This is a genomic window from Mammaliicoccus lentus, from assembly GCF_002902755.1.
Classification (GTDB): Bacteria; Bacillota; Bacilli; order Staphylococcales; family Staphylococcaceae; genus Mammaliicoccus; species Mammaliicoccus lentus.
This window is the reverse complement of record NZ_PPRS01000018.1, coordinates 1-57,671: the sequence shown is the minus strand read 5'-3', so window position 1 is coordinate 57,671 and position 57,671 is coordinate 1. Positions and strand designations below refer to the sequence as shown.

Here is a 57,671-nt window from a genome sequence, read left to right as displayed (position 1 = left end):
TTAGTAGCAATTAAAGTTTGGAAATTCACTATATTTAATAAGGCTGTTTCGATTAATTGCGCTTGTATTAAAGGCGCCTCCACTCTAATTAATGGTTCATTATTAAAACAAAGCTCTCCTTCTCTCATTGCACGAATGTTACCAGTAAAACGTAATTCTTTTAAATAAGCTAAATAATCATCTTTATAGCCTACTTCTCTTAAGTATTCAATATCAGTTTCTGTAAATTTAAGATTCTCAATAAATTGAACTATTCTTTCTAAACCACTAAAAATAGCATAACCACTATTAAAAGGCATACTTCTAAAGTATAAATCAAATACTGCTGTACGTTCGTGAATGCCATCGCCCCAATAAGTCTCTCCCATATTTATTTGATATAAATCCGTGTGTAACATTAAACTATCGTCTTCATATATATACATTGTTAGATACTCCTCAGATTATGTAATTTTATATTATTTTATCATACTTTTGATAATTAATTTTAGAATTTGAAATTATTTTAATTTCTTCATATAAAGTGATTTATCTCTGTGATAAAATACTAAAGATGTCAAATAAATACGTGGGGGGCTACGAAATGAAAAATTCATCATTTAAAAAATTATTTATTATACTCTCAATCATTGTTGCTGTTTCTGGTTTCTCACAAGGGATGCTTTTACCATTAATATCAGTCATATTTGAAAGAAGCGGTGTCTCTAGTTCTTTAAATGGATTACATGCAACATCTTTATATATTGGTGTATTTCTATCTTCATTCTTTATTGAAGGTCTTGTACGTCGCAGTGGATTTAAATATATAATTTTAATAGGTGGCGCTATAGTCGCATTATCCTTACTCTTATTCCCTGTTTTAAAAACCTTATCCATTTGGTTTATTTTAAGACTTTTAATAGGTATTGGCGATAATATGTTACATTTCAGTACACAAACATGGTTAACTCATATCACACCTAAAGAAAAATTAGGTAGAACCATTTCTGTATATGGTTTTAGTTTTTCTGCTGGGTTTATGCTCGGACCTCTACTGGCTAAGCTCGTAGATGTTTCAGAAACATTACCATTTATCTTATCTGCAATTCTATCCATTATTACAATTTCTTTAGTTTTATTAATACACAATGAATTTCCGTCATCAAATGTTCGCCCTATTAGCATGATTAATACATTGAAAAACTTCGGTGATGTAATCAAAACTTCTTGGATTGCATTTATGTTTCCATTATTATACGGGTTATTTGAAGCTGGTTTACACAGTAACTTCCCAGTATACGGTTTAAGAAATGGTTTAGATGTAACAAGTATCACATTAATATTACCTGCATTTAGCCTTGGAGCAATATTATTCCAAGTACCAATTGGTATGTTCAGTGATTTGCATGGACGTAAAAAAGTATTAACAGGGTTAACCTTAATAGGCAGTGTTATATTCCTATTGGGCGACTTCTTACCAACGACACCATTTATTATGATTGCTCTATTCCTTACAGCCGGATTATTCACTGGATCATTTTATGGTTTAGGTGTCAGCTTTATGACAGACTTAACACCACGACACAACTTACCTGCCGGGAATTTAATGATTGCTATGTCGTTTAGTGTTGGTAGTATTATCGGACCGATGCTAGGTGGCGCAATTATTGAAATATCAAATGGTACTGTCTTCTTTACAATGGTTGCTTCATTTATATTTATCGTGTTCATTTTATTACTATTTCATAAAACACCAACTGAAACAGCACAATCATAAAATTTCTATATTAGAGTCCGGGACATAAAAATTGACCCGGACTATTTTTTTAATTGTTTAAACTATACAAATTTTCAGAACTTTCAATTGATAAGTTAAATTAACCGTGTTATAGTATTCTCTATAAATTAAAAAACACTTTAGTTTGGTAGAGAGTAAAAGCGAGGTTAATAATATGGATTATGTACGTTATAAAGAAGATGTTATTTCAAACAAAGAGAAAGAATTAGCTTTTTTAAACTATTTTAATGAAAGAAATTTCGAAGTAATCGATATGAGTTTTATTGAAAAACTCCAATGGAAACAACTAACACAAGATGATTTAGATAGTTTAGATACACGCAGTATTTGGAAAAATGGTGATTCATTCTATAGTTTAAGAAATGATTGGACAGATCAAATACAACATTATAGCCGTGAATATCAACTGAAAGCATCTCGTGTTACTTATGCAGGACCTATCGCAGTGAATGAACATATTCACACAAACCTAGGTATCGAAATTTTTAACCCGACTAGACAAGACATGCTTCAATGTTATCAATATATCTACGATTTTATTCATACTAAACTAGATTTAAATATTGATTTTGCTGTAATCGGTCATTATCAATTATTCGATTTATTGCTTTCTTCAGAAGAACATACAGATGAATTGTATCAGGCAATAAGCGAACGTAACATTTCGAAAATATCAAAATTATTAACACAAGAACATCCTGTCGTAAAACTTTTAAAGACACCAACACATAAACAATTAGAATTTCTAACAACTTTTGCTGATGTTAACCACCCTACTTATCAGTCTCTACAATTTTGGAAAAAGGCACTTAAAGAATCTGGTGTTCAACACGTACATTTAGATATTACAACAATGCCTCCAAAATCTTATTACGTGGGAAGTTTTATTCAACTTTATCAAAACGAAAATGGAAATCCAATCGCTTCAGGCGGTCATTATAATGGCACTTTAGAAGGATTTGGCTTTGGTATCCAATTAAATTAGGAGGTTCTTATGTTAACAGTTGCATTAAGTAAAGGTCGTTTATTAAAAGACTTCATAAAGTTTATTGATTCAAACGGAAACAGTAAATGGGTAGAAGCATTAAATAATAGAGAGAGAAAATTACAAATTCAAAGTGAGGACGTTAGATTTATCTTAGTAAAAGGTCAAGATGTTTCAACGTACGTAGAACAAGGTATTGCAGATATTGGTATTACAGGTAGTGATATTTTAGATGAAAAAGAGAACTTAAATGTAAATAACTTGGTCGATTTACCGTTTGGATATTGTCATTTTGCTGTTGCAAGCAAACCAGAAGTAACGGAATATAAAAAAATTGCTACAACATACGTTAAAACAACAAAAGCATATTTTAAAGAAAAAGGACAAGATGTATCCATCATACCATTGTCCGGGTCTGTAGAATTAGCTGCAGTCGTTAATATGGTAGACGCTATAGTAGATATAGTCCAAACAGGTACCACCCTTAAATCTAACGGATTAGAAGAAAAGGAGTCTATAGGAGATATTAATGCAAAATTAATAACCAATAAACATGCGTTCTTTAGTAAGTCCAAAAGCATAGAATCCTTTATTAAAGAGATTGGAGTGTCTATTAATGCTATCTAAAACTGAATTCAAACAAAAATTTGAACAAGATTGTATCACTGAAGCTAGTCATACTGAAAATGTAAAAAATATAATTAACGATGTTAAAGAAAATAAAGATAATGCATTATTTAAATATAATGAGAAATTCGACAATGTTAAACTAGAAAATTTAGAAGTTTCTAAACAAGAAATAGAAAATAGCATTAATTTAATTTCTGAAGAATTAAAACAAGCATTAATGAATAGTCACGAGAACATTAAAACATTTCAACAGAAAATCAAACATGAAAATGTCACAACTGGTCAAACATACCAACTTTATCATCCTATTGAAAAAGTCGGCATTTATGTACCCGGTGGAAAAGCAAGTTACCCTTCTACTGTATTGATGACTGCAACATTAGCAAAAGTTGCAGATGTTAAAGAAATTACAGTCGTAACACCACCTCAAAAAGATGGTATTAATTCAGCTATTCTTGCTGCATGTTATATTGCTGGCGTAAATCGCGTCTTCCAAGTTGGTGGTGCACAAAGTATAGCTGCTTTAGCTTACGGAACTGAAACAATTCCAAAAGTCGACAAAATAGTAGGTCCTGGTAATCAATTTGTATCTTTAAGCAAACAATTATTATATGGCGTCGTTGGTATTGATCAAATCGCAGGTCCTAGTGAAATAGCCATTATTGCGGACGATTATTCTAATGTAGATTACATCATTCAAGACATCTTAGCTCAAGCAGAACATGACGAGAAAGCAAGAACTTTTCTTATATCAACAGACAAATCATTTTTAACTAAAGTAAGCCAAAATTTACAAAAAGCGATTGATGCTTCTCCAAGAAAAGAGATTATAGAAAAAAGTATTTCTGACTATCACTACCCTATTCATACAGTTGACACAAACGAAACTATTGATATCGTTAACTATATAGCTCCAGAACATTTATCCATTCAAACAACTGATCCTAGTTTATATATAGGCAAAGTTAAATATGTTGGTGCAATGTTCTTAGGTCAATATTCACCGGAAGCTATCGGAGATTATTCTGCTGGGCCAAGTCACGTATTGCCTACGGACCAAACAGCAAGATTCTCAAATGGTTTAACAGTAAATGACTTTTTAACTAGCCATTCTGTTATACATTTAGATGAACATGCTTTTCAAAAAATAGCACCTAGTGCGATTAAAATTGCTGATGAGGAAGGCTTATATCAACATAAAAAATCTCTAGAAATCAGATTAAATAACAACAAGGAGTACTGATATATGATAAGGATTAATAAAAATGAAAGCCCCATACCTGCTATGGAGTCAGAAAAATTAAAAGAAATTATTGCTTCATCAGAATTTAATTTCTATCCAGATGAAGAGTATGATGCATTTCTTGAATCTTATGCTAACTTTTATGGATTATCTCCTAATCAGATTTCTGCAGCTAATGGTTCCGATGAGTGGATTCAAAAATGTATGATTGCTCTACCTGAAGGCCCTGTTCTAACTTTAAATCCAGATTTCTTTATGTATACTGCGTACGCTCAACAAATTAAACGACCTATTTATTATGTTGATGCAGAACCTGATTTCACGTTTTCTTTATATAAAATCTTAAATGAAATTAGACGCATTAAACCAGCATTTTTCATAATGAGTGTCCCTCACAATCCTTCAGGCATACAGTATCCTGAACAATTTTTAAACGAGATTTCTCAACTTATGAAAGAAATCGGAGGATATTTTGTAATTGACGAAGCATATTTGGATTTTGGTGATGCATATGTAATTGACTTAGAGGACCATGTCATTCAAATGAGAACTTTGAGTAAAGCTTTTGCTTTAGCAGGCTTAAGAGTAGGAATTGTCATTTCTACTGAAAAGACTATCCAAAAATTAAATAGTATTGCTCATCCATATCCTTTAAATACACTTACTTTACAGATCGCTAAGTCTTTATTTGATGATACAGATCGGGTTCAATCGTTAATAAACAGACAGAGAAATTTAAGCATACAATTGCGCGATATATTTGAAGAACATGTGAGTGATATCATCCATGTTATACCTTCTAAGACAAACTTTGTATTAACGTATGGTGACTTAGCAAATGATTTAGGAGAATACATTTACAGTAACGGATTCTTCCCTAGATTTTATGATGACAATAGAATGTCACATACTGTACGTTATTCTATCGCTACTGAACACCAATTGAATGAATTAGAACAAATTGTAATTGACTGGAGGAAATCATATGACTTATCGCAAGAAAAGAACAACTAAAGAAACTAATATTGATATCGAATTATCTTTTGAAAATACCGAAACAAATATTAATACCGGTGTAGGTTTTTTAGACCATATGTTAACTTTGTTTAGCTTCCACAGTGGTATCTCATTAAACATAGAAGTAGATGGAGATACTTACGTAGATGACCACCATACTGTTGAAGACATCGGTATAGTTATCGGACAATTATTACTTGAAGCTATTAAAGATAAGCAGTCATTTGCAAGATATGGTTCATTCTATATCCCGATGGATGAAACATTAGCGCGTGCTGTAACTGATATTAGTGGTCGTCCTTATTTATCTTTCAATGCTGAATTCTCAAGAGAAAAAGTTGGTACATTTGATACTGAACTTGTTGAAGAATTTTTTAGAGGACTTGTCATTAATGCTCGTCTTACGACCCACATTGATTTATTAAGAGGAGGAAATACACACCACGAAATAGAAGGTATCTTTAAAGCTTTTGCTAGAAGTCTTAAGATTTCTTTAAGTGCAAATGATTATGAAGGTATCCCTTCTTCTAAAGGTGTGATCGAATGATTGCGATAATCGATTATGGTTTAGGTAATATTAAAAATATAGAACGCGCATTGCTAAATTTAGGTTACGATGCTGTACTAACATCAGATGAAAAAATGATTAAATCAAGTACTCACGTTATATTACCAGGCGTTGGGCATTTTAAAGACGCGATGTTGCAACTTCAAAAAAGTGGACTTGATCGTGTAATTCACGACATTAAAGATAGTCATCGTATTATAGGTATTTGCTTAGGTATGCAAGTGTTATTTGAATTTAGTGAAGAAGGTTCAACTAAAGGACTAGGATTACTAGAAGGCAAAGTTGTTCCTATTAGCAGTCCCTACCCTGTTCCACATTTAGGTTGGAACACTTTACAGAGTACTCATCCATTACTAAATAAAGATGTTTACTTTATTCATTCTTACCATGTAACAACTGATTTACCTATTGTAGCGACAGCCGATTATGGTCAATCTATAACAGCGATTGTTCAAAAAGAAAATATTATCGGTATACAATTTCACCCAGAAAAAAGCGGTGATTTTGGACTAAAAATACTAGACAAAGCTTTGAAGGAAGGTTTTTTACATGATTGAAATTTGGCCAGCAATTGACTTAATTGATTCAACAAATGTAAGACTTACAGAAGGAAAATATGACTCTAAAGAATCTATGAATAGAACAGCTGAAGAAGCAATTAAATTTTACTCACAATTCAAAAGCGTGTCTAGAATTCACGTAATAGATTTAATTGGTGCAAAAAATCAACAACCTACTGAATCAGACTACATAGAACAACTCGTACATTTAACAGATTTACCTATAGAAGTTGGCGGTGGCATTCGAACACTTGAAACGATAGACGCCTATTTCGATAAAGGGATTGAATACATTATTGTAGGTACTAAAGGTATAAGCGATATAAATTGGCTATCTGAAATTGCGCATAGATATCCTGGCAAAATTTACTTATCTGTTGATGCTTATGTTGAAGAAATTAAATTAAATGGATGGATTGACGATGCCGGTATCAATTTATTTGAATTTATTACGCAAATTGATGGCTTACCACTAGGTGGCATTATTTATACAGACATTTCCAAAGACGGTAAATTATCAGGCCCTAACTTTGAACTCACTGGGCGTCTCGTAACCTCGACTAATATACCAATTATTGCTTCTGGTGGTATTCGTAGCAAACAAGACATTGAACAACTAGAAAGATTAAATGTTCACGCAGCGATTGTCGGAAAAGCAGCAAATACAGATTCATTTTGGGAGGGCATTTCATGATAAAGAAAAGAATAATCCCATGCTTAGACGTAAAAGATGGGCGTGTCGTTAAAGGCGTTCAATTTAAAGGTTTAAGAGATATCGGCAACCCTGTTGAGTTAGCTGAATACTATAATAACGAAGCTGCAGATGAACTTGTCTTTTTAGATATTTCTAAAACTGAAAATGGACATCAAATGATGTTAGATATTATTTCTGAAACTGCATCTAAGTTATTCATTCCTTTAACAATCGGTGGCGGTATAAGTACTATAGATGATATATCATCGCTACTTAACCATGGCGCTGATAAAATTTCACTAAATTCTAGCGCTCTTAACAATCCATCTTTTATTAAAGAAGCAAGTGAAAAATTTGGAAAGCAATGCATTTGTATAGCTATTGATGCTAAATGGGAAGATGATAAACAAGATTGGTATTGTTATACACATGGTGGAAAGAAAAGAACTAATAAACGTGTGTTAGATTGGGTTGAAGAAGTTGAATCTTTAGGTGCAGGTGAACTATTAGTCACAAGTATGGATTATGATGGTGTTAAACAAGGTTTTGACCATACTTTGCTTAGCGAGATTAAGAAACATGTTTCTATACCTATCATCGCTTCAGGTGGTGGCGGAAACAGTCAACACTTTGTAGATTTATTCAAACAAACTGATGTATCAGCTGGTTTAGCAGCAAGTATTTTTCATGATAAAGAAACGACAGTTCAAGCTGTTAAATCTCATTTAGCAAAAGAAGGAGTTGACGTGAGATGAATAACCTTTCCCCAGATTTTTCTAAAGGATTACTACCAGCTATATTGCAACATTATAAAACAGGACAAGTGTTGATGCTTGGCTATATGAATGAGGAAGCTTTTAATTTAACAGTTCAAGATAAAGTTTGTTGGTTTTATTCAAGAAGTAAAGAACGCCTTTGGAAAAAAGGTGAATCATCAAATCATATTCAACATGTGATAGACATAAATTTAGACTGTGATGATGATACACTTTTAATTCAAGTTAACCCAGATGGTCCGACGTGCCACACAGGTTCGCAAAGTTGCTTTAATACCGATGAGCCTTTTTCTATAGAATCTTTAGAAGAAACTATTCAAGAAAGTGTTCAATCAAACCGTTCTCAATCTTATACACAATATTTATTAAATGAAGGTATTGAAAAAATCACTAAAAAGTTTGGCGAAGAATCATTTGAAGTTGTCATTGCTTCAATGAAACAAGATAATGAAGAACTTAAAAATGAGGTGGCCGATGTATTGTATCACCTATTTGTCATACTTCATGATAGAGGCGTATCAATAGAAGAAGTAAAAGAAGTACTATCTGAACGTCATAAAAAATCAGGAAATTTTAAAGGTGAACGAAACGATATAAAAAATTGGTAAATTGTCATAAATCAAATATTGTTAAAAATATGCAGTCGCTTATACTAGAACATAGAGGTGTTAATATGTTACAGGAAAAAGCGACTGCTTTTATTAAATCTATGCATCAAGAATTAAATATCGATAACGAAGAAACAAAGAAAAGAATCCAACAAATAATCAATGAAATAAATGAAACAAACACTTATAAACATACAACAGATGAGTTAATATACGGTGCTAAAGTTGCGTGGAGAAACTCTAATAGATGTATTGGAAGACTGTTTTGGGATAAATTAAATGTTAGAGACATGCGCTTTATTGATAATGAAATAGATTTTGTCCACTCTATAGAAAATCATATTGAAATAGCTACCAACAACGGAAAAATCAGACCATTAATTAGTATTTATTCAAATGACTTTGAAATTAAAAATGAACAACTCATTAGATATGCAGGTTACGAAAATAAGGGTGATCCAAAATCAAAAAATATTACTCAATTAGCTGAACATTTAAATTGGAAAAGTGATCACACTGATTTTGATTTATTACCTTTAATATATCGTTATAAACAACAACCATTAAATTATCATATTTATAAAGACAATCTCATAAAAGAAATACTTATTAAACATGATGAGTATCCCCTTTTAGAGCAACTCGGCTTAAAATGGTACGCTGTTCCAATCATTTCAAATATGGATTTAGAAATCGGTGGCCTTTATTATCACACCGCTCCTTTTAACGGTTGGTATATGGAGACGGAAATTGGCGTACGTAATTTTACTGATGAATATCGTTACGACAAACTAAAAGATATTGCTAATGCATTAAACCTTGATACTACTAAGACCACTAGTTATTGGAGAGATAGAGCATTAGTTGAATTTAATTATGCTGTTTACCATTCATTTAAAGAAGCTGGTGTATCCATAGTTGACCATTACACAGCATCAAAACAGTTCAAGAAATTTGAAGAAAATGAAGAAAATAAAAATCGTAAAGTTACTGGGAAATGGAGCTGGCTTGCCCCACCATTGTCACCATCTCTTGTACATAATTATCATAAAGGATATGATAATGAAACAAGAAGTCCAAATTTTTTATATAAAAAGAAAGGCAATAAATGTCCATTTCATTAGAAAGGAAGAATTTTATGAAATTATACTATCTAGGTCCTACTGGGACATTCTCACATATGGCAGCATTAAATTATAAAAATGAAAATATTACTGATTACATACCACAATCTAACTTATATGAAGTTGTAAAAGCAATTGAATCAGATAAAGATAGTATAGCTATTGCCCCTATTGAAAATTCAATAGAAGGTACAATTAATATTATTGCTGATACACTAACAGAACAAAAAGTTCATGTTATCGATGAACTACATTTAGACATAGCTTTTTCACTATACGTTAAAGAAGGTACAAATATAGAAGATATTAAAGAAGTTGTATCAATTGCCCCTGCTATTAATCAAACATCAAAATTTATAACAAAACATCAATTTAAATATCGTTACTCAAACAGTACTGTGCAAAGTTTAGATGAAATAGATGAGCACACTGGAGCAATTGCACCAATGGGATTAGAAAAAGATCGCAATGATGTTATCGCATTAGCAACACATATTGAAGACTATCCACATAACACAACTAGATTTTTAGTGCTTTCCTCTGAACAAAAACGAGTTGAAAAAGCGACAGATAGCATCTTACTTATAACACCTGATGAAGACAAACCAGGCTTATTAGCAAGCATTTTAAATACATTCGCTTTATTTAACATTAACTTATCATGGATTGAATCACGTCCTTTAAAAACAAAATTAGGCATGTATCACTTCTTCGTGCAAGCTGATTGTAGCGCTGATGACGTAGAAATGAGGAAAGTAATTACAATATTAAAAACATTAGATTTCAAAGTTAACGTGTTAGGTAATTTTAATAAAGATATATAGATTTTACATATAGAATTAAATAATATAAAAAATGCTCACAACCTTGGGATTGTGAGCATTTTTTATATCTTAATATTATTTATTTTCAGTTCCTTTTATAATTTCATTAAGTCGCTCTACATTTTTTTGTTTAATTTGCGATAAATTAAAATTATTATACAAATAGATATCTGAGGCGTAAATAAATTGAATTTTATCAGATATTTTATCAATGAATTTATTATCATAAATATAAATATCTTTATTGATTGCTTTTTCATAACTTTTTATAAGAATACTTTGTTTTGATTTAATATTTTCAAACTTATTGTTACCTATTAACAATGTGGAACCAGACTGTGCACCTTTATCTACTTTATTGATATCCATAGAATACTTACCTTTTGGCACTGCTAAATAACGAATGCCACCCTCACAATTAACAAAGTAGTTATTTGTAATCGTAGTTTCTTTTGATTTAAGCATTGTTACTGCATAATCTCCCAACCCATCAAATCTATTATTTTGTATATGTATGTTTTCATAAAAGCAATCATACATACTTGCATGTGACCCAATAGCTCTATTCCATGCAGACATATTCATATCTCCGGAATTTCCAAAATAACAATTTTCTATTATTACATTCTTTGTAACCGTACCATCTGTTGCACCAAATTTAGGGAATGCTCCTTCTGTTTGTATATCAATTTGGATAGCTTCACTGAAAGATCTTGTGCCACTATCATCTCTAAAACCTAGAAAATGACTATTCGTCACATAAAATCCATCCAAACCACAGGCATCAATAGCGTGTCCCCCTACAACATTTTTAAACGTGACATCATGAATCTGAATATTCTTAGCATGACCAATCGACATAATCGTGTTATTAGTATTATTAGTATGACCATATGCATCAAAAGTGCCACCAATTATATTAATATTGCCATGTCCTTCATAACCATAATATTTCTTAAAACTGTGTCCATTTTTCAACATAGCGCTAGGAGATTTTCTTATTAATGTAGCATCATCGTGTAATATAAGATTTGTATTACGATAAATCACAAGTTCATATAAAATGTGGTACTCACCTTTAGGTATATAAACAGTTACTGGTCCTTTTCTCGCTTCAAATAAAGCGAGTTGAATCCCTAAAGTATCTAGAACACCAGATTTACCTTTGGCACCATAATTCGCAACATTAATTGTTCTAGTCATAACTTCAAAACCACCTTGATTTAGCGTATACTTTTCTTATAAACATATTACACCGATTATTAAATATAAACAATTAGGGGGATATTATTTTGAAGAAAGCATTAATAGTAGTGGATTATTCAAATGATTTCGTAGCAGAAAATGGTAACTTAACTTGTGGTGAGCCGGGACAAGTAATCGAAGACAATATATTTAGTAAAATTGACTCATATAATAAAAATGACGAAAATATATTCTATTTAATGGATTATCATCATAAAGACGACCCTTATCATCCTGAAACTAAATTATTTCCGCCACACAATATCGTAGGTACTGAAGGTCGTGATTTATATCAATCATTAAAACCTCAATATGAACAAATTAAAAATCAAAAAAATGTATTTTGGATTGATAAAACTAGATATAGCGCATTTTATGGAACTAATTTAGATAGCCTTTTAAGAGAGCGCAATATTGATACAATAGAAATTGTTGGCGTATGTACTGATATTTGTGTTTTACATACTGCTGTCGATGCTTACAACCTTAATTATCAAATTTATATTCCAAAAAATTGCGTGGCATCTTTCAATCAAGCTGGGCATGATTGGGCGCTTACACATTTTGAAAATAGTCTAGGCGCTGTTGTAGAATAGACGTTTCGTTCGTGTTAAAATAAATATTAGAATAATGATAGTAAAAGGAGAATTCACATTGGTAAATACATTAATTTTTGGACATAAAAATCCTGACACAGATACTATTGCTTCAGCTTTAGTAATGCAAGACTTACAAAAAGAATTAGGTAATGATGTAGAAGCATTAAGATTAGGAGAAGTATCTGACGAAACACAATTCGCTTTAGATTACTTCAAAGTAGAAGCACCATCACTATTAGAAACTTCTGTAAAAGATAGAGAAGTTATCCTAGTTGATCACAATGAATTCCAACAAAGTGCTGATGATATTGCAGACGCTACAGTTACTATGGTGGTTGATCATCACAGAATTAGCAATTTTGAAACAGCTGCACCTTTATACTACAGAGCAGAGCCTGTTGGGTGTACAACGACAATCCTTAAAAAAATGTATGAAGAACATAACATCGAAATCAAACCAGAAATTGCTGGTTTAATGATTTCAGCAATTATTTCAGACACTTTATTATTTAAATCTCCTACATGTACTGAAGAAGATATTAAAGCAAGTGAAGCATTAGCGAAAATTGCCAATGTTGATTTAAATGAATATGGTCTAGAGATGCTTAAAGCTGGTGCATCTGTTAAAGGTAAATCACCAGAATTCCTATTAAATATGGATGCTAAATCTTTCAATATGGATGATAAAGTTGTTAGAGTTGCTCAAGTTAACACAGTTGATGTTAATGAAGTATTAGAAATCAAAGAAGATGTTGAAAATGAAATCAATAAAATCATTGCTAATGAGCAGTATGATTTATTTGTATTCATCATCACTGATATACTAAATAGTGATTCAACAGTTATTGCTCTAGGTAAAGAACAACAAGCTGTTGAAAAAGCATTCAGTACTAAATTAGAAAACAACCAAGCATTATTAGCTGGCGTGGTATCACGTAAGAAGCAAGTAGTACCACCAATTGATGATGTTTTAGGTAAATAACTTTTATAAGGAGTGTGTTTGCAATGGAAATTAAACAAGGTACGAACAAGTTCTATGTTGGAGAATCAGAAGATCAATTTGATGCTGAAATCACGTATCATGATTCAGATGGTAATGTTCTCGTAGTTGATCACACGTTTGTAGACCCGTCACTACGTGGACAAGGAACAGCTAGAAAGTTAGTAGACACTGTTATTGACAAGGCCCGAAACGAAGGCAAAGTTATAGACCCTGTATGTCCATATGTGAAAGACGTTATGGACAAAGACCAAAGCACACACGACGTATTAAAGAAATAATAATTTAAGTAAAAAGCCTCCTAATCCATTAATTAAAAATCTAACGGATTAGGAGGCTTTTTCAATCTAGAAACTAATGTCTCACCACTTATATATCAGTACTTTCTATTAATCTTTTCAAAAGTGTTTTATGTTTTGGTTTAGCTTCTTGTTCTGTACATTTATTCATTGGTGGGTAACCAAGGTCTTTTGCATCTTTGAATGTAACTTCATCAATATAATTTGATGCTGTTTCATAATCATAACAGTTTGGAAAAGCATATTTATGATTAAAGTGATCCACAACAACTCTTGTAGTAGATGATGGTTCTTGTTTAAACGGCACAGTTGTAGCAATAACAGTTAATATAATGATAATAATACTAACGGTTATTATGACTTTTTTAGTCATTAAATTGAACCCCTACTTGATTTCTAATTTCATCTAATACTTTCAAAGTGTCTATCGTTCTTTGGTGTGTATTAATAGAAGACTCTGTTTTATTATTTTCAATACATTTTATAAACTCTTCTATTTCTTCTTTCATTGTATAATCATCACTATCGCTATAAGTATCTTTTATTGAACCATCTTTATTAAATACATTTATAACAGTAGGAGCACTTATCTTATTGATAGTTACATAACCATCTTCTCCAATGATTTCAGAAGGGCTTGGTCGATCACATATTTTAGAATAACTTATTGTGACTTGGAATGAATCATAATTTAAAATCGCATTACCTTGGCCATCAGCCCCTGTATTTAATTTGAACCCAGTTGCTTTTATTTCTTTAGGGAATCCGAATAAATGGATAGCCGGTGCAACTGCATATACACCTAAATCCATTAATGCGCCGTTTCCTAACTCTGGTTTAAAAGCATTTTCAACTATACCTTCTTTATATTTATCATATCGAGAAGAGTATTGATGATAGTGAAAATCTGCATAACGTATTTCTCCGATATCTGCATTTGCTTTAGCAAACTGTAAAAATGGTTTTAATACAGTTGATTTCATCGCTTCCATAACAGTTACATTATATTCATGTGCGAGTTTAGATAATGCTTCAAATTGTTCCACATTGATAGTAGCTGGTTTTTCTATTAAAACATGCTTGTTATTTTCAATTGCCAACTTTGCTTGTTCAAAGTGAAATGCATTAGGTGAAGCAATATATACAGCGTCAAAATTGGATGATTCACAAAATTGATTTAAATCTGTAAAAATTTCTTTTAAATCATGTTTGTCTTTAAAATAATTAGCTCTTTCTTCTGTTCTAGAATATACAGCATAAGGTTCGAAAGTAGCTGTTTGTCTACCACACTCTATTAATTTATCAGTTATCCAATTTGTACCTATAAAACCAAATTTCATGATGTTCACCTTTTCTTAATAAATTTTTGTTAATTTTTACTTTTTAGAAATAAAGACTTCGCTTTTAATTATAACTATTGTTAAAATATATACAATAGAAGTTATAAAGGAGATATTAACTTTGACTATAGCAAACCAATTCGAGACAATTCAATCATTTTTTGATAGCGATATAACAAAGGATATTAAATTCAGAAAAAAAACAACTTAGATTATTAAAAAAATCTATTAAATCGCATGAAACAGAATTATTAGCAGCATTAAAGCAAGATTTAGGTAAAAATTCAGTTGAATCATATGCAACAGAAATTGGTTACATTTACAAAAGTATCTCGTTGATGCTTAAGGATGTCAAGAACTTGGCTGGCAAGAAAAACGTAAATACGCCAGTATTCTTATTTCCTGCAAAAAGTTATACTGTAAACGAACCTTATGGAACGGTTTTAATTATCGGTCCTTTTAACTATCCATTCCAATTAGTAATGGAACCATTAATTGGCGCAATTTCAGCAGGAAACTGTGCTGTCGTTAAACCTTCTGAACTTACGCCTAATGTGAGTCAGATTATTCAACAAATAATTGAAGATGTATTCCCCGCTTCATACATATCTTGTATAACTGGTGAACAAAATGTAACAGAAGAATTATTACAACAACCGTTTGATTTTATATTCTTTACAGGTTCTACAAAAGTTGGGCAAATTGTATATGAACAAGCGAGTAAGCAACTTATACCAGTTGCGCTAGAATTAGGTGGCAAAAGTCCAGCTATTGTAGATAAAACAGCTAATATTAAAGTTGCAGCAGAACGAATCGCTTTTGGTAAATTTATCAACGCAGGTCAAACTTGTGTAGCACCTGATTATGTTATTATTGACGCATCAATCAAACAACAATTTATTAAAGCAATTCAATCAACTATTCAAGAGTTTTATACTAAAAATGCTAAAAACAGTGAAGATTTTGGCAGAATTGTTAATGAGAAACATGCAAATAGACTGAATTCGCTCATTAATAATACAAATGGTGAAATTGTTTATGGTGGAGAAACTAACGTAACAGATCGTTATATAGAACCTACAATTGTTGATAATGTGAAGTTTGATGACGTTTTAATGGAAGATGAAATATTTGGACCAATTCTACCTATTATGTCGTACGATGCATTCGGAGATGCGATACAATTCATAAAGAATAAACCTAAACCACTCTCTTTATATTTATTTAGTGAAGATGAGAATCATACAGATGAAGTTGTTAATCGTATATCATTTGGTGGTGGTTGCATCAATGATACGTTAATGCATGTTGGCAATCATAACTTGCCTTTCGGTGGTGTAGGACACTCTGGTATCGGTCGTTATCATGGAAAAGCATCATTTGAATTATTCAGTAACCAAAAAGGAATTATGTTCAAAACGACGAAATTAGAAACAGGCGTGCTCTTCCCCCCTTATAAGGGTAAAGGGAAATACGTCAGAGCAATGTTTAAAAAGTAAATAAGAGTGGGACAAAAATCTTATTTTAATAAAAAGATTTCGTAGTCCTACCCAGGCAAAGAAAGAGGCTGAGACATAAATAATGTCCCAGCCTCTTTCTTTGTATTGATAGTAATGTACTTGACTCCTATATTATATGTGGACTTTTCTCAGTAATCTTGGCAATAAGGAGACTGTTATGTTGCACGTAGATCTTGTCTTACATCATTTGTTACCTTATTTACTCAAAACGGCTTTCTATTAATTGTTTTTTACTATTAAATAATGTTGGATATGATAGAAATCCTAATATTACACTCGTTGTAACTGCTGATGTTATTAATATAAATACAATTAAGATTTGAAAGAATACTGCATCAATTGGGTCAGCACCTGCAATAATTTGACCGCTCATCATTCCAGGTAATTGTACGAGTCCTATAGTCTTCTGTTGTTCTATTGTAGGAATAGCACTTGTTTGTATAGAAGTCATCAATTGCTTATGAATAGCTTGTTTTGGTGTGCCTCCTAAAGATAGTATCAGCTTTACTAAATTTTCATTTTGTTGAATCTCTGAAATAAATCGATTTAAGAATAAAATACTTAACACCATCGCATTACCAATAACCATACCAGTTATAGGAATTACATATTGCGGAGTTGGTGGTATAATTTTCAAACCAATAAGAATGCCTTGTGTTATTAACTCAATCGATACATACGCTAACAACAATTTCCAAGTGATACCTGGAATAGATAAGCCTTTCTTTCTAGCATTTTGAGTTGCTACACCTATAATTAATACGACCATCAATATCATAAATATTGGATTATCTTTATCAAAAATAAATTGTAATATATATCCTACAATTAATAATTGAATAAAAGACCTTATACCAGCGATAACCGTGTCTTTTTCTAAACCTAATTTCAGTGATTTAGAAATAACTATAGGAATAATTATAAAAATTACCATTAATATCAAAGAAGTTATACTCATTATATTTTAGCTCCTATGAATTTTTTTACTTTCTTATTTGTAGTATGTCTGATTTCTTCACTTGTACCAGTTTCAACGACTTCTCCGTTCATCATGACCCAAATATAGTCACTCATACGAATTGCTTGGTTAACATCATGTGTAATCCAAATCATCGTAACATCATGCTTTTTATTAATGAGTGTTAATAATGATTCAATAGCTTCGACTGAGCTTCTGTCTAGAGCTGAAGTTACTTCATCTAGCAACATAACACTTGGCTTGGTAACTAAAGAGCGAGCTAATGATAATTTTTGTTTTTCGCCACCAGATAATTCTTTACTATTTTTATTTAAAAATGATATTGGTAAGTCAACATCTTTTAAAAATCCTTCAGCTTCTTTATCTGTCATAGTTCTATTTTGTAATGTTAAAGGAAGTTCTAAATTATCTTTAACGGTACCATTAATCATTGTTACTTCTTGTGAGACAAGTTGCACTTTTCTTCTTAGTTTAATAGCTTCATATTCATTAATTAAATGCCCATCAATAAAAATATCTCCCTCTGTTGGAGAGTTTAAAGCATTAATAAATGATAATAAAGTAGACTTTCCAGCGCCTGATGGCCCTATAATTGTAGTAATCTTACCTTGATATATTTTACCGTTCACTTTATTTAAAATTTTACTACCTTCTATTTCATAGCCTATATTTTTAAATTCTACATCTACTTGTTCAGACAATCTAATACCCCCTTATATAAAGCTGCATATATGACAATTTTGATTTTAAACTTTTATTTAAATATATCAATAAAAATTTTTACTTTTAACAATATTACACTTAAAAATTAAAAAACTCTTCATTAGATTTTTTATCACTAATGAAGAGATTTCTTATATCGTACTCAAAATTATTTAGTTAATTTTAATATAAATCTGTTCGTAAACTATTAAAAATAGGAATAGATTCTCTAATTTGGCTTTGGGCATTTAAATCTAAATTAACAACTAATGTGCCTTCACCTTCATACAAACAGTCGATAAGTGCACCGTCTGGGCTATATGCTAAACTATGCCCTCCAAATTCGTTATCATCACATTTACCTACAGTATTACATGCTACTACGTAAATCTGGTTTTCAATTGCTCTTGCTTGTAATAATGCTTTCCAATGATCAATACGTGATTTTGGCCATTCAGCAGGTACAAAAATGACTTTAGCATCTTCTAATGTTAATGAACGTGATAATTCAGGAAATCTTAAGTCATAACAGATAATAGAACCCATCTCAATTTCATCTATATGAAATACAGTTGGCTTTTTTTCTCCAGAAGTTAAAAAATGATGCTCGTTTAACATTGGAACGAGATGTGCTTTATCGTAAGTATTAATGAGTTTCCCTTCTTTATTTACAATAAGCGCTCTATTATAAATGTCTTCACCTTTTTTATAAGCAATAGAACCTGCAATAATATGTTTCTTAACCTCTTTTGCTTTGTTTTTTAAAAAAGGTATTATCACTTCCCCATCAACATCAGCAATGTTCTCTAATTCATTTAATCGATATGATGTGTTCCACATTTCAGGTAACACAGCTATATCTATATCTGTAGCTAAACTATCTAACCATTGACTAACTTTTTCTATATTTTCATCAGGTTTACCTGGTATTACATGCATTTGATATAAAGCTATTTTCATTCTATTCACCTTCAATCAGATAAATTGAACACATACACCTTCAGCGGCTTTTTGTTCATTTTCTATTTCTGTTAATTTACCAGTTTCTTTATTTCTACTGAATAACACTAAATTATAAGAATGTTCATGTGCTACAACTAAGAATGAATCACTTGGAGTAATATTAAAGTCTCTTGGCCAAGTACCTCCACTTGAAACAATTTCAACTAATTCAAGATTCGCACCATCACCTAGTATTTTAAATACAGCAATACTATTATGACCACGATTTGACGCATATACGAATCTACCATCATGACTTAATCTAACTGCAGCTATTTGTGAATTTAATTCAAAATCATCAGGAATAGTCATTTGTGGTTCAGTAACCGGGCTAAACACACCATTTTCATATGATAATACAATTATAGTATTGCTTAATTCTGTAACTAAATAAGCATATTTGTCACTAGGATGGAATGCTAAATGTCTCGGTCCACTTCCAGCTTGGAATTTCGTCGTTTCATATAGTTCTAATCCGTCTAAAGAGTATTTAAACGTTCTTATTACATCTGCCCCTAAATCAACTGTAACAATATAGTCTAAATCTGGTGTTTGCATTGCATAATGAATATGGCTACCATCTTGTCTTTCTTTATTAGGTCCATTACCATCACCATGATATGAATCGATTAATCTAAGGACTTCCCCATTTTCAGGATTAAGTTCATATAATCTTACTATGCCTGCACCGTATACTGCTTCAAATAAAAATTTACCATCTTCAGATATTGAAATATGACAACCTGTACCTTCTGTTGAAGCTAAGCAATCATTTATAAATGTTAAACTTTTATCTTCATTAATTAGAAAACTTGCGACACCACAATCATCGCCTTGTTTTTTAACTGCGTATAAATATTTACCATGTTGCATAATATACGTAGAAGCTTCTACTTCATAGCCTACTTCTACTTTTTCTATAGTTTGATCATTTTCATCAACATCAAATCTATAAATACCCTTTCCATCCTTTTTTGTATAACTACCAATATAACCTTGTGTTTTCATAAAATATAATTCCTCCCTAAATTATCTCTTTGTCTTCATTCTACATGAAATTACTGAATAACTATAATAAAAAACGTATACCAAAAGGCATACGCTCTAATAACTTATATAATCATAACATTTTAACAAATGAAAATTAACCAAATAAATCACTAAAAAACGCCACAAACCACTTAAAAATACTACTGATAGCGTTCACTATGTCACCTGCCATAAAGGAACCCCCTTTATTCACCTTATTACTTAGTCATTATCATTTTATAATATTATATTTAATATAATTAAAGTTTTCCCTAAGTCGTAATATTTCGTGCTTAACTGCAATAAAAATATGTTAATATATAAATATAAATAAAAACTCAAACAGTTGGGCATTGAAATAATACAGTTAGGCAAAAGAAGTAAAATGTAAACCATTATGATTTATAATTAAGTGTGAGGAGGGGCGCTATGTATCAACCAGTACAAACCCAAATTGATAAAATTGCTACAAGTCTTCAAAATTCAAATAATTTAGACCATGTAAGCTATTTAAAGGTAAAGTATGGACTAGAAGTATTTGTAGGGAATATTATGAAGACTGTTGTTATATATGGTGCTGCCCTTCTAAGCCATATATTCTTCTATACACTTATTGTTCACCTTAGTTATTTTGCTATAAGATATTTTGCATTTGGTGCGCATGCAAAATCTACTTTTTTATGTACCATTCAAAGCCTAATAATGTTTGTGATTACACCGCTAATTGTCATCAATATAAACGTACCGTATTGGATATTTTTGACATTAGCGCTCATAGGGTACATAATCATTATGAAATATGCACCTATGGAAACTAAAAAACATCCACTATTAGGTAAGTGGAAAAAGGGTTTAAAACTTAGGTCAATCATTGCAGCTACAATTTTGATAATCATTTCTTTATTCGTTAAAGAACCCTATCAACAATTAATCTGTTTGGGATTGATCTTCGAATCGGTATCACTATTACCTATATTTTATAAAAAGGAGGAAACAATATCATGAATTTATTAGCAGGATTATTTTCAAAAACAATTTCTAACGTTTTATCAGCAATCGGTGAGAAGGCAGTAATCAGAGGGTGTACAGCATTTTTAGATGAAACTCAAGTACCAGCTGAATTATTAAAAGAAAAACAATAAGTTGTCAATAAGGAAGTGTAATATATGGACTCGCTTTCTAATATAGAATCTTTACCTTTTGGTTTATTACAGGTCGTACTATTTACAATTTTATTAGCTATCACACAGAATTATCGATATAACAAAAGGGATTATGTAATCTTATTTATAGGGTTCATAATCCCTTCACTTTCTTTTTATTATCTGTTTGGCATGGGGGCTATAATATACGTATGCCTTTTTAATTTTGTATTTTTTTATAATAAATTTAAATTATTCGGCATTATAAATACTTTAATCGTTATTATTATTTCAGTAGTTTCTGACTATTTATCAATTTTAACTACTAGATATATTATAGATATTGTTGATAGTATGACTTATTATTTCATTTGTTATACTATTATCCATTCATTTATAACTATCTCTATTGCAGCTTTAATTAGGATGTTAATGGACAAACTTAAATTAAGTTATTTATATAATAACCGTATTTATTTACTGTTGTTAGCTGCGTTCCTTGCTCTATCATTTTTTGTGTTCTATATTTATATGCCTGAGAACTATGATACTGAAAAAGAGTTTGAGTTCCAAACTTTATTTTATGTTATTTATGTATGTGTGGCGGCAATTTTCGTCATTTTAATCTCTTTCACTGTCATCAGAGAAATGGCTTTACAGCGTACTAAAAAGGAGATTAATCATTATTATAAATATACCTTACAAATTGAACAGATTAATAATGAAATGAGAAAGTTTCGTCATGATTATATCAATATTCTTGCTACTTTGTCTGAGTATATTAGACAAGTAGATATGGATGGTTTAAGCAAATATTTTGATGAAAATATTGCGCATTTACATGATGATATGAAGTTAAATACGATTAAAATAAATGGTTTACAGAACTTGCATGTAAGAGAGATTAAAGGTTTGCTAACAACTAAAATTATTCAATCCCAAGAGCAAAATATTAATATTAGTGTTGAAGTTACTGAACAAATTGATCATATCAATATGAATATTGTTGAGTTGAGTAGATGTATAGGTATCATAATGGATAATGCTATTGAAGCATCTGAGTTTGTTGATGCACCTACTATTCAAATTGCTTTTATTAAAAATGAAGAATCTGTGCTACTTGTATTTATGAATAAATGTTCTAAAGATACACCAAAAGTACATAAGTTATTTGAAGACCAATTTTCTACAAAAGGTCGTAAACGAGGTATTGGTTTAACAACATTAAAAGAAGTAACTGAAAAGACTGAGAATGTTTTTTTAGATACGTATATTAATGATCAATTCTTTATTCAAAAGCTCGAGATTTTAAATGATCATAATGAGGAAGTGATACGATGAAAATTATCATTTGCGAAGATGACCCAAAACAATTAGAACGAATGCAAACAATCATTAATAATTATATTATGATTGAAGAAAAAGAAATGTCTATTGAGCTTGCGACTAATGATCCTTATGAGTTACTAGAACATGTAAAGACTTCTAATGATATCGGTTGTTATTTCTTAGATATCCAACTAGATGCTGATATAAATGGAATTACTTTAGCGAGCGAGATTAGAAAACATGACCCTATTGGTAATATAATCTTTGTTACAAGTCATAGTGAATTAACTTATTTAACGTTTGTTTATAAAGTTGCTGCTATGGATTTTATATTTAAAGATGACCCTGATCAGCTCAAGACACGAGTTATTGATTGTTTAGACACTGCTTATATCCGTTTAGGCATGTTATCTAAAAATACTAATGTTGAAAAATTAGAATTAACGCGTGGTAGTAATTCAGTATATGTCCAATATGATGATGTCATGTTTTTTGAATCATCAACTAAATCTCATCGATTAATAGCTCATCTTGATAATAGACAAATCGAATTTTACGGCAGTCTAAAAGAACTAACAAATCTAGACGACAGATTTTTTAGATGTCATAACAGCTTTGTTATAAACCGTCGAAATGTTGATAGAATTGATACAAAAGATCGCACGGTTTACTTTAATAATGGTGAACATTGTTATGCGTCTGTAAGAAATATAAAAAAGATTTAACTTTCATTTTATACATAAAGGGGTAAGCCATTATATTTATGGTTTACCCCTTTAATTATTACTATTCATTTTTTAATGATTCTTTAAATGATTCGATGTCTTCTATGTAGTATTTTACTTCACCGCACGATAAACAAACAGCAGCTTTAGGTACAGCAATCGCTTTTTTCAAGACGTCATCAGTTTCTTCTTCTTTAACTAACCTTACATCAACTAGAGTACCTGGTACGTTAATACGAAGTTCGTCAACCATTTCTTGATTACAGCTTTTACATATCATACAAGAACATCTCCCCTTTATTTATCTAAATCTTTTTGTTTATTTTACTCCTATATGCTCTTTGATGCAAAACTGAAGCATATTACTTTTAGTGAATATTATAATTTATTATAACTCAATATTTCTAGATTTTATATAAGTTAAAAATTCTATGTAAATTTTATAAAATAATACTAGCATATCCAGATTGTTTATGGCATAATAAAAATATCACCGGTGATATTAATTATAAAGGAGGTTGTGTATGAAGATATTTCTTCTCTTCATAAGTTTTACAACTACTTTCTTAATTTGTATAACATTAAATTCATCCAATATAACCTATGCAGAAACAAGTGAAACACCCATTGTTTTTCAATTTCTCACTTCCACTAATCAACCCATTCCTAATGAAACATTTCAACTTCAATTAGATAATGAAACGAAGTCTTTAACAACTAAATCTGATGGACTCGCTATTATACAAATCCCAAATGCATCTTTAAAGAAAAGCTACGTACTTACTACTTCTAATCAACAAACATTTACGGTTGAACCTAATAAACTCTATAGATTAACATCATCTCATAATACTATTTCTACTCCTTCTAATATAAATAGCCAAAACATTAGCATTAATGTTATATCAAATACTTACCAACAATTAAATAATATAGAAGTTAAATTGATAAGTAACAATCAAGAATTTACAGGTAAAACTAATCAAAATGGTCAAGTAGTAATTGAAATACCTGCAAACATCCCAAGAGACACTCTATTTAATGTACAAATTCAAGGTGTAGACACTAAGTCCACAATCAAAATTGGTGAAGATAAATATTACACATACAGTAGTAATAACAAGCAAGCTTCACTCCATATTACAAATAATACTAGCCCTCAAGCCATAGTTACTAATAACAATCCAAATGATACTAATCATTTCCCTAACCAAACTGATTCATTAAACAATTCGCAATCAAACACTCAGAACACAAATCATAATTATCAAATTTCTATAGTTAAAGACAATTTAACTTCAAATAATTCTAAAACCACTGAGACAGAACAAAAAGATACAAATAAAAAAGCCTTGTCCGAAAAGAAAACACTTCCTGATACAGGACAAAACAATCATATAATTAAATATATTTTTAGCACACTTTTTATAGCTATAGCTACTACTATATTCTTTATATTAAAGCGTAAAAGAACTCAAAAACAAAATTAGATCATATTAAAATTACACCCCCTCCTAAATATTCAATTATAATTTTAAATCACTTTATTCATATACCTTTACCCCTATTATTTTTAAAAGTGTAATTTTAATTAATATTCTTTAACACATTAAAATAAAATTTGGTAGTTAAATAAAAAAGAGCAATCACTTATACTAAGTGATTGCTCTCCTCATTTTTAATTATTAGATTCAATTTCTGAAACTATCTCTTTAGTTTTTTGTTCTAGATCTTCAAAATCCTTTTTAAATACAAATGCTAAGACAGCTACACCTGCACCAACAGCTACTGTTGTAATTGCAATTAAGATGAAAAAGAATTTGAAAATTCCTTTAATACAGTTCATTGAAGTCACCTCTATCATCATTTTCTACCATTTACATCATAACATAATAAGCATTATACATAAAAGATATACTCTCATTATACATCTAATTCATAGAATACGATTTAATTCTTGTATAAAATGTAACATTTATTGTATCGATTTTCATTTGATTTTTATTTTTAAATATTTCTTCTAATATACCATTGAAATAACTTCTGATTATTGGTAATATTCAGATTATTATATAATTTGGAAGGTGTTCATTATGGGTAATTTAAAGAAATTTAGTCAGTTTATTAATAAAACTTTTGTCGTTTGGATGTTAATAGCTGCTATTTTAGGTTTTAGTTTTCCAGGTACCATCGCTCAAATAGCACCTTATATCCCTTATTTATTGGGTATAGTGATGTTTGGCATGGGTATGACCATTTCAACGAATGATTTTAAAGAAGTATTTAAATCACCTAAGAGTGTAATTATCGGCGTTATATTACAGTATACTGTAATGCCTGTCACTGCTTATTTAATTGCTAAAGGTTTAAATCTTAGTCCAGATATAGCTTTAGGTGTGATATTAGTAGGTTGTTGTCCTGGTGGCACAGCATCTAATGTAATTAGTTATTTAGCTAAAGCAAATACCGCTTTATCAGTTTCAATTACTACATTATCAACATTACTTGCACCAATTGTAACACCTTCTCTCATTTTCTTATTTGCTAGAGAATGGTTGCAAGTATCATTTATGGAAATGTTCATTTCAGTAGTTCAAGTAGTGTTAATCCCTATTATTTTAGGTGTAATTGTACAGAAATTCTTTAGACCAGTAGCAGAAAAATCTGTCGATATTTTACCTATTATTTCAGTTATTGCAATTTCATTGATCTTATCAAGTGTGGTTGCAGGTAATAAGACACAAATTATCGCAACTGGTTTATTATTGTTTGGTGTCGTTTTATTACATAATGTTTGTGGCCTCACTATTGGCTATCTTTTAGCCAAAGCATTAGGTTTAGGACGACCTGATAAACGAGCAATTTCTATTGAAGTTGGTATGCAAAATTCTGGCTTAGCTGTTTCATTAGCTACAGCTCACTTTAATCCACTATCAGCAGTACCAGGCGCAATATTTAGTTTCATACACTTATTAACAGGTCCTAGTATTGCAATATTTTGGTCAAACCAAACAAAGCGTGATCAAAAACGGGTTGAATCTGCACCTGTTACAGATAACTTGTAATAATTTAATATTATTAACTCAAAAACACACATTCGTTTTATTAGTTAAACGAATGTGTGTTTTTCTGATAATAGATATTTTCAATTTTTCTTTTTATGTTTAAAATACTTATCTTGTTGTATTTAAGTTAAATTAAATTGTTAACCTCTGTACCATTCTTTCCATTTCTTTTTTGTATAGATATATATTTGATTCCACATCATACATACCTCCTAAATAACTTAATGATATGTGATAAATTAAATATAACATGGTAAAAAATTACATAGGTTAAGACATTATTACAATCTCTTTAATTAATTATGACCAATATTAAGGTTTATAGCTTATTTGCGTGACAAATGAAATATTTTCTAGCAAAATGAATAAGAATAGGAGTGATGATTTTGCAACAAGTAAGTATGCAAACATTTGAATTTAGAGGAAACCACTACGATTATGGAGTTGCGCAAGCCAAGTGGTTACAATCTACTAAAATGCTCGAAAACAGAGAAAAAGAATGGCGAGTTAGAAGGCCTAGATTTGATATAAATATAAATGAAACGAAAAAAATATATCAGCAATTCGCCCCGCAAATATGGGAGGAACTGATGGGCATACAAGATACTCTAAAAATGCCTTTAGAGCAAGTCCTTCTTAATTACGGTCATTATAGAGTTTATGCTAAAGATAGTGGTTGTTCGGTATTTTTAGGTAAAAACTTTATGGTTCGAAACTATGATTACAATCCTGCTACTTATGACGGACGTTTCAGCTTATTCCAACCTACTGATGGTGGTTACGCTCAAATTGGTCCAACATCTCGAGTAACTGGGAGAATGGATGGAATGAATGAACATGGTTTATCGATGGGTTATAATTTTATGCATCGTAAAAAGCCAGGTGATGGATTTGTATGTTATATGATTGGTCGTCTTATTTTAGAATGTTGTAAAAATATTGATGAAGCTGTTTCGTTGTTGAAAGAAATACCACATAGAAGTTCATTTAGTTACATTTTGATGGATGCATCTAACAACAGCATTATTGTAGAAGCTACACCAAGATCAGTAGTAACTAAAGAGAACATTCTTTGTACGAATCATTTTGAAGTATTAACACATGAAAATAGAAATTATATAAAAGAATCAGTAGAGCGATATAATAGAATTGAAAATATAACTAACGAAAATTTACCTTTAGAAACTGCTTTTGAATACTTTAATAACCCTGATTATGAAATTTATAGCAAACTTTTTAGAAGTTGGTCAGGTACGATACACACATCTGCTTATATTCCTGAACAACTAGAAGTTAAATTTGCATTAGGTGAAAATGGTTATATACACACTTTTAAATTTAATGAATGGTTACAAGGCAAACCTTTAGAATCACTATATGTTACAGGAGAAATAGATTCAGATATAATATTTGCAAGTGAATAAATGCATCAATTAAATAACCTCTAATCCATAAATTAAATTTAACGGATTAGAGGTTATATTTTATATAGCCTATTATTTAATTTTTATATCACCGTTATCAGTATAACTTTCAATAACATTTTTACCATTACCAACCTTTTCCTCGTTAAAAGCACTGTTTTCTATTTTTGTGCTACCTGAATCAGCATGTAATTGAAGTAATGTATCTTGTGGTTTATGTTTATAATCTATAAGTATATTTCCGTCTTCAGTAGATGCTTTAATATCACATTCATTTTTCAAATCTCTTATTTTGATATTACCTATTGAAGTTATCATTTCATTATTTTTTAACACTGAGTTATCTACTGTGATATTACCTGTATCCAATTCTCCATTAAATTCATATAATTTGGAGTTTTTAATACCAATACTCCCAACATCAGCCATAGCTTTAACATGTTGAAAATCTACTTGATTAAACGTTATATTCCCTGTCCCAGTAATAATATTACTATTTTTACTCTTAACATTTTCTATATTGATATTACCTGTATTAGTAGTGATGTTAAATGCATTATAATTTTTTTCAGGAAGCGTTATCGTAAGATGATTATTAACTTTTCTAAAAGGAATAAAGTTAGCGTTAAATGTAAGCTTTTTATCTTGCTCAGAAAAATGTAATAAATTGTTTTCTATATTTGCGTTAACTTTATGTTTTCCATCGTAATTAATTTCTAAATAACGCCCCTTTTTTACATCTACATCTGTATTTTGAGCATTAATTATAATTTGATTCGTTTCATTGTTTTTAAATACTTTTTTGTATGTTTCTTGTTTTTCATACTGTTTGTTTACTGAAAACCATAGAAAAGTACCAAGTAATCCAAAAACTACAAAAATACTTAAACCTACAAAAAATAGTTTTTTCATTACTCTGCACTCCTCTTAATGATTTTTATACACCATCTTAAATATTTTAATATGCCTTTGTAACTTACTTCAATAAGTTTTAATCCAGTAATTAAGAGCATCAATCCGAGTCCTAAGAATGAAATAGCAAACATAATGTTCGTTACATCTATCCAATGGAATCCATTAATAAAGATGTTCACAACACTAACAATAGGCCCTAACATCATAACTGCTCCTATTAAGACTACTATTAATAGAATAAATGTTATAAAAAGAAATGGTGTAATGATAAATAAAATGTTGAAGAAACTTAGTCCTAGAGTTGCCATAATAGCATGAAAAACATTTTTAAAATTCGGAGCCATTTCTGCATCAGTTATAGCAGTATTGGCATATACTTTTTTTGCAATTGCTTTAGGGTTGCCAAGTTCATGGATAAGTTCTTCTTCATTTTGAGCCTCAAAAAACTTAGTCTCATATTCATACATAATTTTGTCTCTTTCCGCCTTTGGTAAACGAGACAATTCATCCTCTAAATAATTGAGGAACGTGATTTTATCCATATTCTGTTTCCCCTTTATTATTATCTCAAGTTTTCAATTTAATTTTAACACTCTTCCTACAAACAACATCATATTATCATCTGAAAAATTTGATTTCAAGTTATATTAGTGTGATATACTATGCACAACAAATAAATAAGGGGGTTTTGATATGAGTAAACTTATCAAGCCAAATAAGCTTTCTAAAGGTGACACAGTAGCGATTGTTTCTTTGTCTTCTGGTTTAGCTGGAGAAGAAGATATGATGTGGAGAACTAATGTTGGTATTGAAAGATTAAAAGATGTATTCGGACTAAAAGTAAAGATAATGCCAAATGCGCTTAAAGGTTCAGACTTTACATACAACCACCCTGAAAAAAGAGCAGAAGATTTACATCAAGCACTCAGAGATCCTGAAGTTAAAGCAATTATCTGTTCTCTAGGTGGAGATGACTCTGTTCGTTTATGGCCTTATATAGATTTAGAGTTAATAAAAAATAATCCTAAAATATTTAGTGGGTATTCTGATACAACTGCGTTACATTTTATGTTTTATCAAGCTGGCGTTTCCAGTTTTTATGGTCCATTGCTACTCACTGACTTCGCTGAAAATGTTGCAATGGATGATTATACTGTTCATTCAATTAAACAAACTTGGTTCCAAAACGAGCCAGTTGGTGATGTACCTACATCATCTCAAATTAGAAAATACGGTTTAAAATGGGATGAAAGCAACAAAGATATCAATAGAGACTCTTTCGATAATAACGGGTATGAAATTTTAAATGGAAAAGGAAAAGCAACTGGACGTTTAATTGGAGGTTGTATGGAATTATTCCATTCTTTAAAAGCAACAGATGTATTTCCAAATAAAGATGCTTTTGATGATGCTATTTTGTTCATTGAGACAGCAGAAGTCCACGCTCCACCTTGGTTAATGGAAGATTACGTGCGTGCATTTGGTTCAATGGGAATTTTCGAAAGAATAAATGGCGTAATTATTGGTCGTCCTCAAGATGATGTTTATTATGAAGAATATAAAGAAGTTTGGACTAAAATGTTAAAAGAATGGAATCAAGAAGATATGCCAGTATTCTACAATGCAAGTTTTGGTCATAATGAACCGAAATGCATTATCCCATACGGGGCATTGGCTGAACTAAATGTAGATAAGGGTACTTTCTCAATTCTTGAAAATGCTGTAGAGTAATTAATCTTCAGTTATTCTGCTTTGCGATTTATTTCAGAATTGTTATAATATTTAGTATATAAAAAGGGGGATAATTAAAATGACAAAACTAGTTACATATTATGAACAATCACAACCTATTAAAGAATATTTAAACGATATGACTACCAATAAAGAAGAACTCATTGAAATTTATAAATCTTTTCAATTACCTAAAAATGATGAACGTTTAGATAAAATAAAAGATAAAAATTATAAAGTTCTCGTCATCACTGAAGATTGGTGTGGGGATGCTATGATGAATATCCCAGTACTATTGAACATTGCAGATTACACTAATATGGAAGTTAAAGTATTTCATAGAGATGAAGATACAAATTTAATTGATCAATACTTAACAAATGGTACTGCAAGATCTATACCAATTTTTGTATTTTTAAATGAAAAACATGAACAAGAACATGTATGGGGTCCTAGAGCCATTACAGTTCAAAAATTCGTTGAGGAAACAAGAAAAGACTTACCATCTAAAGAAGATTCTTCTTTCCCTGAAAAAGAAAAAGAAGTACATCATAAAATCCATGATGAATATAAAAAGAATACACAATTCTGGGATGATGTATACGAATCAATCGTAAGCATCTTAAGATAAATCGGACTGGAACAGAAATCTTATTTTTCAAAAAAGATTTCATAGTGCCGCCCGGCAAGAGTGACTAGGAGTGAAAAGCTTGATATAAGCATATTTTCATTCCAGTCAACTACTGCCAATATCACGATAGAGGCTGAGACAAATAATTGTCTCAGCCTCGTTTTATGTAAATTACCCCTATATGTATCTCTCCATCCCCATGGTTCGATATAAACAGTTTACTTTATCTACAAAATAAATAAAAATATATGTCAGTAAAGTTAACATTTGAAATTTCGCAAGTGAAAAGCGCTCGTCCGGGAATTAACGAGCGCTTTTCGGGGAAGGGTTATTAATTAAGGAAACATTTATTTTTATAAAGCCGGGAAACTTTATAAAAATAAGTTGAATCATTTTATGATCCATTTCAACGTTACAATTACAGATAACTATCTAAACACGTTCTACACAAAGTCATTCACTATCATGAAAAAACATATACGAAATATTTTTAAGGAATTGAATGTATTGTGGTTCGTGTTGTGTTATCTATGACTAAAGTATATCAAGTCTTTTTCTAAATTTGTTGAATCATTCTTAACTCTAAATTTTTGTTTCTTAAGTGTTCTAAAAGTTTAGTGCTTTAACAGTTAGGAATGCCTAACTGTTAAAGTAACTGATAAATCAGGCTTGAATAATTCTTATTAAAATACTAAGTTTATACAATTTTAGTCTTTTTTATACGAATAAACTTATAAATAGTATAAATATAATACCAGATACAGAAATGACGGTTTCTAATAATGTCCATGTTAAAAATGTCTCTTTCATTGTTAATCCGAAATATTCTTTAAACATCCAAAATCCTGCGTCATTCACGTGTGAAGCAATAACACTACCTGCACCAGTTGCTAATACGACTAGAGCAAGATTCGCATCAGAAGCTTCTAATAACGGCGCTACGATACCTACTGTAGAAATTGCTGCGACTGTAGCTGATCCTAAAGCGATTCTAAGAACAGAAGCTACTATCCATGCAAGTAAAATTGGACTCATTGCTGTGCCAGTAAATAATTCTTCAACAGTTTTTCCGACGCCACCATCAATCAATACTTGTTTAAAAGCACCGCCACCACCAATAATTAATAACATCATTCCAATTGGATATATAGCGTTTGTTAATGTATCCATAACTTCTGTAATTTTTTTACCTCTTTTTAGTCCCATAGTGAATATAGCAAACAATACTGAGATCAGCATAGCTGTTGCCGCTTCACCTATAAAACTGATAAACCCTAGTACACCTTGAGGATTCTCAGGTGAACCAGTAAGTAAATCAACAATTGTTGAAATTAACATAATAAATACTGGTAATAGTGCTGTTAAAGCTGAAATACCAAATCCTGGCGTTTCTTCAATTTTAAATGTTTTTTGCTTACCTAGTGAATTTAAATCACCAGACTTAGTGAATCCTTCTGGAACTACTTTTTTGGCAAACATCGTAAATAATGGTCCAGCAATAATTGTAACTGGAATCGCAACAATTAAACCAAATACAAGCACTTCACCTATTTCTGCACCAAATTCTTTTGCAATCATGACTGGTCCTGGATGAGGAGGTAAAAAGCCATGTGTAACAGATAATGCTGCTGTCATTGGTATACCTAAATAAAGTGTTGAAACTTTAGATTCTTTTGCAATCGTAAATACAATTGGGATTAATAATACGAGCCCTACTTCAAAGAATAAAGCGATACCGATTATAAATGATGCTACCACTACTGCCCATTGGATGCGCTTTTGACCAAATTTATCAATTAGCGTATGTGCAATTCTCGTTGCACCGCCTCCATCAGCTAATAACTTACCAAGCATTGCACCTAATCCGAATATCAATGCGATGTGGCCTAGTGTAGACCCCATACCAGATTCGACCGTTGAAATGATTTTATTTAATGGCATGCCAAGCATTACACCTGTAATCATTGCTGTAATTATTAATGAAACGAATGTGTTAAGCTTTAACCACATAATTAATGCTAATAGTAAACCAACTGCTACAATAACGACTAGTAGTGGTGTAATTTCTGAAATCATATTAATCTCTCCTTATGAATGCATTTCTTGGAATTCTGCTATTGAGTTATATTCTTCTGTTAACTTACGACTTAAATTAATGAAAATTGGTATTAAAGATTGATAAATATCAACATTTTCTTCTATTGGCTGGTGTTGGTATGTTTTGCCTACCATATTATTCAACACTTCAAAATCATCTATTTCACCTAATGCTTTTAACCCTAAAACACATGCCCCTAGACAAGAACTTTCATAACTTTCAGGAACTTCAACAGATGTATCAAAAATATCTGCCATCATTTGACGCCAAACTTCACTTTTTGCAAATCCACCTGTTGCTTTAATTTGATTAGGGGATTTATCCATTACTTCAATTAACGCTAAATAAACTGTGTATAAATTAAGTAATACACCTTCTAAAGCTGCTCTGATCATATGCTCTTTCTTGTGCGTTAAAGTCAAACCAAAGTAACTTCCTCTTGCGTTAGCATTCCATAATGGTGCACGTTCACCTGCAAGATAAGGATGGAATATTAAACCGTTCGCCCCTGGTTGAACTCTGCTAGCTATTTTAGTTAATACATCGTAAGAGTCCACACCTAAGCGTTTAGCTGTTTCTACTTCACTTGCTAATAACTCGTCTCTTAGCCATTTGAGTACTACACCACCATTATTAACTGGACCACCAATACAATAATGATTTTCTGTTAAGACATAACAAAAGATTCTACCTTTTTCGTCAGTTTTTGGTTCATCAATTATCGTTCTAATTGCCCCACTTGTACCGATAGTTACTGCTACTTCTCCTTTTCTAAAACTGTTTACACCTAGATTAGATAGAACGCCATCAGAAGCGCCTACAACCACAGGAATATCTACATTAATCCCCATTAAATCAGCATATTTTTTAGACATATTTTTCAGAATATGTGTTGTTGAAACGAGTTCAGGTAATTGAGAAGTTTCTATTTCTAATAAATCTAATACTTCTTTATCCCAATCTAATGATTTTAAGTTCATCATACCTGTAGCGGAACCTATAGAATGATCCATTGTGTATTGACCAAATAATTGATAAATGACATAAGTTTTAATATCTATCCATTTGTTTGTATTGTTATATATTTCAGGTTTTTCATGTTTTAACCAAAATATTTTAGATAACGGTGACATCGGGTGTATTGGTGTACCCGTTCTTTTATAAATTTCTAAACCGTTATGTTCTTTATTGATTTTTTCTGCATAATCACTCGCTCTATTGTCAGCCCATGTTATACATTCTGTTAATGGTTGATTATTTTTATCCATCGCAATTAAGCTATGCATCGCACTACTAAAGCTAATTAATTTAATATCTTCAGGTTTTGCGTCTATTTCTCTTATAACTTTTTTGATTGTGAAAAGCACTGCATCAAATATTTCTTCAGGGCTTTCTTCAGCTACTCCTATTTCATCTGTTGTCATAGGATATTCAATGCTATGTTTTTTCAAAAACTTCCCTTCGTTATTATAAATAACAGCTTTTGTACTTGTTGTTCCTATATCTACACCTATCATGTATTTCATTGTATAACCCTACTTTCTATCTATATTGGTTTGTGAATTCCATAAAACTTCGATTTGTTCATCTACGTCGTCAAAGTTTAAATGAAATGCTTCTTTCATTTTATTTCGATCTTTGTTTTCTATTGCTTCAATATATACTTTATGATTATGAATAACTCTTTTAAAATCTTCAGGTTCATTTTCCATACGCTGTCTCATTGATACTAAAATTAAACATTCCATAACTGGTGTTAAATTACGCCATATCATTTCAATATATTGATGATTAATTGCAGTAATCATAGATTCATGAAACAGTAGATCTAACCTTGTAAACTCATCAGCATCTTCAAATTCCACAGCAACAGTCATCATTTTTAGAATTTTATTTAATTCTTTAATAACGACTGAATTATCGTCTAACTGTAGTCTTTCAAAAACAAATGACTCTAACATGAGCCTGATGTCGTATATTTCTTTCTGATTAACATTTGATAATCCCGTTACAATTGCGCCCATTCTTTCAAGCGATATTAAACCATCTTGTTGCAAAAGTTTAAGCGCGTCTCTTACAGGTGAACGACTGACCTCAAATTGTTGAGCTATTTTATTCTCACTTAACTTATCGCCTTGATTAATGGCTTTACTAATAATACCCAATCGAAGTTCACTAGCTACTTGTTCACCAGTAGAACGATATTTTAACCATTCGCTCGGATAATGATAATGATGTTTCATCTATCTTTCCTCACCTTCCGTATACTTGTATACAAGTTATACAAATAATTGTAACCGTTTACTATGGTTTTGTAAACGGTTACTTGAAAATTTATATTATTTTATTATTCGTGACATCTATTTAAGTATCTTTAAGATAATATCTTTCTTATTCTTCTATGTACAGCCTGTTTAATACTATTTCACCTAATGCCTTGCTTGCAGTCAACATTGCATCTTCATTAACCACGAATTTAGGACTATGATTAAAGAAAGCTTCTTCTACATCATAAGGTTTACATCCTACAAAAAAGAAAGTTCCTGGTATTTTTTCTAAGTAACTAGCAAAATCTTCAGAGCTTGTTAGTTGTTCATGTTCTTTCAATAATTTAAAATATTCACCTTGACTAGTAGCTAAAATATCAACTAAATAATCTGTCTGTTTATAATGATTGATTAAAGGTATGCAGTCTAAGTCATATTGGAATTGACATTCAACATTAAAAGTTTCTTCAAGACCTTCTATCAATTGCAAGATTTCATCATGAATTTGATGACCAATACGATTTTCCATATATCTAACATCACCCGCAAGTTCAACATTCTCTTGAATTACATTAAGTGATCCCGTGCCGTTAAATGAACTTATCGTGACTACACCCATATCAAATGGATTTAATCTACGCGATATTACTGTTTGTATATTCGTCACAAACGTACTAGCTGCCATTATGGCATCATTTGCTAAATGTGGACTGGAACCATGTCCTCCTTTACCTTTAACCTTCAAATGAAATAGAGATCTACCGCCCATTGTAGGACCTTTTCTATATGAAATAACTTCAGGCGTAAAGTCTGGAAATAGATGAATACCATAGATTTCATCTACGGTATCTAATAGACCTGATTCCAACATATCTATTGCACCACCTGGAGCTAACTCCTCAGCGTGTTGATGAATAATAACAACCTTTCCAGGTAAACTATCCTTTAATTCTATTAAAGATTCTGCTAATACCATTAAATAAGCTGTATGAGCATCATGCCCACAAGCATGCATCCATCCTTTATGTTTAGATGAAAATGCCAAACCTGTTTCTTCATAAATGTTTAAAGCATCAAAATCTGCTCTTAAAGCAATTGTTCTACCAGGTTTCCCGCCATTTATTTCTACAATCAAACCATAGTTTCCGCCAATACGATTATGTATTTTAACTTCCTTATCTTTATAAGACGTTTCTATATATTGAGCTGTTTTTTCTTCGAAAAACGAAGGTTCAGGATATTGATGTAAATAGCGATAGTGCTTAATCATGTCGTGTTCTTTTTGTTCTAGTTTTTTAAATAATAGACTTCTTAACATTAAACCACCTCATTTTCCTTCTAGTTAACTGCCGCCAATATAATGAAAAAGCCTGAGACAATTTATTTATGTCCCAGACTCCGGCTAATTTATCCCGACTTTTTACTTTTTGTCTTGATTTTGTTTTGCTTTATCCGGATGTTCATCAACTTTATCTTCTTTTTCAAATTTCGCAATTAGCGCTGTTAAAAAGAAACCTAAACCGGCACCAATCATTAACGAACTTGGTGTACCATTAAAGAAAAAGCTCGCAACGATACATATAATACCTATAATAATATAGTGTTTAATAAATTTTTTACCCAAGAATATCCCTCATTCATTTATCTAATAAATTAAATTTAACACACAAATGAAGGATAAACCATTATATATTCTTATTTATAATGACGAAATGGTTAATAACTGTAAATACTAGAATACAAACAACCGTTATCCCAATTTGGTAACCTTCCATACCTAAGTAACCACTATTTAAAATATCTGGAAGAAAGTCTAGTGGATTATATTTCATCACTTTAACTATTTTTTCTCCTATTTGAGGAACGATTGAAAGTATATTGAATATAGTTGGTAAGAGTATAATACATACGATAGCTGTAGTATAAACCATCACGGCTTTTCCAGTTAATAAATTAATAATATTCAATAAAGTTACATAGAATAAAATGATAATGAGTAGTTCACCAAACATTTTAAAGAAATCTGTAAACTCTAAATCACCTGTTGTCATCATAAATGTAGATAGCAACGTAACTACAGTGCCTAATATAGTAAACAAAATAATGATTCCTATTACTGAAATTAATTTACCATATAAGTACATCGTTCTGTTTTTCTTAGAATTTAAAAATAACTGAATTGTTCCATATGACATGTCTCTAACAATTGTTCTTAATGTAAACATTAATAATACTAATCCACCAAAAGCAAAGAAACCAGTTAATACATCAGGAGAAGTAAATACATTATCCATATTTAAAGAAATAATGATAACAGCAATGCTAGGAATAATTGCTAGAAATAAGCCGAATAAGCCTAATGGACTTTTAAATATTCTCGTTATATCATATTTAACGTGTTGTAAGATGTTCATTATGCTTCAACTCCTTTATTAATATTAAAGTACTGATCTCTTAATGTAGTTTTATTATTTTCGATAAATTTAGGGTAAATATCTTTTTCGCTGAGTAATCTGAGTACATTTTGATAATCTTGTAATGCTTCAATCGCAATTAACCCTTCGTGTTTATTGCTAGATATCACTTTGAAATTCATCGTTAAAACATCAAGCGCTTCGTTGTATTGATTACTTTCAATTAAGAATTTCGTGATTCTCGTTGATTCATCTTTCATATTGTAATCCTCAACAATACGACCATTTTTCATAAATACAGTTCTATCACATATGAGTTCAATGTCTTCTAATTTATGACTAGAAATAAGAACTTTAATATTCAATTCTTTACTTACACGTTCAATTGTTTTTAACACATCAATTGAACCATCTGGATCCATACCATTTGTCGGTTCATCTAAAATTAAATAGTGTGGTTTATTCATTAAAGCTACCGCTATTGATAATTTTTGCTTCATACCCATTGAATATTTTTGAACCTTTTTGTTTATATAAGGTTTGATTCCAAATGACTCTATCAATTGATTAACATATGCATCATCAACATCTTTACCTAAAACTTCTCTAAAAAAGTTCAAATTATAATAACCTGTTTTATTCAAGTACAGTTTAGGATTTTCAATTAAATAACCTACTCGTACATTACTTTCTTGTTCAAATTTCCCACTATATTTAACGATGTTTTCATTCATGATTTTCATCAATGTAGTCTTACCTACACCGTTTTTACCAATTAAACCTACAATCTGACTATCTCCAAATTCAAAGTCTATGTCGTTTAAGACTTGCTGATCGCCGTAATATTTATTTATGTTTGTTAATTTCAAAATGTGTCACCTCTTCTATATTGTTATCTCACCTTTTCTTGCTTTAGAAAATGCTATTACGTAAGTAATGATAAATAATATGATTGATATAGAAACCAAAATTTCATCTCCATAATTTGTAAAAACATTTGTTTGAATAGATAATTTATTCAATAGTTTATCTGTGTACGGTACTATACTTGGTAATATAAAACCAATCAAAATAATCCATATTACTAATGGTATTTTTAAAAACCTTTTAAAATCACAAAGCGGTAATATTAAACTGATTGTAAATAAATTCGCCGCAACATTCGTTAGTATCCCTGACATATTTATAACAACATCCATATCACTTGCCGCATACATTAATGCCACTAAATTATATAAACCAATCGTAACCGAGTTGATCAGGATTAAAATAATAGCAGTTAAATAGTGCATATTAACCGTCGTTATTTGTGTTATAGGATAACTTAAAAAGTTCATTTCTGATTTATTCTTGTTAATTCTTAAATATATATAATAAGGAAACGCCAAAGTGACAACATGTAAAAGAAACATGAGCATCCCTAATAGAAATATTTTGATGTAATTATTAAATGGTAAAATCATTATAACTGGTAATGCAAGAATCATTACCAATATATAAATTAAGTAAGGTTTTAATAATATTAAATTACGGTATAATATCGGCTTCATTTTACACCTCCGTAAATGGTAATTTTATCTTTCTTAGCATTATGAATAGCTCTACTAAATTGAATTATCCATATAATAATGGCAACTATTAACAACATTGAAGGTGTATAGTATAAAAATATTTTCCAACCTAGTATTTCTGAAAATGCATATGAACGATTTGAATATGTTCCGAAATACAACATTGCAAATATAGCGTACATAGCTCCCAATATCCAAGCTCCTAGTTGATTAATATTAACATGTGCATACGTTGGATAAACTATACTTAATGTTAATAAATTTGTTGCTACAATAAATATAGCTGCTTGAAGAAATATCGTGTCATTCTTATATAAAGCTATTATGATAATCAATACAAAAGAAATAATTGTCAGTAATAAGTTATATAAGTAATGTGCTTTTACGATATCTATTTTAGAAATAGGCAAACTATTATAAAAAATTTGGCTACTTTGCTTATTCAATAATATGGCATTATTAATACAATGAATTGAAACTGTAGCAATAAAATATATCGGAACAAAATTTATTATTTCAATGTTTTCAAATCCAAATGTGAATTGAGCAAAGAAAGTTAAAACAAAACAGATAAAATATGCTAACAAGTAACCTCTTTCATACATAAAGTTTCGGTAAAAAATTGCTTTCATTTAAACCACAACCTTATTTTTTTGGTCTTTTTCAATTCTTACCATCACTTCTTCTATTGTTGGTGTTTCAATCACTACCTCTTTTCCAAATAACTCAAGAAATACATGACTATTTTCTGTCATTCCTGAAAATCCAGTTTTTGTTTCTTTAATATTAATCAATAGTGATTTTAATTCATCATCCAGCATATTTGGGTCGCCTTTAACAATTTTATATTTCTCGGTTAAGTCATTCACACTTTCATTTAATAAAATTGATCCGTCTTTTAAATAAACAATATAATCAGCAATTTTTTCTAAATCTGAAATAATATGTGTAGAGAAAAATACTGTTTTTTCTTCATCAATTAATTCTTTTTGCAATATTTCAAGAACTTCATTTCTAACTACTGGATCTAAACCTGCAGTTGGCTCATCTAATATATATAGTTCAGCGTGATGACTCAAAGCGATTGCTAAAGATAATTTCATTTTCATACCTGTTGAGAAATGTTTTACTTTTTGTTTGTAAGTTAAACCAAATTGTTCAACATATTTCGAGAAAATATCATGATCCCAATTTTTATAATATTTACTTACTACTGATTCAATTGTTTTGATATTCCATTTTTCGTACATATATAATTCTGAATAAACAAAGCCAATTTTATTTTTAATTTCTACAGGATGCTCTCTCAAATATTCTCCTAATATTTTCAGATCTCCACTTTGTTCTTTTAAAAGACCCATTAAAATTCTTATAATCGTCGTTTTACCTGAACCGTTAGCGCCAATAAAACCTGTTACATAACCTTTTTTTACATCAAACTGTATATCGTTAAGGCTAAAATTTTTAAGATGATAGTTTAGATTATTTACTTCAATAGCTTTTGTCATATTACTCACCTTCCTCATAAATTAACGATATAATTTCATTTATTTCTTTCAGATCCATCCCTATTAATTTCGCTTGTTTTGTTAGTTCTTTAGCCAAGTCTTCAATCACAATAAATTGTTTTTCTTTCATTATCGAGGCATCTTGTTCTTTTACAAATGTGCCTTTACCTCGAATTGAAGTTACAAACTGTTCTTGTTCTAAATCGACGTAGGCGCGCTTAGTTGTAATTAAACTAACTCCTAAATCACTTGCTAGCTCTCGCATTGAAGGTAATGGTGTACCAGGTTCAACTTTACCTTGTAAAATATTCGCCTTTATTTGTTCTTTTATTTGTTCATAAATAGGTTGATTACTATTATTCTGCAGAAGTATCTTCATGTCCTACCTCCTCCAACTAACTGTGTATAAACAGTATATACACTATACATTGTTTAGTCAAATATTTTTCTATAATTTACATCAATTTCTTGTAATAACGATATTTACAAACAACAAAAAAATAGAGTGTGTATATCAATTGATATACACACTCTATATACACTTATATTATTTCAATTCATGAATCGCTTTAGCTATTGATTCAAATACATATTCAATGTCATTCTTTTCAATACAGCTAAATGCTACACGTACATCTGTTTTATTCAATGCAATAACACCGATGCTATAATTTTTAATTAAATGCAATCTTAGTTTTTCAGCTTCTACATCTGCTAATTTGATTGCCATAAAGTAACCAGAATTAAATGCATAAGGCGTCCATAAATCTTTATATTCTTCACGATATGCTACATCTTTCGTTACTTCATATCTTTCTTTTAAAATATTGATATTGTGATCAACTTGTTCTTGGAATGAAGGGTCTTCCATAGCATGTACAATTGCTGTTTGACTCGGCAATGCACAGCTTGATAAATTACTTCTAATTAAACCTTTTAATTTAGAAACTAATACTTCTTTTACAGTTTCATTTTGGGAACCAAAAGTTAAGAATCCAACACGGAAACCCCATGAGAAGTATTCTTTCGTTGCACCATCAATTTTAACAGGCATAATATTGTCATGGTTTAATTGAGATAATGCAGTGAATACTGACTGTTTATAAATATCATCAAAGAACAGTCCATAATAAGCATCATCAACTAAAGCAATTACTTGTGTTCCTTTGTCAGCTAATTGGTTAATTGCTGAAACCATTTCTTCCACTTCATTTACTGTTGGCGTGTAGCCAGTCGGGTTATTAGGGAAGTTTAAGACTAATACAACTTTATCTTTATTGTAATTTTCTAAAGCGCGTTTAAAATATTCTAAAGTATAACTACCATCTTCTTCAAAAGATTGATAAGTTTCAATTTGAGCATTATGTCTTACGCCAAATGTTAATTTATAGTTACCCCAATTATGTTCAGGTAATAAAATAGTGTCATCATGATTAACAAATAAATCACCAGCAAGTGATAAACCGTGAGTTAACGCGTTTGTTACAACAGGTTTTGAAATAGCATTTTCACTTAAATCTGGATTATCTTTTAAAATTTTATTTTTCCATAATTCTCTAAGTTTTTCATAACCTTGAGGTGGAGCATATGGGAATATATCGCTAGGTTCTCTATCGCTAAATTGACTATATAATGCATCTGTATACATAATACCTTCGTCAGTAGTAGCCATGCCAATTGTTGCATTGTATTTAGTACCTTTAGCATCGGCAGATTGAGATAATATACCTTTAGGGAAGTACATTGATTTACCTAAATCAGAAAGCATATCCAATACGATTGGAGATTCATTTTTTAATTGTTCATTCAATTCTAAAGCTAGTGGGTTCATAGAAAGTCATCCTCTTTCGTTAATATGATACCTCTATAGTAGACGAGATTTATTAAAATGAAAAGGATGTATATGCAATTTAATGATTTTATTTTTGTTTAAATTATACTTTTGATAAGAAAATAAAAATTGTTATAATATAATCATTAAGAAAAGGAGTTTATAAAATGTCTACCATTACTAAAGTACTCGCTGGATTAGCTGTAGTCGCATTTATAATAGGCGTTGTTATGGAAATTAGCGGGGATTCAGGTATTAAATTTACCATTGCATCTATATTATTTCTAATTGCTGCATTTATTAATCGAAATAGCGATCGTAACAAACAGAGTCATAAAAAATAATTATGAAATAAAAGTACAAAACAGCACTTCGTTAAGGTTAGGAAACGAAGCGCTGTTTTTTTGTGAAGAATATTATGGTGGATGGAATGTTGCACGTGGGACTTGTCTTGCAACATTCCGCTCTGATTTTAATCACTTTTATAAATTAATATATGATTTTATTATGATTTTTATATCTTTTAGTTTTATTTTTCCACTCTTCTTTTTTCTCGGCTAATGCTTTTTTTGAAGTTTTGGATTCATTATACTCAATTTCTTTTAATAATTTTTTATAATTATTAAGTCTATCTTCATCTAATTCGCCATTTTCAATTGCTTCTTGTACTCGACAACCTGGTTCTTCTTCATGAGAACAGTCATTAAATTTACAAGACTGAGCAAATTCAGAAATATCTTTAAAACTTGTATGAAGGTCATTTTTATCTCCATAAATAGCTAAACTTCTCATCCCTGGAGTATCAATTATTAAACCTTCGGGATTTACAAAATACAATCCTCGATGAGTAGTAGTATGTCTGCCCTTGCTATCTGACTCTCTAGTTGAATTTACTTTTAACGCATCTTTGCCCATTAAATAATTGGCAATGCTCGATTTTCCTACACCAGATGACCCCACTAATGTCGCCGTCATACCTTCATAAAATCTATCTTTTATTTTATTTAAATTCGTTTTCATTGTGACACTAGTTACTATTACTGGGACATCCTCTAATCTTTGTTTAACTAATTGGACTTTTTCTTGATAGTTATCTACGGTGTCCAACTTATTCAAAATGATAATTGGATTGGCTCTACTCTCAGTTATTTGCATAACATATCTTTCTAATCTATTTAAATTAAAGTCTCCATCTAACCCCATAACAACGAAAACTTCATCTAAATTAGTAGCAATATATTGTGATATAGTTTCGTGTACTTTAGATTGTCTTTTTAGTTCGCTAAATCTTGGTAGTATACCAATAATTAATTTAAAATTATCTAAATCATTAATAACTACCCAATCACCGATAACTGGTATCATATCGTTAATAACTATTCTCTGTGTAATTTCAGCTAAGTATTCACCATTTTTCATTATTACTTTAAAATGATTTTTCCCAACAAATGATACTCTTCCTAGTTGAAAGCTATCTTCATAATGTTCTTCAAAATAATTTAATTGGTCTTTCTTTAGTCCTAATTTGTTTAAATTCATTAAATTCCCCTTATTATTTATATATTAGGAATTATGACCACCCGTGCTTTTGTGACATAGAAGCATTTTATTTACATTTTTCATAAAACATCATCCTTTCAACTATGTTAATCGTATTGTAGTTCAAATAAATATTTTAAACAATAAGAAAATAATCTAGGATTGTAAAAATAACTCTAGATTATATTTAATCCTTTACTTCAATTCATCTGGTACTTTCCAATAGTCGTCTTTATTTTCTTTATTGAATACTTTTTTAAATCCTTTTGAGCTATATGCTTCTTTTATATCTTTTACCCATTGTTTATCTTTATTTTTTCCATCTACTACAACTTGTAAGTATAAATCGTTAACTAAATCTTCTTTTAATAGTCCTTTTGAAGGGTCTACATCTGATGCATAAACAATTGATCCAGGTATAACTGCGTAATCTACTTCTCCTAATATTCTAGGTATATTGGCTGAATCCATTTCTTTAATTTTTATATTTTTTGGATTGTCAGAAATATCTTTTTTAGAAATTGTAATATCATCTTTATCTGCATCTAATTTAATCCAACCTGCTTTTTCTAATAATCGATATGCTCTGGCAGCATTTGAAGGATCTTGCGGAATAGCCACAGTGTCTCCATTTTCTATGCTTTTAATATCTTTGTTATCTTCTGAAAAAATTTGAGCTGGTACAGTTGGTATTTTGTTAATATTTGTTAATTTGGCATCTCTTTCTTTATTAAATGTATCCATATAAGCTTTATGTTGATCAACATTTACATCTACACTACCTTCTTGTAATGCAACATCTGCTTGTAATAATTCAGTAAAATCTTTTTGTTTCACGGTATATCCTTTATTTTCTAGTTCTGGTTTAATACCTTTTAAAAATAGCTCACTGTATGGACCTGGTGATGTTGCTATTGTAATTTCCTTTTTCTCTTTTTCCCCGCTTCCGCAAGCTACTAATATAACGGATACTATAAGAATCATTGATAAAAATATATTTCTTTTCATTATAAATCCTCCCTTTCATTCCCGATTAAACTCATATGTTTTATAGTAATAATATCACTTACATTTTTAAAGTCAATAACATGAGCATGTGTTAAAATTTACGAAAGGAGGGCTTTATATGAGTCTATATCAAAAAGAATTTGATACAAAAGCGGGTAAAATGGTTGGTATTTGTGACGAGACGCACTTATTATTACTACATTTTAATGATAAGTATAGTTTGGAAAAGGAAACAGAAAAAATTAAGCAAACGCTAAATGAAGATATTTCAAGTGGAAATCATGAAATATTGGATAAGTTAGAACAAGAGCTTTCTTTATATTTTGATGGTAAATTAAGTGAGTTTTCAGTTCCGATAAACTTTAATATTGGTACACCTTTCCAACAAAAAGTATGGAACGCTCTATGCGATATTCCTTATGGAGAGACAATTTCTTATAAACAATTAGCCGAAAATATTAATCAGCCCACAGCCTTTAGAGCAGTAGCTAATGCAAATGGTAAAAATCAACTTAGTATTATTGTTCCGTGTCATAGAGTAATATCAGCTGACGGGTCATTAGGAGGTTATTCAAGCGGAGTTGATAGAAAAGAAAAACTCTTAGCTATCGAAAGTGGTTTAAATGTTTAACTATAAACAATTTCTCGAACTTACGTTATATTGGCAAAGTGGGACTACGAAACCTTTTTATGAAAATAAGATTCCTGTCCCACTCCAATTAAATATGCTTTCTTTTAAATACTTTTAACCATATATTTATAATCATGTCCACTTAACACTCTGTCATGAAGTGGTTCAAATCCTAGATTTCTATATAATTTCATAGCACCTTCATTATCTACTTCGCAATTAAGTGTCACTGTTTCATAACCTTGATTTCTACCATAATCAAATATGTAATCAATCAATTTAGTTGCGATACCTCGACCTCTATAGTCTGAAAATACAGCTATAGATTCTATATATAAATCGCCTTCGTTCGCTTCTTTTTCAGGTAATGGCGTTCCTTCCAACTTAAATTCTTCTTTGAAATCAATATTATGCCAGTTATCTTCGAGTTGCTTTTCTTCATCTCCAGAATAACAATTAATAAAGCCAGCAATATTTCCCTCTACTTCATATACATGCATGTTTTTATAATGGTTTCTATAATTGCCCTCTTCAATACTTTGTTGAATGATTTTTAATACTTTTTCCTTTGGATTATTCTCAACTAGCGGAATTTGCATATCATGCCAAATAATATACATAAGTTCACTTAATTTAGCTGCATCTGTCTTTTTAGCTTGTCGTATCATATTATTTACCTCTCTTAACCAAATTAATTTCATTTTAACATAAAAAATTCCTCTCACCACAATGGCGAGAGGAATTGTAATGGTATTATTTTATTACATCATACCTGGCATTCCGCCCATGCCGCCCATATCTGGAGCAGCTGGTTCGTCTTCAGGTATATCTGCTACTACCGCTTCTGTTGTTAAGAACATAGCCGCAACAGATGCTGCATTTTGTAATGCTGAACGCGTAACTTTCGTAGGGTCTACAATACCTGCATCTAACATGTTAACCCATTCTTCAGTTGCTGCATTGTAACCAATACCTTCGTCTGCATTTTTAAGTTTTTCTACGATGATTGATCCTTCTAAACCAGCATTTTCTACAATTTGGCGTAATGGTGCTTCTAATGCTTTCAATACAATGTTCACACCAGTTTTTACATCACCTTTAGCTTCAACTTCAGATACTTTGTTATAAATTGAAACTAGTGCTGTACCACCACCTGCTACGATACCTTCTTCTACAGCAGCACGTGTTGAGTTTAATGCGTCTTCGATTCTTAACTTACGTTCTTTCAATTCTGTTTCTGTTGCTGCACCTACTTTGATTACAGCTACACCGCCAGCTAATTTAGCTAAGCGTTCTTGTAATTTAGTACGATCAAAGTCAGAAGTTGTTTCTTCAATTTGAGCTTTGATTTGACCAACGCGAGCATCGATATTAACAGAATCGCCTTGACCTTCAACGATTGTAGTATCATCTTTTGTTACTTGTACTTTACCTGCTTCACCAAGCATATCTAATGTTGTTTCTTTTAAATCTAAACCTAAATCATCAGTTATAACTTGACCACCAGTTAAAATAGCTAAATCATCTAACATTGCTTTACGACGATCACCGAATCCTGGTGCTTTAACTGCAACTGCAGTAAATGTTCCACGTAATCTGTTAAGTACTAAGTTTGTTAAAGCGTCTCCTTCTACATCGTCAGCTACAATTAATATTGGTCTGTTTGTTTGTAATATTTTTTCTAATACAGGTAAAATATCTTGGAATGATGAGATTTTTTTATCTGTAATTAAGATGTATGGATTTTCTAATTCTGCAGTCATTTTATCAGAATCAGTAACCATGTAAGGTGAAGTGTAACCTCTATCGAATTGCATACCTTCAACTACTTCTAATTCTGTGTTGAATCCTTTTGATTCTTCAATTGTGATAACTCCATCGTTACCTACTTTTTCCATAGCTTCTGAAATAAATTTACCAATTTCCTCGTCAGCTGCAGAGATAGAACCTACTTGTGCAATTTCTTCTTTCTTCTCTACAGGTTGTGAAATCTCGTGTAATTCTTCTAAAGCAACTTTAACTGCCTTATCGATACCTTCACGAATACCTACTGGATTCGCACCACTAGTAACGTTTTTCAAGCCTTCTTGAATCATTGCTTGAGCTAATACAGTAGCAGTTGTTGTTCCGTCACCAGCAACTTCATTAGTTTGGTTAGCAACTTCAGCAACTAATTTCGCTCCCATATTCTCATAAGCATCTTCTAATTCAATTTCTTTAGCGATTGTTACACCATCATTTGTAATAAGTGGTGAAGTGAATTTTTTATCTAAAACAACATTACGTCCTTTAGGTCCTAATGTTACTTTAACTGCATTAGCTAATTTGTCCACGCCTGCTAACATTGAACGACGTGCATCTTCTGAAAATTTAAGTTCTTTAGCCATCTATAATACCTCCATTAATTATATATCAATGTTTCATTTCAATTTTTAATCAATTACTGTTCAACTATTGCTAAAATATCATCTTCTGAAAGGATAATATATGTTTCTTTATCACGTTTAACTTCTGTTCCTGCGTATTGTTGGTAAACAACTTGATCACCAACAGATACATCAACAGTCAGTCTTGTACCGTCTTCTAAACGTTTACCTGGTCCAACAGCTACAACTTTACCTTCGTTAGACTGTTCTTTAGCTGAATCTGTTAATACAATTCCACTCGCTGTAGTTTGTTCTTTTTCTGTTTTTTCGATAATAATTCTATCTCCCAATGGTTTTAACATTTATAAAATCCTCCTTGGCGCTTTTAATATTAGCACTCTTAATAGTTAAGTGCTAACTATATTTTTATAATAATCAAACTTGGTCAAAATTACAAGTAAAATAACTTAAACTTTTCTCTTTTTTACAAAAATACGATACAATATTAACATGTTTATTTTTGGAGGAAATTATAGAAATGCAATTTAAAAGATTAACAGTCAATGTAACTACACTTTTACTATTTGTAATTGTACAAACAATCGCAATCGTGCCAAATACTATATACGCAAATGCTAATCTATCCAATACAACACGATTGGAGATTTCATTAACATGGATGGCAATTACAGCTATCATTACGGTATTAATATTATGGTATATGAATTCAAATATTAAAAATCCAACTCGACTCGAACAACAAACTAAAGAACCTTGGTTATACGTTATCTTTTGGTGTATCGCCGGTATATTTCTTGCTATGTTCGGACAAGGGATAGCTGCTTATATAAATATTTACGTATTTAATCAACCTATTGAAAGTGGCAATACCCAGAACTTAATGAAAATAGCACAGGAATCTCATATTTTAATTTTATATATCGTTTTAGCTGGACCTATTTTAGAAGAATTAATTTTCCGTAAATTAATATTTGGTGAAATTTTTAATATGATTAAAAAACCTACTTGGCTAAGTTTTATCATTGCTGTTCTTGTTAGTTCGTTTGTGTTTTCATTAGCGCATTCTGATCCAGAGCACACTTTAATTTACGTTGTAATGGGCACAGTTTTCAGTGGTCTTTATGTATTAACAAAACGTATCATTGTTCCAATTATTGCACATATGGGAATGAATGGTGTCGTAGTAATTGGACAAATCTTTTTAAAAGATGATCTTCAAGACCAATTAGAAAAACAGTCTCAAATGGCACATTTAATTTACAACACTATTATTCATATGCTTTAAATCTAGAATATGTTTTAGTCATCCCTATTCCGTTGGTTAAATTCAAGGGTTTAGGGATTTTTTATTGATAATAATCAAAATTTTAATTATATTAAAAGTAATAAGTTATAATTTGTAAAATAAGTTATAATATAAGAAATGAGGGGGTATTTATATGGTCTTAACATTTAACGAATTTCAGTATGAACATATTAATATTGAAGAAAAGGAACAAAACATAAAGTCGTTATTAAAAGACTTTGAATCTGCAAATACTTTAGAGGAAGCAATAAGTTTTGTTGATGATATTAATAAAATCCGTAACCACACTGATACGCATTTTAACATTGCGCTTATCCGTTCTTCCATCGATACAAACGATGAATTTTACAATAAAGAACGTGACTTTTTCGATGAAAACATGCCAAGAATTCAAAACTTAGACAATCTATTTTATAACGCACTTTTGAATTCTAAACATAAAGACGGATTAGTATCACATTTTGGTGAACAGTTATTTGAGTTGGCTAAAGTTGAACTCAATACTTATCATCCTTCTATTAATGATTTATTAGTAAAAGAAAATAAACTCATAAGTGAATATGATAAATTAATTGCGTCTGCTGACATATTATATAAAGGTGAACACCTAAACCTATCTCAATTTAACAAATATTTTATTAATCCAGACAGAGATATTAGAAAGGAAGCATACATAACAAAAGAACAATTCTTTGAAGAACACTTAGAAAAGATAGACCGCATTTACGATGACCTTGTTCATGTAAGACATGAAATTGCACTTAAACTCGGCTATAACAATTTTATTCAACTAGGTTATGATCGTATGCAAAGAATTGGTTATAATGCAGAAGATGTAGAAGTATTTAGAAATCAAATAAAGGACCATGTTGTACCAATTACCGAACAAATTAATAAACAACATGCCGAGCGTATTAATGTCGATCAATTAAAAGTTTATGACCAAAACTTTACTTTTAAATCTGGTTCTCCTAAACCCCAAATTGGCACACAAGCAATCATTAAAAATGCTCAAAAAATGTACCATGAACGTTCTAATGAAACAGGCAAGTTTATTGATTATATGATAGATAAATCATTATTTGATTTAGAAGCTAAAAAAGGAAAAGAGAGTGGTGGATATTGTACGATAATAAATGACTTTAATTCACCATTCATTTTTGCTAACTTCAACGGCACACAAGGTGATATAGAAGTTATGACACATGAAGCGGGACACGCTTTTCAAGTATTTGAAAGTTTAAAATACTCAGTCCCAGAATATTATTTTCCAACTTCAGAAGCATGTGAAATACATTCTATGAGTATGGAGTATTTAACATATCCTTGGATGTCATTATTCTTTGGTGAAGATACCGAAAAATTCAAGCTATCTCATTTAGAAGACAATATTAAATTTTTACCTTATGGCGTTGCGATTGATGAATTTCAACATAAAGTGTATGAGAACCCCAACCTTACACCAGAAGAAAGACGTAAAATTTGGTCAGATTTAGAACGAAAATATTTACCGAATAAAGATTATGACGGTGTTAATCATTTAATAAACGGTAGTTTTTGGCATAGACAAGGTCACGTGTTCGCTTTACCTTTCTATTATATCGATTATACTTTAGCAACTATTTGTGCCATGCAATTTTATATTAGACATGAAGAAAACCCTGATAAAGCTTGGAATGATTACTTAAAAATATGTCAAATCGGCGGTTCAAAATCATTTATAGATATAATGAATTCTGTACAATTAAACTCACCATTTAAAGAAGGTACAGTTAAAGAAATTGTAAGCCACTTATATGACGCTACGCTTAATATAGATCAATCAGAGTTTTAAAAATTATAGAATAAAAAACAAGACTGAGATATAAATAAATGTCTCAGTCTTGTTTTTTATTTCATGTTCTTCTTAATCTTCTAATAATAAAGACGATGATTGCACCTAATACAATGACGATAGCAATTGAAATGCCTAGTATAGTTTGTTTCGTTATATCTTTTTTATCACTTGCATTTTCAAAATCATGTGTCGTTTTTTTAGTTGTCTGGTCATTATCTACTGTAGTTGTTTCTGTCGTTTTCTCATGATTTTTAAATTTCGGTTCTGCTAAATCTGGTCTTGTCCCAACTTTACTCGTAACTAAATCTAGTACATCTTTATCCATTTTATTATAATATTCTTCAGCATTACCTGGAATGAATTTTGGAGAATGTTCTGATGATTGTATACCATCTTGTTGATAGTTTCCTATTTCATCTGTGTTTGGATAAGAAGGCATAGTTGGTATAGAATTTTCTATATCGTTTCCCTTTGAATTGTCTGATTTAGATTGGTTAGATGATTCATTTGATTTTGGTGGTTCTGAAGATGAATCATTTTTATTTGATTGATTTGGTGGTGGAGTTTGATTGTTATTTCCTCCATTATTTTGAGGTTCTTCGGTACTTGGCTCTTCGGTACTTGTATCGCCTTTATCCGGTTCCTCGGTACTTGGCTCTTCCGTACTCGTATCGCCTTTATCTGGTTCTTCGGTACTTGGCTCTTCTGTACTTGTATCGCCTTTATCTGGTTCCTCTGTACTTGGTTCTTCCGTACTTGTATCGCCTTTATTCGGTTCCTCGGTACTTGGTTCTTCCGTACTCGTATCGCCTTTATCCGGTTCCTCGGTACTTGGTTCTTCCGTACTCGTATCGCCTTTATCCGGTTCCTCGGTACTTGGTTCTTCTGTTGAATTTTCAGTATTTTTCTCTTCTGATTTATCTTCTTCTGTCGATTTATCTTGTTCTGATGTTTTTTGCTTCTCTATCTTTTCATTACTTACATCGTTGTTTGTATTAGGAGAAGTATCTTTCGTATTATCTTCAATTGTTTCCTTGGCATCAACATTATTTACTGTATAACCTGAAAATGCTATTGAAGATAATATCACGGATGATAAAAATACATTTCTAAATATCTTCATAAAGATCTCCCCTCCTTGTTATTTTTTACAATTTCAGTATAAATGATAATTAAAACCTTTTCTATGCTTATATATAATATGTTACACAGAATTAATATTTTGTAATAACTTATTCATAAACCTCTAACTTATTACACATAATAAAACACCTGTTTTTAAAAAACAACAGGTGTAGAGTTTTAATACTATTTATTAAATTCAATATCATACTTTGTAAATTTCAAATAAACTTGTCCTGATTCTGTAGATGTTCTAAAGTTAACTGCATCATTATCAGGAAATATTCTTGATGTGAATACACATTCTCCATCATTCACAAAAATTTCTAAACTAGAAGTATCACTGTATATTCTAAGTTGGTTTAACTCATTATCTAAAACAGTGGACCTTGTAGCCTTTTCTACCGCTTCACTCACTACTCCACTCTCAAAGCGATCTAAAGTAAGTTTTTTAGTTTTTGTGTTATATATTATTTGCGTTGAACACTTTTTAGAAACACGCACTTCAAAATAGATTTCAGTTGCATCATTATCAAGTATGTCTATAATGAGCTCATACTGTTTCCCTTCATACGGGTGTAATTTCACGGAATGCTTATTTGCATATCCTTCTGCAATTTCTTCATTACTTCTTAATTTTTCTAATGCTTTAATTGGTCTTTGTTTAAGTTTGTTATTTTCTATCGTTAATTCTCTAGGAAGTGTTAAACAGTGTGCCCAACCTTCATCATCAGTCGCATAATCAATTTCAGGCAACCCCATCCAACCTATTAATATACGCTTTCCATCTTTATCTAAAAATGTTTGAGGTGCATAAAAATCAAAGCCTTGGTCCAATTCTATAAACTGACCATGTTCCATCGTTAGTTCTTCTAAGTTAACATTCCCAATTATGTATCCTGATTGGTAAATATTTTCGAATCGATCGTCCACTGCTTCAATTCCTTGAGGTGAGAAAACGAGTACATCTTGTCCATCTAATTCAAATAAATCTGGGCACTCCCACATAAATCCAAATTCATTTAATTCTGTTTTCAGTTCACCTTTAAAATTCCAATTTTTAATATCTTCTGATTCATAGACAATAACTGTACCTGTTTCATCTTCTCTTTGAACACCAAATATAGCATAATATTTGCCGTTTTGTTCCCATACTTTTGGATCTCTAAAATGTTCAGTATATCCTTCTGGGCTACTTTCTATTACAGGTTTTTCTAATTTTTTAAAAGAACCGTCTTCTTGTTCTACTGCTATCATTTGATTAGATGTACGTTCCCATTCAGAATCTCTTACATTACCTGTATACATTAAATATAATTTACCATTGTAATCAAAACCACTACCAGAATAAACGCCATGACTATCATACGATGTGTCTGGAGCTAAGGCTATTCCTTTGTCTTCAAAATGAATTAAATCATCACTTATGTAATGGTACCAATATTTAATACCGTGTACCGCACCCAATGGATACCATTGATGAAATATGTGATATTTACCATTATGATAAATTAAACCATTAGGGTCGTTTAATAACCCTGTTTTAGGCTGTATATGAAAAATTTGACGCCATTCAGACTGATTTACTTTTTCTTGTAGCTCTAAATATTCTTCTTCTGTTATATCTGATAATTTTGTATATCGTTCTTCACGTGTCCAATTAACCATTACCATTCTCCTTACTTTAATTTTGAACCGGTTCCATTTTATATTACTCAGTTATTTTATCATAACTTATTCTTTACTGCTCTTCAAAGTGAGTATCTATTATGTTAAGCTTTTTAACTTCTTCACCATTTAAAATATTTTGTAATACTTCAACTGATGTTTCACCCGCTTCTCTATAATTAAACGAAACTGTTTGTATAATAGGTGCGATAATTTTTGTGATTTTATTACCACCAAAGCCAATAATTTTAGGCATATCGTAATCAGCGTTTAACACTGAGTGATAAATTCCTAACGCGATGTTGTCCGTAGCTGCCACAATAACTTCATTATCTCGAACCTCAATATGTTTTCCGACTTCTTGTGCATCAGACATACTAAACGTACTTTCAATAAATCTAGGTACAATGCCGTTATTTTTTAATGATACAAATAATCCATCTTTCCTTGTCTTACCTACTGCGACATCGTATTCAGAAACACCTATATAAGTGACATGCTTATAATTGTTTTTTATAATCCACTTCGCTACTTGTTCGCCGGCATGATAATCATCGTGTACGATTGAATATAATAGCTCATGAGATTGTCCTACTATAATGACTGGGCATTCTATTGAATTTATTGCATTGAGATGATCATCTGAAATATGTGTAGCTAATAATATAATTCCATCTACTTTTCTTTTGGCCAATGTATAAATAGACTCTATTTCTCTTTCTTTTGATAAATCAGTATTTACAATCATTGTTTGTACATCTTGTAATAATAATGTAGATTCTATGCCTTTTAATGTTTCAGTTGTCGCATAAGAATCTAATCTAGGCACGATTGCTCCTATTAAACCTGTTCTTTTAGCTTTCAAACTTTGCGCAAACTGATTAGGTTTATAACCTGTCTCTTCTACAACTCTATGTATTTTTTCTCTTGTTACTTTGCTAATTGATCCGCCATTTAAGTATCTAGAGACAGTACTTTTAGATACACCTGCCATTTTAGCAATATCTTTTATAGTCTTCATGAATACACCTCTCAAAGAAACATTCTATCATAAAACCGTTTCCATTACTCTAAAAATAAATAACCAAAATATAAGATATACATAACTTTCATTTCATTATATAAAACCATTTTTTTAATAAATAAAAGGCTGAAACATCAAAAATGTCTCAGCCAAACACAATTTATAAAATTATTGTTTTTCTACTGTTATTGTCCAAGAAGCATCGCCGACTTGTTCATAATTAGTTACGGGATAACCGTTGTCCGCTGCCCAATTTGGTAATGCTTCAGTTGCTTGTGTACAATCAAAGTCTATTTTTAATTGTTCACCTGCTTGTAATTCGTCCATTTTATTTTGCGCTTCAATTAATGGGAATGGGCAAACCATTCCTACTGTACCTAATTCATGTACCATTTATAAACACTCCTTAATTATATACTTTGAGTTGAAACTTGTGTTTTTGTTTGTTTTGCTTTTCTAGGCTTAACAAAGATAAAGTAACTCATAAACCATGCTCCAACAATCATTGAAGGTAATGCAACCCAACCTTGCCAGCTCATTGCTGCAGTTGATACCAAACCGTTACCTATAGAACAACCACCTGCTAATGATGCGCCTACACCCATGCAAGCTCCACCAATAACACTGTTGCGAATCGTTTTAGTATCCGGCATTCTCCATTTGAATTCTCTTGAACCTTTAGCTGCAATGTAAGAACCAACAAAGATTCCTAATACTAGAAATACACCCCAATTAATTAATGACATGTCCCCAGTAACTAAAAATTGAACGATATTTGCTGATGGTGTTGTAATGCCTAAACCACCAATTCTACCTGTTGATGCACTCATTGGCCATGCAATCAATGCAATTAATCCTACTACTACAGCAGCAGCAAATGGATGATATCTCTTTTCAAATAATATATGTCTAATACCCGTATGCTTTTGTTTCAATTGAGGTATAGCTATTTTTGGTTTTTTTAATGTCTTTGTAACAAAGTAAGCTGTAATACCAACTAATAATACTATTAAAATCCATACTGGAATATTTAATGTTTCTGCCATATTTGAATTCACAACTGTATATGAATTTATATTTTCTTGTAATGGATTTAAAGGACCCGATTTCATAATTGCAGCAGTTACACCATATAGAACTAAAGCAATCCAACTACCAATAAGCCCTTCAGCAGCTCTATACCAAGTACCAGTTGCGCATCCTCCAGCAAGTATAATACCTATACCAAATACAAATGATCCTATTATTGTACCAACTAGAGGAAATGTTGCAGCTTCTAGTTTAAATACGCCTAAACCTACTAAAGTAAATAACCCGATACTTTGAACTGAAATAGCAATTAACAAAGCATAAAACATTTTATTATTTTTCTGTACGTACATATCTCTAAATCCGCCAGTTAAACAAAATCTTGTTCTTTGCATAACGAAGCCAAGTAATATACCAACAATTAAACCACTAATTATCATCCAGATCATTTCATTTAACAACTCCTATCCTGATTATAACGATAGGAATAATATTATATCATATTCCTGAATTTTTCAAGTTACTATTTGATTACAAAATTTATACATCACAAAATAAAACCAAGTCTAGGACATAAATGTGTCTCAGACTTGGTTTTATAGTTCTTATATCTTCCATTTTTCTTAAGTTTATTGCTATTATAGCGACTCTTAAATCGTATATTACTTTAGATTTTCCTCGTGAAGATATTCGAAAGTGTATTACTTTTAGGTTTGAACCAGAAAAAAGTTAATTCGTAAGTTTACGTGTTACTTAATCCAATAAAAGAATGATTACTTGGATTATTGTTGTAGTTAATCCAATAAGAGTATGGTTAATTGGATTATTGAGGTAGAAAATCCAATAAGAGGAATATGTCCATATAATTGTGTAATAAAAAAAGAGCCAAATATAGCTCACTTTAGTACAATGTAATCGACTAAGAAAATATTGTAGAGGTGACCTATA

62 protein-coding genes and 1 pseudogene (1 of these 63 running past the window's edge) are annotated in these 57,671 nt (G+C 30.7%); 29 read left to right on the top strand and 34 right to left on the bottom strand.

Features of this window, described 5'->3' with window-relative positions; all coding sequences use genetic code 11:
• On the bottom strand, positions 1–425 hold the start of the coding sequence (locus CD135_RS06745; protein WP_103269080.1) for a nicotinate phosphoribosyltransferase. The gene continues 1,048 nt to the left of window position 1, outside the view; only the first 425 of its 1,473 coding nucleotides appear in the window; its start codon is at positions 423–425; its stop codon lies off the left edge, out of view.
• A 158-nt stretch (positions 426–583) separates the two neighbouring features.
• Between CD135_RS06745 and CD135_RS06740 the strand changes: the two genes are divergently transcribed.
• The 12 genes from CD135_RS06740 to CD135_RS06685 all read left to right on the top strand — a co-directional run bounded on the left by CD135_RS06740 (position 584) and on the right by CD135_RS06685 (position 10,806).
• Positions 584–1,756, top strand: coding sequence for an MFS transporter (locus CD135_RS06740; RefSeq protein WP_103269079.1), 1,173 nt, complete (start codon positions 584–586; stop codon positions 1,754–1,756).
• Between the two features lie 175 nt (positions 1,757–1,931).
• A complete protein-coding gene (locus tag CD135_RS06735; RefSeq protein WP_016999069.1) occupies positions 1,932–2,762 on the top strand; it encodes an ATP phosphoribosyltransferase regulatory subunit in 831 nt (276 codons plus the stop codon).
• Positions 2,763–2,771: 9 nt separating this feature from the next.
• The gene (hisG, locus tag CD135_RS06730) at positions 2,772–3,389 is read left to right on the top strand and encodes an ATP phosphoribosyltransferase (protein ID WP_064211552.1); all 618 of its coding nucleotides are present in this window, start codon (positions 2,772–2,774) and stop codon (positions 3,387–3,389) included.
• Entirely contained in the window at positions 3,379–4,635 is a 1,257-nt protein-coding gene (hisD, locus tag CD135_RS06725; protein WP_064205127.1) for a histidinol dehydrogenase, read from the top strand. Before hisG ends, hisD begins: the two co-directional genes overlap by 11 nt.
• 3 nt (positions 4,636–4,638) lie before the next feature.
• Entirely contained in the window at positions 4,639–5,649 is a 1,011-nt protein-coding gene (locus CD135_RS06720; protein WP_064205128.1) for a pyridoxal phosphate-dependent aminotransferase, read from the top strand.
• A complete protein-coding gene (hisB, locus tag CD135_RS06715; protein ID WP_016999073.1) occupies positions 5,621–6,199 on the top strand; it encodes an imidazoleglycerol-phosphate dehydratase HisB in 579 nt (192 codons plus the stop codon). Before CD135_RS06720 ends, hisB begins: the two co-directional genes overlap by 29 nt.
• Positions 6,196–6,777 carry an imidazole glycerol phosphate synthase subunit HisH gene (hisH, locus tag CD135_RS06710; RefSeq protein WP_103269078.1) on the top strand — a complete coding sequence of 194 codons (582 nt, stop codon included), beginning with the start codon at positions 6,196–6,198 and terminating at the stop codon, positions 6,775–6,777. The genes hisB and hisH overlap by 4 nt, the downstream gene beginning before the upstream one ends.
• On the top strand, positions 6,770–7,474 hold the full coding sequence (gene hisA, locus CD135_RS06705; protein ID WP_016999075.1) for a 1-(5-phosphoribosyl)-5-((5-phosphoribosylamino)methylideneamino)imidazole-4-carboxamide isomerase: 705 nt from the start codon (positions 6,770–6,772) through the stop codon (positions 7,472–7,474). The genes hisH and hisA overlap by 8 nt, the downstream gene beginning before the upstream one ends.
• Complete coding sequence (gene hisF / locus CD135_RS06700) at positions 7,471–8,229, top strand: imidazole glycerol phosphate synthase subunit HisF (RefSeq protein WP_103269077.1); 759 nt, start codon at positions 7,471–7,473, stop codon at positions 8,227–8,229. The genes hisA and hisF overlap by 4 nt, the downstream gene beginning before the upstream one ends.
• Positions 8,226–8,858 (top strand): bifunctional phosphoribosyl-AMP cyclohydrolase/phosphoribosyl-ATP diphosphatase HisIE, encoded by a 633-nt coding sequence (gene hisIE / locus CD135_RS06695; protein ID WP_103269076.1) that lies wholly within the window; start codon positions 8,226–8,228, stop codon positions 8,856–8,858. The genes hisF and hisIE overlap by 4 nt, the downstream gene beginning before the upstream one ends.
• A 65-nt stretch (positions 8,859–8,923) precedes the next feature.
• Positions 8,924–9,982, top strand: a complete 1,059-nt coding sequence (locus CD135_RS06690; RefSeq protein ID WP_016999078.1) for a nitric oxide synthase oxygenase — start codon at positions 8,924–8,926, stop codon at positions 9,980–9,982.
• A 14-nt stretch (positions 9,983–9,996) separates the two neighbouring features.
• Positions 9,997–10,806 carry a prephenate dehydratase gene (locus CD135_RS06685; protein WP_103269075.1) on the top strand — a complete coding sequence of 270 codons (810 nt, stop codon included), beginning with the start codon at positions 9,997–9,999 and terminating at the stop codon, positions 10,804–10,806.
• 75 nt (positions 10,807–10,881) lie between these two features.
• Here CD135_RS06685 and CD135_RS06680 read toward each other — a convergent pair whose 3' ends face one another.
• Positions 10,882–12,009 carry a glycosyl hydrolase family 28-related protein gene (locus CD135_RS06680; RefSeq protein WP_103269074.1) on the bottom strand — a complete coding sequence of 376 codons (1,128 nt, stop codon included), beginning with the start codon at positions 12,007–12,009 and terminating at the stop codon, positions 10,882–10,884.
• Between the two features lie 86 nt (positions 12,010–12,095).
• Here CD135_RS06680 and CD135_RS06675 point away from each other — a divergent pair, with 86 nt between their 5' ends.
• The 3 genes from CD135_RS06675 to CD135_RS06665 are packed head-to-tail and all read left to right on the top strand — an operon-like array spanning position 12,096 to position 13,931.
• Positions 12,096–12,647: a cysteine hydrolase family protein gene (locus tag CD135_RS06675; RefSeq protein ID WP_026023612.1), complete on the top strand. Its 552-nt coding sequence runs from the start codon at positions 12,096–12,098 to the stop codon at positions 12,645–12,647.
• Positions 12,648–12,705: 58 nt separating this feature from the next.
• Positions 12,706–13,632, top strand: coding sequence for a manganese-dependent inorganic pyrophosphatase (locus tag CD135_RS06670; protein ID WP_103269073.1), 927 nt, complete (start codon positions 12,706–12,708; stop codon positions 13,630–13,632).
• A 23-nt stretch (positions 13,633–13,655) separates the two neighbouring features.
• Positions 13,656–13,931 carry a GNAT family N-acetyltransferase gene (locus CD135_RS06665; RefSeq protein WP_016999083.1) on the top strand — a complete coding sequence of 92 codons (276 nt, stop codon included), beginning with the start codon at positions 13,656–13,658 and terminating at the stop codon, positions 13,929–13,931.
• Positions 13,932–14,019: 88 nt separating this feature from the next.
• Here the strand turns inward: CD135_RS06665 and CD135_RS06660 are convergent, their stop codons facing one another.
• A complete protein-coding gene (locus tag CD135_RS06660; RefSeq protein ID WP_103269072.1) occupies positions 14,020–14,322 on the bottom strand; it encodes a hypothetical protein in 303 nt (100 codons plus the stop codon).
• The gene (locus CD135_RS06655; RefSeq protein ID WP_064205136.1) at positions 14,315–15,289 is read right to left on the bottom strand and encodes a Gfo/Idh/MocA family protein; all 975 of its coding nucleotides are present in this window, start codon (positions 15,287–15,289) and stop codon (positions 14,315–14,317) included. The genes CD135_RS06660 and CD135_RS06655 overlap by 8 nt, the downstream gene beginning before the upstream one ends.
• Positions 15,290–15,410: 121 nt before the next feature.
• Between CD135_RS06655 and CD135_RS06650 the strand changes: the two are divergent.
• Positions 15,411–16,788: pseudogene (locus CD135_RS06650) on the top strand (aldehyde dehydrogenase).
• Positions 16,789–17,008: 220 nt separating this feature from the next.
• Here the strand turns inward: CD135_RS06650 and CD135_RS06645 are convergent.
• The 4 genes from CD135_RS06645 to pglS form a co-directional block, all read right to left on the bottom strand.
• Entirely contained in the window at positions 17,009–17,767 is a 759-nt protein-coding gene (locus tag CD135_RS06645) for an ABC transporter permease (RefSeq protein WP_103269071.1), read from the bottom strand.
• On the bottom strand, positions 17,767–18,489 hold the full coding sequence (locus tag CD135_RS06640) for an ABC transporter ATP-binding protein (RefSeq protein ID WP_103269070.1): 723 nt from the start codon (positions 18,487–18,489) through the stop codon (positions 17,767–17,769). The genes CD135_RS06645 and CD135_RS06640 overlap by 1 nt, the downstream gene beginning before the upstream one ends.
• 184 nt (positions 18,490–18,673) lie before the next feature.
• The gene (locus tag CD135_RS06635) at positions 18,674–19,450 is read right to left on the bottom strand and encodes a carbon-nitrogen family hydrolase (RefSeq protein ID WP_016999089.1); all 777 of its coding nucleotides are present in this window, start codon (positions 19,448–19,450) and stop codon (positions 18,674–18,676) included.
• A 15-nt stretch (positions 19,451–19,465) separates the two neighbouring features.
• Complete coding sequence (gene pglS, locus CD135_RS06630; protein ID WP_103269069.1) at positions 19,466–20,500, bottom strand: 6-phosphogluconolactonase; 1,035 nt, start codon at positions 20,498–20,500, stop codon at positions 19,466–19,468.
• Between the two features lie 450 nt (positions 20,501–20,950).
• Here pglS and CD135_RS06625 point away from each other — a divergent pair, with 450 nt between their 5' ends.
• From CD135_RS06625 to agrA, 4 genes are read left to right on the top strand one after another with little or no spacing between them, the layout of a single operon-like run.
• Positions 20,951–21,526, top strand: a complete 576-nt coding sequence (locus tag CD135_RS06625; RefSeq protein WP_016999091.1) for an accessory gene regulator AgrB — start codon at positions 20,951–20,953, stop codon at positions 21,524–21,526.
• The gene (gene agrD, locus CD135_RS06620; RefSeq protein WP_103269068.1) at positions 21,523–21,663 is read left to right on the top strand and encodes a cyclic lactone autoinducer peptide AgrD; all 141 of its coding nucleotides are present in this window, start codon (positions 21,523–21,525) and stop codon (positions 21,661–21,663) included. The genes CD135_RS06625 and agrD overlap by 4 nt, the downstream gene beginning before the upstream one ends.
• 24 nt (positions 21,664–21,687) lie before the next feature.
• On the top strand, positions 21,688–23,004 hold the full coding sequence (agrC, locus tag CD135_RS06615) for a quorum-sensing sensor histidine kinase AgrC (RefSeq protein WP_103269067.1): 1,317 nt from the start codon (positions 21,688–21,690) through the stop codon (positions 23,002–23,004).
• A complete protein-coding gene (gene agrA, locus CD135_RS06610) occupies positions 23,001–23,717 on the top strand; it encodes a quorum-sensing response regulator AgrA (protein WP_016999094.1) in 717 nt (238 codons plus the stop codon). Before agrC ends, agrA begins: the two co-directional genes overlap by 4 nt.
• Before the next feature lie 61 nt (positions 23,718–23,778).
• Here agrA and CD135_RS06605 read toward each other — a convergent pair whose 3' ends face one another.
• Positions 23,779–23,997, bottom strand: a complete 219-nt coding sequence (locus CD135_RS06605; RefSeq protein WP_016999095.1) for a hypothetical protein — start codon at positions 23,995–23,997, stop codon at positions 23,779–23,781.
• A 244-nt stretch (positions 23,998–24,241) separates the two neighbouring features.
• Here CD135_RS06605 and CD135_RS06600 point away from each other — a divergent pair, with 244 nt between their 5' ends.
• A complete protein-coding gene (locus CD135_RS06600; RefSeq protein ID WP_103269066.1) occupies positions 24,242–25,207 on the top strand; it encodes an LPXTG cell wall anchor domain-containing protein in 966 nt (321 codons plus the stop codon).
• Between the two features lie 188 nt (positions 25,208–25,395).
• Here the strand turns inward: CD135_RS06600 and CD135_RS06595 are convergent, their stop codons facing one another.
• On the bottom strand, positions 25,396–25,563 hold the full coding sequence (locus CD135_RS06595; protein WP_016999097.1) for a hypothetical protein: 168 nt from the start codon (positions 25,561–25,563) through the stop codon (positions 25,396–25,398).
• A 247-nt stretch (positions 25,564–25,810) separates the two neighbouring features.
• Here CD135_RS06595 and CD135_RS06590 point away from each other — a divergent pair, with 247 nt between their 5' ends.
• Both CD135_RS06590 and CD135_RS06585 read left to right on the top strand, forming a co-directional pair.
• Positions 25,811–26,782, top strand: coding sequence for a bile acid:sodium symporter family protein (locus tag CD135_RS06590; RefSeq protein WP_103269065.1), 972 nt, complete (start codon positions 25,811–25,813; stop codon positions 26,780–26,782).
• A 386-nt stretch (positions 26,783–27,168) separates the two neighbouring features.
• Positions 27,169–28,206, top strand: coding sequence for a C45 family autoproteolytic acyltransferase/hydrolase (locus CD135_RS06585; RefSeq protein WP_103269064.1), 1,038 nt, complete (start codon positions 27,169–27,171; stop codon positions 28,204–28,206).
• A 72-nt stretch (positions 28,207–28,278) separates the two neighbouring features.
• Here the strand turns inward: CD135_RS06585 and CD135_RS06580 are convergent, their stop codons facing one another.
• Together CD135_RS06580 and CD135_RS06575 are read right to left on the bottom strand one after the other, a co-directional pair.
• Positions 28,279–29,118 (bottom strand): DUF4097 family beta strand repeat-containing protein, encoded by an 840-nt coding sequence (locus tag CD135_RS06580; protein ID WP_103269063.1) that lies wholly within the window; start codon positions 29,116–29,118, stop codon positions 28,279–28,281.
• Positions 29,118–29,663: an HAAS signaling domain-containing protein gene (locus CD135_RS06575; protein WP_103269062.1), complete on the bottom strand. Its 546-nt coding sequence runs from the start codon at positions 29,661–29,663 to the stop codon at positions 29,118–29,120. Before CD135_RS06575 ends, CD135_RS06580 begins: the two co-directional genes overlap by 1 nt.
• A gap of 151 nt (positions 29,664–29,814) precedes the next feature.
• On the opposite strand from CD135_RS06575, the gene CD135_RS06570 reads away from it, so the two are divergent.
• Positions 29,815–30,852, top strand: a complete 1,038-nt coding sequence (locus tag CD135_RS06570) for a S66 family peptidase (RefSeq protein ID WP_016999102.1) — start codon at positions 29,815–29,817, stop codon at positions 30,850–30,852.
• A gap of 79 nt (positions 30,853–30,931) precedes the next feature.
• Positions 30,932–31,483 (top strand): thioredoxin family protein, encoded by a 552-nt coding sequence (locus CD135_RS06565; RefSeq protein WP_016999103.1) that lies wholly within the window; start codon positions 30,932–30,934, stop codon positions 31,481–31,483.
• A 717-nt stretch (positions 31,484–32,200) separates the two neighbouring features.
• Here CD135_RS06565 and CD135_RS06560 read toward each other — a convergent pair.
• The 12 genes from CD135_RS06560 to CD135_RS06505 all read right to left on the bottom strand — a co-directional run bounded on the left by CD135_RS06560 (position 32,201) and on the right by CD135_RS06505 (position 43,172).
• On the bottom strand, positions 32,201–33,559 hold the full coding sequence (locus CD135_RS06560) for a gluconate:H+ symporter (RefSeq protein ID WP_016999104.1): 1,359 nt from the start codon (positions 33,557–33,559) through the stop codon (positions 32,201–32,203).
• A gap of 12 nt (positions 33,560–33,571) precedes the next feature.
• A complete protein-coding gene (gene gntK / locus CD135_RS06555; protein ID WP_103269061.1) occupies positions 33,572–35,107 on the bottom strand; it encodes a gluconokinase in 1,536 nt (511 codons plus the stop codon).
• 9 nt (positions 35,108–35,116) lie between these two features.
• Entirely contained in the window at positions 35,117–35,824 is a 708-nt protein-coding gene (locus CD135_RS06550; protein WP_016999105.1) for a GntR family transcriptional regulator, read from the bottom strand.
• A 148-nt stretch (positions 35,825–35,972) separates the two neighbouring features.
• Positions 35,973–37,166: an amidohydrolase gene (locus CD135_RS06545; protein ID WP_103269060.1), complete on the bottom strand. Its 1,194-nt coding sequence runs from the start codon at positions 37,164–37,166 to the stop codon at positions 35,973–35,975.
• A gap of 102 nt (positions 37,167–37,268) precedes the next feature.
• Positions 37,269–37,472: a hypothetical protein gene (locus CD135_RS06540; protein WP_016999108.1), complete on the bottom strand. Its 204-nt coding sequence runs from the start codon at positions 37,470–37,472 to the stop codon at positions 37,269–37,271.
• A 61-nt stretch (positions 37,473–37,533) separates the two neighbouring features.
• On the bottom strand, positions 37,534–38,262 hold the full coding sequence (locus CD135_RS06535) for an ABC transporter permease (protein ID WP_103269059.1): 729 nt from the start codon (positions 38,260–38,262) through the stop codon (positions 37,534–37,536).
• Entirely contained in the window at positions 38,262–39,131 is an 870-nt protein-coding gene (gene pmtC, locus CD135_RS06530; protein ID WP_103269058.1) for a phenol-soluble modulin export ABC transporter ATP-binding protein PmtC, read from the bottom strand. Before pmtC ends, CD135_RS06535 begins: the two co-directional genes overlap by 1 nt.
• A 15-nt stretch (positions 39,132–39,146) precedes the next feature.
• On the bottom strand, positions 39,147–39,812 hold the full coding sequence (pmtB, locus tag CD135_RS06525) for a phenol-soluble modulin export ABC transporter permease subunit PmtB (RefSeq protein WP_103269057.1): 666 nt from the start codon (positions 39,810–39,812) through the stop codon (positions 39,147–39,149).
• Complete coding sequence (locus tag CD135_RS06520) at positions 39,809–40,465, bottom strand: ABC-2 transporter permease (RefSeq protein ID WP_103269056.1); 657 nt, start codon at positions 40,463–40,465, stop codon at positions 39,809–39,811. The genes pmtB and CD135_RS06520 overlap by 4 nt, the downstream gene beginning before the upstream one ends.
• Positions 40,466–41,341, bottom strand: a complete 876-nt coding sequence (pmtA, locus tag CD135_RS06515; protein ID WP_064204930.1) for a phenol-soluble modulin export ABC transporter ATP-binding protein PmtA — start codon at positions 41,339–41,341, stop codon at positions 40,466–40,468.
• Position 41,342: 1 nt separating this feature from the next.
• Positions 41,343–41,720 carry a PSM export ABC transporter transcriptional regulator PmtR gene (pmtR, locus tag CD135_RS06510; protein ID WP_016999120.1) on the bottom strand — a complete coding sequence of 126 codons (378 nt, stop codon included), beginning with the start codon at positions 41,718–41,720 and terminating at the stop codon, positions 41,343–41,345.
• Between the two features lie 168 nt (positions 41,721–41,888).
• A complete protein-coding gene (locus CD135_RS06505) occupies positions 41,889–43,172 on the bottom strand; it encodes an aminotransferase class I/II-fold pyridoxal phosphate-dependent enzyme (protein WP_103269055.1) in 1,284 nt (427 codons plus the stop codon).
• Positions 43,173–43,339: 167 nt separating this feature from the next.
• Between CD135_RS06505 and CD135_RS12970 the strand changes: the two genes are divergently transcribed.
• Positions 43,340–43,516, top strand: a complete 177-nt coding sequence (locus CD135_RS12970; RefSeq protein WP_167543685.1) for a hypothetical protein — start codon at positions 43,340–43,342, stop codon at positions 43,514–43,516.
• A gap of 145 nt (positions 43,517–43,661) precedes the next feature.
• Here the strand turns inward: CD135_RS12970 and rsgA are convergent, their stop codons facing one another.
• Positions 43,662–44,711: a ribosome small subunit-dependent GTPase A gene (gene rsgA, locus CD135_RS06500; RefSeq protein ID WP_103269054.1), complete on the bottom strand. Its 1,050-nt coding sequence runs from the start codon at positions 44,709–44,711 to the stop codon at positions 43,662–43,664.
• Between the two features lie 195 nt (positions 44,712–44,906).
• A complete protein-coding gene (locus tag CD135_RS06495; protein ID WP_103269053.1) occupies positions 44,907–45,719 on the bottom strand; it encodes a MetQ/NlpA family ABC transporter substrate-binding protein in 813 nt (270 codons plus the stop codon).
• Between the two features lie 118 nt (positions 45,720–45,837).
• Between CD135_RS06495 and CD135_RS06490 the strand changes: the two genes are divergently transcribed.
• Positions 45,838–46,350: a methylated-DNA--[protein]-cysteine S-methyltransferase gene (locus CD135_RS06490; protein ID WP_103269052.1), complete on the top strand. Its 513-nt coding sequence runs from the start codon at positions 45,838–45,840 to the stop codon at positions 46,348–46,350.
• A 104-nt stretch (positions 46,351–46,454) separates the two neighbouring features.
• Here the strand turns inward: CD135_RS06490 and CD135_RS06485 are convergent, their stop codons facing one another.
• The 3 genes from CD135_RS06485 to groES form a co-directional block, all read right to left on the bottom strand.
• The gene (locus tag CD135_RS06485; RefSeq protein WP_026023628.1) at positions 46,455–47,018 is read right to left on the bottom strand and encodes a GNAT family N-acetyltransferase; all 564 of its coding nucleotides are present in this window, start codon (positions 47,016–47,018) and stop codon (positions 46,455–46,457) included.
• 93 nt (positions 47,019–47,111) lie between these two features.
• The gene (gene groL, locus CD135_RS06480; protein WP_064204924.1) at positions 47,112–48,737 is read right to left on the bottom strand and encodes a chaperonin GroEL; all 1,626 of its coding nucleotides are present in this window, start codon (positions 48,735–48,737) and stop codon (positions 47,112–47,114) included.
• 53 nt (positions 48,738–48,790) lie between these two features.
• Complete coding sequence (groES, locus tag CD135_RS06475) at positions 48,791–49,078, bottom strand: co-chaperone GroES (protein WP_016999250.1); 288 nt, start codon at positions 49,076–49,078, stop codon at positions 48,791–48,793.
• Between the two features lie 176 nt (positions 49,079–49,254).
• On the opposite strand from groES, the gene mroQ reads away from it, so the two are divergent.
• Together mroQ and CD135_RS06465 are read left to right on the top strand one after the other, a co-directional pair.
• A complete protein-coding gene (mroQ, locus tag CD135_RS06470; RefSeq protein WP_016999249.1) occupies positions 49,255–50,022 on the top strand; it encodes an intramembrane glutamic endopeptidase MroQ in 768 nt (255 codons plus the stop codon).
• Between the two features lie 154 nt (positions 50,023–50,176).
• Positions 50,177–51,877 (top strand): M3 family oligoendopeptidase, encoded by a 1,701-nt coding sequence (locus CD135_RS06465; RefSeq protein ID WP_103269051.1) that lies wholly within the window; start codon positions 50,177–50,179, stop codon positions 51,875–51,877.
• Between the two features lie 61 nt (positions 51,878–51,938).
• Here the strand turns inward: CD135_RS06465 and CD135_RS13285 are convergent, their stop codons facing one another.
• The 5 genes from CD135_RS13285 to CD135_RS06440 form a co-directional block, all read right to left on the bottom strand.
• Positions 51,939–53,003 carry an SdrH family protein gene (locus CD135_RS13285; RefSeq protein ID WP_103269050.1) on the bottom strand — a complete coding sequence of 355 codons (1,065 nt, stop codon included), beginning with the start codon at positions 53,001–53,003 and terminating at the stop codon, positions 51,939–51,941.
• A 185-nt stretch (positions 53,004–53,188) separates the two neighbouring features.
• On the bottom strand, positions 53,189–54,670 hold the full coding sequence (locus CD135_RS06455) for a sucrose-6-phosphate hydrolase (RefSeq protein WP_103269049.1): 1,482 nt from the start codon (positions 54,668–54,670) through the stop codon (positions 53,189–53,191).
• A 73-nt stretch (positions 54,671–54,743) separates the two neighbouring features.
• Positions 54,744–55,691 (bottom strand): LacI family DNA-binding transcriptional regulator, encoded by a 948-nt coding sequence (locus CD135_RS06450; protein WP_103269048.1) that lies wholly within the window; start codon positions 55,689–55,691, stop codon positions 54,744–54,746.
• Positions 55,692–55,862: 171 nt separating this feature from the next.
• Positions 55,863–56,087, bottom strand: coding sequence for a sulfurtransferase TusA family protein (locus CD135_RS06445; protein ID WP_017001229.1), 225 nt, complete (start codon positions 56,085–56,087; stop codon positions 55,863–55,865).
• Between the two features lie 17 nt (positions 56,088–56,104).
• Positions 56,105–57,172, bottom strand: coding sequence for a YeeE/YedE family protein (locus CD135_RS06440; protein ID WP_017001228.1), 1,068 nt, complete (start codon positions 57,170–57,172; stop codon positions 56,105–56,107).
• Between the last annotated feature and the right edge of the window lie 499 nt (positions 57,173–57,671).

Bases quoted from the DNA above. Each gene is read 5' to 3' on its own strand.
- CD135_RS06535 (WP_103269059.1), bottom strand. From the start codon at position 38,262: ATGAACATCTTACAACACGTTAAATATGATATAACGAGAATATTTAAA.
- CD135_RS06565 (WP_016999103.1), top strand. From the start codon at position 30,932: ATGACAAAACTAGTTACATATTATGAACAATCACAACCTATTAAAGAA.
- CD135_RS06440 (WP_017001228.1), bottom strand. From the start codon at position 57,172: ATGATCTGGATGATAATTAGTGGTTTAATTGTTGGTATATTACTTGGC.
- gntK (WP_103269061.1), bottom strand. From the start codon at position 35,107: ATGAAATACATGATAGGTGTAGATATAGGAACAACAAGTACAAAAGCT.
- hisA (WP_016999075.1), top strand. From the start codon at position 6,770: ATGATTGAAATTTGGCCAGCAATTGACTTAATTGATTCAACAAATGTA.
- hisB (WP_016999073.1), top strand. From the start codon at position 5,621: ATGACTTATCGCAAGAAAAGAACAACTAAAGAAACTAATATTGATATC.
- CD135_RS06690 (WP_016999078.1), top strand. From the start codon at position 8,924: ATGTTACAGGAAAAAGCGACTGCTTTTATTAAATCTATGCATCAAGAA.
- CD135_RS12970 (WP_167543685.1), top strand. From the start codon at position 43,340: ATGTCTACCATTACTAAAGTACTCGCTGGATTAGCTGTAGTCGCATTT.
- pmtB (WP_103269057.1), bottom strand. From the start codon at position 39,812: ATGAAGCCGATATTATACCGTAATTTAATATTATTAAAACCTTACTTA.
- CD135_RS06570 (WP_016999102.1), top strand. From the start codon at position 29,815: ATGAGTAAACTTATCAAGCCAAATAAGCTTTCTAAAGGTGACACAGTA.
- CD135_RS06665 (WP_016999083.1), top strand. From the start codon at position 13,656: ATGGAAATTAAACAAGGTACGAACAAGTTCTATGTTGGAGAATCAGAA.
- rsgA (WP_103269054.1), bottom strand. From the start codon at position 44,711: ATGAATTTAAACAAATTAGGACTAAAGAAAGACCAATTAAATTATTTT.
- CD135_RS06635 (WP_016999089.1), bottom strand. From the start codon at position 19,450: ATGAAAATAGCTTTATATCAAATGCATGTAATACCAGGTAAACCTGAT.
- groL (WP_064204924.1), bottom strand. From the start codon at position 48,737: ATGGCTAAAGAACTTAAATTTTCAGAAGATGCACGTCGTTCAATGTTA.
- CD135_RS06625 (WP_016999091.1), top strand. From the start codon at position 20,951: ATGTATCAACCAGTACAAACCCAAATTGATAAAATTGCTACAAGTCTT.
- CD135_RS06590 (WP_103269065.1), top strand. From the start codon at position 25,811: ATGGGTAATTTAAAGAAATTTAGTCAGTTTATTAATAAAACTTTTGTC.
- groES (WP_016999250.1), bottom strand. From the start codon at position 49,078: ATGTTAAAACCATTGGGAGATAGAATTATTATCGAAAAAACAGAAAAA.
- hisD (WP_064205127.1), top strand. From the start codon at position 3,379: ATGCTATCTAAAACTGAATTCAAACAAAAATTTGAACAAGATTGTATC.
- CD135_RS06600 (WP_103269066.1), top strand. From the start codon at position 24,242: ATGAAGATATTTCTTCTCTTCATAAGTTTTACAACTACTTTCTTAATT.
- CD135_RS06490 (WP_103269052.1), top strand. From the start codon at position 45,838: ATGAGTCTATATCAAAAAGAATTTGATACAAAAGCGGGTAAAATGGTT.
- CD135_RS06605 (WP_016999095.1), bottom strand. From the start codon at position 23,997: ATGATATGTAAAAGCTGTAATCAAGAAATGGTTGACGAACTTCGTATT.
- pmtR (WP_016999120.1), bottom strand. From the start codon at position 41,720: ATGAAGATACTTCTGCAGAATAATAGTAATCAACCTATTTATGAACAA.
- CD135_RS06645 (WP_103269071.1), bottom strand. From the start codon at position 17,767: ATGAGTATAACTTCTTTGATATTAATGGTAATTTTTATAATTATTCCT.
- CD135_RS06655 (WP_064205136.1), bottom strand. From the start codon at position 15,289: ATGAAATTTGGTTTTATAGGTACAAATTGGATAACTGATAAATTAATA.
- CD135_RS06465 (WP_103269051.1), top strand. From the start codon at position 50,177: ATGGTCTTAACATTTAACGAATTTCAGTATGAACATATTAATATTGAA.
- CD135_RS06520 (WP_103269056.1), bottom strand. From the start codon at position 40,465: ATGAAAGCAATTTTTTACCGAAACTTTATGTATGAAAGAGGTTACTTG.
- mroQ (WP_016999249.1), top strand. From the start codon at position 49,255: ATGCAATTTAAAAGATTAACAGTCAATGTAACTACACTTTTACTATTT.
- hisG (WP_064211552.1), top strand. From the start codon at position 2,772: ATGTTAACAGTTGCATTAAGTAAAGGTCGTTTATTAAAAGACTTCATA.
- CD135_RS06450 (WP_103269048.1), bottom strand. From the start codon at position 55,691: ATGAAGACTATAAAAGATATTGCTAAAATGGCAGGTGTATCTAAAAGT.
- CD135_RS06550 (WP_016999105.1), bottom strand. From the start codon at position 35,824: ATGAAACATCATTATCATTATCCGAGCGAATGGTTAAAATATCGTTCT.
- pmtA (WP_064204930.1), bottom strand. From the start codon at position 41,341: ATGACAAAAGCTATTGAAGTAAATAATCTAAACTATCATCTTAAAAAT.
- CD135_RS06720 (WP_064205128.1), top strand. From the start codon at position 4,639: ATGATAAGGATTAATAAAAATGAAAGCCCCATACCTGCTATGGAGTCA.
- CD135_RS06740 (WP_103269079.1), top strand. From the start codon at position 584: ATGAAAAATTCATCATTTAAAAAATTATTTATTATACTCTCAATCATT.
- CD135_RS13285 (WP_103269050.1), bottom strand. From the start codon at position 53,003: ATGAAGATATTTAGAAATGTATTTTTATCATCCGTGATATTATCTTCA.
- CD135_RS06495 (WP_103269053.1), bottom strand. From the start codon at position 45,719: ATGAAAAGAAATATATTTTTATCAATGATTCTTATAGTATCCGTTATA.
- pglS (WP_103269069.1), bottom strand. From the start codon at position 20,500: ATGAAAACACAAGGTTATATTGGTAGTTATACAAAAAAGGATGGAAAG.
- CD135_RS06735 (WP_016999069.1), top strand. From the start codon at position 1,932: ATGGATTATGTACGTTATAAAGAAGATGTTATTTCAAACAAAGAGAAA.
- hisIE (WP_103269076.1), top strand. From the start codon at position 8,226: ATGAATAACCTTTCCCCAGATTTTTCTAAAGGATTACTACCAGCTATA.
- CD135_RS06575 (WP_103269062.1), bottom strand. From the start codon at position 29,663: ATGGATAAAATCACGTTCCTCAATTATTTAGAGGATGAATTGTCTCGT.
- CD135_RS06680 (WP_103269074.1), bottom strand. From the start codon at position 12,009: ATGACTAGAACAATTAATGTTGCGAATTATGGTGCCAAAGGTAAATCT.
- CD135_RS06560 (WP_016999104.1), bottom strand. From the start codon at position 33,559: ATGATTTCAGAAATTACACCACTACTAGTCGTTATTGTAGCAGTTGGT.
- CD135_RS06595 (WP_016999097.1), bottom strand. From the start codon at position 25,563: ATGAACTGTATTAAAGGAATTTTCAAATTCTTTTTCATCTTAATTGCA.
- CD135_RS06685 (WP_103269075.1), top strand. From the start codon at position 9,997: ATGAAATTATACTATCTAGGTCCTACTGGGACATTCTCACATATGGCA.
- agrA (WP_016999094.1), top strand. From the start codon at position 23,001: ATGAAAATTATCATTTGCGAAGATGACCCAAAACAATTAGAACGAATG.
- agrD (WP_103269068.1), top strand. From the start codon at position 21,523: ATGAATTTATTAGCAGGATTATTTTCAAAAACAATTTCTAACGTTTTA.
- hisF (WP_103269077.1), top strand. From the start codon at position 7,471: ATGATAAAGAAAAGAATAATCCCATGCTTAGACGTAAAAGATGGGCGT.
- CD135_RS06660 (WP_103269072.1), bottom strand. From the start codon at position 14,322: ATGACTAAAAAAGTCATAATAACCGTTAGTATTATTATCATTATATTA.
- CD135_RS06545 (WP_103269060.1), bottom strand. From the start codon at position 37,166: ATGTTAAGAAGTCTATTATTTAAAAAACTAGAACAAAAAGAACACGAC.
- CD135_RS06485 (WP_026023628.1), bottom strand. From the start codon at position 47,018: ATGATACGACAAGCTAAAAAGACAGATGCAGCTAAATTAAGTGAACTT.
- CD135_RS06455 (WP_103269049.1), bottom strand. From the start codon at position 54,670: ATGGTTAATTGGACACGTGAAGAACGATATACAAAATTATCAGATATA.
- CD135_RS06580 (WP_103269063.1), bottom strand. From the start codon at position 29,118: ATGAAAAAACTATTTTTTGTAGGTTTAAGTATTTTTGTAGTTTTTGGA.
- CD135_RS06445 (WP_017001229.1), bottom strand. From the start codon at position 56,087: ATGGTACATGAATTAGGTACAGTAGGAATGGTTTGCCCATTCCCATTA.
- CD135_RS06505 (WP_103269055.1), bottom strand. From the start codon at position 43,172: ATGAACCCACTAGCTTTAGAATTGAATGAACAATTAAAAAATGAATCT.
- hisH (WP_103269078.1), top strand. From the start codon at position 6,196: ATGATTGCGATAATCGATTATGGTTTAGGTAATATTAAAAATATAGAA.
- agrC (WP_103269067.1), top strand. From the start codon at position 21,688: ATGGACTCGCTTTCTAATATAGAATCTTTACCTTTTGGTTTATTACAG.